Origin of the sequence: Pseudomonas sp. Irchel s3a12, assembly GCF_900187485.1 — a bacterium.
Classification (GTDB): domain Bacteria; phylum Pseudomonadota; class Gammaproteobacteria; order Pseudomonadales; family Pseudomonadaceae; genus Aquipseudomonas; species Aquipseudomonas neuropathica.
Genome location: NZ_FYDN01000010.1, coordinates 1 through 57219, shown reverse-complemented (window position 1 = coordinate 57219; position 57219 = coordinate 1). Strand labels below are relative to the sequence as shown.

Genomic DNA, 57219 nt, shown 5'->3' with positions numbered 1-57219 from the left:
TGCCGTTGTACGAAAAAGCTCCTAAATCCTGAGTCGGTGATCGTTCCCACGCTCTGCGTGGGAATGCCTCAAGGGACGCTCCGCGTTCCAAGCGGGACGCAGAGCGTCCCCGGCTGCATTCCCACGCAGAGCGTGGGAACGATCCTTCACTGAGGATTAAACCCAGCCACTGCTCTGCATCGCCTTGTACACCGCAACAATCGCCAAAATCATGAATGCCGAAGCGGCGAGGCGACGGATCAAGGTCAGTGGCAGTTTGTCTGCGGCGAAGTTACCTGCCAGCACCACCGGCACGTTGGCAATCAACATGCCCGCCGTGGTACCGATAATCACCAGCCACAGTTCCGGATATTGCGCGGCGAGCATCACCGTCGCGACCTGAGTCTTGTCACCCATTTCTGCGAGGAAAAACGCAATCAGCGTGGTCAAGAACGGCCCGAACTTGCGTGCGGTGCTGGTTTCATCGTCATCCATTTTGTCCGGGACCAGTGTCCACAGCGCAGTGGCCGTAAAGCTTGCGGCGAGAATCCAGTGCAGCGTGGCATTCGAGAAGAAGCTGCCAAACCAGGCGCCTACCGCACCGGCTGCTGCGTGGTTGGCCAGGGTCGCGGCGACAATACCGGCAATGATCGGCCAGGGTTTGCGGAAGCGAGCGGCGAGAATCAGCGCGAGCAGTTGCGTCTTGTCGCCGATTTCGGCCAAGGCAACGATTGCGGTGGGAACGAGTAACGAGTCCAGCATCAGGATTTCCTAAGGGGCGGGTCGACACGGCTATGACACGTACAGCCTTCCCGCCCCGGGTAAGGTGTGCGTGTCATAGGTCTTGTCAAACCCTGCGATCCGTCTGCTGCGGACGCTTGGGTCGCATACGCCATGATCTGAGGATCAAGTATGTTGACGTATGCCGGACGAGCTTGGCGCTCGTGGGAGACTACTCCCCTAGGACGGAGCGGATTCTGCCTTCGCAAATCCGATTGAGCAAGAACAAATTTTCAGCCGCGCTTGGCCCGGTAAATCCGGAAACCATTGCCTTCGGCCTTGATTGCACAGACGCCCAGATGCTCTTCGATCAGCGGTTGATACTTGAGGAAGCTGTTCGCCACCAAGCGCAGTTCGCCGCCATTTTTCAGATGTTTGGCCGCTTTTCGCAGCAAGTTCTCGGTTGCGAAATAATCGGTGTGCACGCCGACATGGAACGGTGGATTGCTCAGAATCGCACTCAAACCCATCGGCGCGGCATCGATACCGTCGCCAGTCAGCACTTCAGCTTCCAGACCATTGGCCGCCAATGTCAGGCGACTGCTGGCGGCGGCGAACGCATCGACATCAAGCAGGGTCACCTGATTGTGTGGGTAGCGACGCTTGACCGCAGCGCCCAGAACACCGGCACCGCAACCGAAGTCGAGCAGATGGCCGCTCGGCAATTTGTCCAGATGCTCCAGCAGCAGGGCGCTGCCGCGATCCAGGCGACCGTGGCTGAACACGCCCGGCAGGCTGATAACTTTCAGCGGACCCTCGGCCAAAGGCAATTCATAGGTCTGCGCCAGGCTTTCCAGGGAATTCACTTCAGGGGCGTTGGCCACGGTGACTTGCCAGAGCTGGCAATGACGCGCGCTGTCGAGTTTGCGCGGCTTGCCGAACGGGTTGAGCTGCTTGGATGCGCCTTCGATGCCGCTGCGCTTTTCCCCGACCAGAAATACTTCACGCCCGGCCAGACGCGAAGCCAGGGCGTTGAGGATGTAGTCGGTGAGGTCTTTGGACTTGGGCAGAAACACCACGGCGCTGTCGAATTCTCGCTCGGGTATGTTCACGCCAAAATGGCTACGGCCTTCAAAGCGTGCGTCCAGCGCGGCCTGGTCGCCGGCATGCCAGCACCAGCCAAATGCGTTGGGCAGGCGCCCGAGCAAATCGTCGGCAGGCAAACCGGCCAACAACAGCGAACCTTGAAATAACTCGGGCTGACGAAGCAGTACTTCACTGCGCGGATCCATAACTGCTCCTCAAAAAAAAGTGCCGCAGTTTATCAACTGACGACCCGCAGCGCCTTACCGCTGAAGAACGCCTGAGCGTTTTCGGTCAATTGGCCGACGATGCGCTGCCGAGCCTCGCGGCTGCCCCAGGCGTTGTGTGGCGTAACGATCAGGCGTGGGATGTCCGCCGCGAGCAACGGATTGCCTTGGGTCGGCGGCTCTACACTCAACACATCGGTGGCCGCGCCGCCAAGGTGACCATTGCGCAGGGCTTCGGCCAGCGCCTGTTCATCGATCAGACCGCCACGCGCGGTGTTGACCACGAACGCACCGGGCTTCATCGACGCCAACTCGCGAGCACCGATGAAATGGCGAGTGTGTTCGTTCAGCGGGCAGTGCAGGGTGAGGGCGTCGATCTGCGGCAACAGTTCATCCAGCGGCAAACGATCCGGACGAGCAGGGCGCCCGGGAATCTGCCCGAGCAACACGCGCATGCCGAACGCTTCGGCCAATCGCGCCACAGCGCCGCCGAGTTCGCCATGACCGAGCAGGCCGAGGGTTTTGCCTTCCAGCTCGACAATCGGATAGTCGAGCAGGCAGAACTGTTTGGCTTGCTGCCAGCGACCTTCGCCAACGGCTTTTTGATAATCGGCCAGACGCGTGGCGAGGTTGAGCAACAGCATGATCGTGTGTTGCGCCACCGACGGCGTGCCGTAACCCTGGCAGTTGCACACGGTGATGCCCTGAGCACGAGCGGCGACGAGGTCGACGTTGTTGGTGCCCGTGGCGGTGATCAGGATCAGTTTCAGAGCGGGGTTGGCGGCCATGGCGGCAGCGTTGATCATGATCTTGTTGGTGATCGCCACCGTCGCCCCTTGCAGGCGCTCGGCAACCTGCTCGGGCAAGGTCTGGGCGAAAAGCTGCAGATCGCTGAAACACTCACGCAGCGGACTGAGGTCGAGGTCGCCGAGATCCAGCGAAGGGTGATCAAGGAATACCGCGCGGTGCGTGTTGGTCATCAACTGTACCTTTCGTGCTGTGAGCGTAGGGCGTAATCTGCCGAGCCTACCAGATGAAACAAATTGATATGCTTGGCCGAAAGGAGCCCCCATGTACTGGACCGAGTTCTTGACCGTTGCACTGATCCACTTGCTGGCCGTCGCCAGCCCCGGCCCGGACTTCGCCGTGGTGGTGCGCGAGAGCGTGACCCACGGTCGCCGCGCCGGCACCTGGACCGCGCTGGGCGTGGGCACGGCGATTTTCCTGCACGTTGGTTATTCGCTGCTCGGTATCGGCCTGATCGTGTCGCAATCGATCGTGTTGTTCAACGCGTTGAAATGGGCGGCGGCGGCTTACTTGCTGTACATCGGCTTCAAGGCATTGCGCGCGCAACCAGCGAAAGCCGTGGCCGATGACTTGCACAAAGAGGCCGGCGTACGCACGGCGCGCGGCGCGTTCACGTCAGGCTTCGTGACCAATGGTCTGAATCCGAAAGCCACGCTGTTCTTCCTGTCGCTATTCACCGTGGTGATCAACCCGCACACGCCACTGGCGGTGCAGGCCGGTTACGGGATTTACCTGGCGGTCGCGACTGCGTTTTGGTTCTGTCTGGTGGCGATGTTGTTTAGTCAGCAGCGGGTGCGTGCCGGTTTTGCCCGCATGGGCCACTGGTTCGACCGCACCATGGGCGCGGTGCTGATCGCTCTCGGCGTGAAAATCGCGTTCACCGAGATGCACTGATCTCAGAACCGCGACTTAAATCTGTGGGAGCGAGGCTGCTCGCGAAGGCGTTGGGTCAGTCGACATTATTGGTGGCTGAAAGACCGCTTTCGCGAGCAGGCTCGCTCCCAAAGGGCCTTACACAAGTTCGCTGAGTTTGCTCAGGGTGTTCAGGTAGTCGCGGGGATTCTCTCCCAGCAAACGGCGAAACATCGCGCTGAACGCCCGTGCGCTGCCGTAACCCAAGTCCTGCGCCACACGCTGCACGCTGTCCCCAGCGAGCAGGCGCGGCAGGGCTTCCATCAGGCGCAGTTGCTGACGCCAGGCGTTGAAACTCATCTGCACTTGTTGCTGAAACAGCCGCGCCAGCGTGCGTGAGCTGGCGCCGACCTGCTGCGCCCAGTCTTCCAGCGTATTGGTGTGATCGGGGGTGTGCAGCAGTGCCAGACAGATATTTTGCAGACGCCGGTCGGTTGGCATCGGAATGTGCAGCGGCAGGTTTTCCAGACCGGCGAGTTCTTCCAGCATCAACTGCTGAATCAGCGGATTGTCGGCATGCGGCGGCCCTTGCACGGCACGCAGGATCAGCTCGCGCAGCAGCGGCGTCACCGCCAATACGCAGCACTGTTGCAGGCTGGCGGGTGACAGTTCTGGGGCGATGAACAGCGAGCGCATCTGTACGTCGCCGCTCATGAAAATCTCGTGCGCCACTTCTGGCGGAATCCACACCGCGCGACTTGGCGGAATCACCCATGCACCCGAGTCCGTGACCACGCGCATGATCCCGCTGACGGCATACAACAACTGCGCCTCACGATGCAGGTGCAGCGGCTGGTGCGCGCCATCCAGATAATCCCGGGGGTAGGCGCTCACCGGGCCGTGTTCGAAATGGCTGATCAACATGTCTGATTCGATGACTTGTCTGGCAGGAATGCGCTTTGTGGCCAACTTAGCATAGCGCCACACAACAACGTAAAGCGTGCCGCCATGAATCAATCCAGAAACGTCATTCGCTATATCAACGCCGCCCATGTGATCGATCACATGTTCATGCTGATATTTCCCGCCGCCGTGCTCGGTATGACGCAGGCCTTCGGTCTCGACTACGCCACGCTGATCGGCCTGTCACTGGGCGGCTTCATTGCCTTCGGCGCGTGTTCGCTACCCGCTGGTTGGCTGGGCGATCACTGGAGTCGGCGGCAGATGATGCTGGTATTTTTCTTCGGCATCGGCGCTTCAGCGATTTTCGCTGGCCTGAGCAGCAGCCCGGCCATGCTGGTGATCGGTCTGACCCTGATCGGTATTTTTGCGGCGATTTATCACCCGGTCGGCACGGCGATGTTGGTCGCTTATGCACAAAATCGCGGCCGGGAAATCGGCATCAACGGTATGTGGGGGAATCTGGGTGTGGCGTTTTCGGCGCTGATCACCGGTTTGCTGGTGGCGCAATTCGGCTGGCGCTCGGCGTTTCTGATACCGGGCGCAGTGGCGATTGTGCTGGGGGTTGGCTTCGCCTTGCACGTGCGTGAAGAGCCGATTCCGAAGCGTGCGCACACGCCACTCAAGGGGGCCGCTGGCCAGCGTATTTCCATGCTCATGGTGTTCGGCGTGCTGGCGCTGGCGACGGCCACTGGCGGCGTGGTGTTCAACGCCACCACCATGACCTATCCGAAGCTGTTTCAGGAGCGTTTGCATGAGCTGTTTGCCTCGCCGCAAACCCTTGGTGTGGTGGTCAGTCTGGCCTATGCCTTTGGTGCAGTTGCACAGTTGAGCATTGGTCGGGTGTTGCATCGGCTCAGCCTGAAATGGCCGTTCATTGTCCTGACGCTGTGCCAGGCACCGCTGCTGTTTGCGCTGGCCTATGCCGACGGCTGGGCGGTGATCGCCCTCGGCGCAGCGTTCATGTTCGTGGTCTTCGGTCAGGTCACCGTCAACGATGCGATGGTCGCCAACTTCGTCGCCCCGCAATGGCAATCACGGGTGTTCGCCCTGCGTTACTGTTTATCGTTCGGTGCCAGTGCGACGGCGATTCCGCTGATTTCCTATGTCGAACCGCGCCATGGTTTTGTAGGCCTGTACTTGATTCTTGCGGGTTTCGGCGCTTTGACCTTCCTTGCAGCAGTCGTATTCCCACAGACGCCTTCCGAGGAGGCTGTAGGGCAAACTGCCTGATCAATAGCGAAAACCGGCAAATGCTGGCGCAAAGCTAGCATTTGTACGGCTTTGCAAATCATTCCTTTGGCTGATTTGGCTGGCGTATAAGGGTTCTAGAGTACCGATCTCTACGCCAACACCGTGCAGTCAGAAAAGGGATTCTTATGTTGCAGACTCGCGTCATTCCCCCGGCCGATGGGGCCTACCAGTATCCATTGCTGATCAAACGGCTGCTGATGTCCGGCGCCCGTTACGAGAAAACCCGCGAGATCATTTACCGTGACCAGATCCGCTATAACTACCCGACCCTGATCGAGCGTGTGGCGCGGTTGGCCAACGTGCTCACGGCGGCCGGTGTGAAGGCCGGTGACACCGTGGCGGTGATGGACTGGGACAGCCATCGTTACCTGGAATGCATGTTTGCGATCCCGATGATTGGCGCGGTGATTCATACCATCAACGTGCGCCTGTCGCCGGAACAGATCCTCTACACCATGAACCACGCCGAGGACCGCTTTGTGCTGGTCAACAGCGAGTTCGTCGGTCTTTACCAGGCAATCGCACCGCACCTGAGCACGGTCGAGAAAACCCTGCTGCTGACTGATCTGCCGGAAAAAACCGCCGAGCTGCCGAACCTGGTCGGTGAGTACGAACAACTGCTGGCCGCCGCGAGCCCGCAGTACGACTTCCAGGACTTCGACGAAAACTCGGTCGCCACCACCTTCTACACCACTGGAACCACCGGCAACCCGAAAGGCGTGTATTTCACCCATCGGCAACTGGTCCTCCACACCATGGGTGTGTCGACGATCATGGGCGCGATCGACAGCGTGCGCCTGCTCGGCACCAACGACGTGTACATGCCGATCACACCGATGTTCCATGTACACGCCTGGGGCCTGCCGTATGTGGCGACCATGCTTGGCCTCAAACAGGTTTATCCGGGGCGCTACGATCCGGAGTTTCTCGTCGAGTTGTGGCGCAAGGAGAAGGTTACCTTCTCCCACTGCGTGCCGACCATCCTGCAAATGCTGCTCAACGCCAAAGGCGCGCAGGGCACCGATTTCGGCGGCTGGAAAATTGTCATCGGCGGCAGCGCGCTCAATCGCACCTTGTATGAAACCGCCAAGGCGCGGGGTATTCAGCTCACCGCTGCGTACGGCATGTCGGAAACCGGGCCGCTTGTATCCTGTGCGCACCTCAATGATGAGTTGATGGCCGGCACTGAAGACGAACGCACCACCTACCGGATCAAGGCCGGCGTGCCGGGGCCGCTGGTGGAAGCGGCGATTGTCGATGCCGAGGGTAACTTTCTCCCGGCCGACGGCGAGACCCAGGGCGAACTGGTGCTGCGTGCGCCATGGCTCACCGAAGGCTATTTCAACGAACCGCAGAAGGGCGCCGAGCTCTGGGCTGGTGGCTGGTTGCACACCGGCGACGTTGCCACACTCGACAGCATGGGCGTGATCGACATCCGCGACCGCATCAAGGATGTGATCAAGACCGGCGGCGAGTGGATCTCTTCGCTGGATCTCGAAGACCTGATCAGCCGTCACGTTGCGGTACGCGAAGTAGCAGTGGTGGGCATCGCCGATCCGCAGTGGGGCGAGCGTCCGTTTGCCTTGCTGGTAATCCGTGAAGGGCATGTGATCGGGGCACGCGAGCTCAAGGAACACCTCAAGCCGTTCGTGGAATTGGGGCACCTGAGCAAGTGGGCGATCCCGAGTCAGATCGCCCTTGTTACCGAAATTCCCAAGACCAGTGTCGGCAAGCTCGACAAGAAGCGCATCCGCCTCGACATCACCGAATGGCAGGCCAACAACAGCACCTTCCTCTCGACACTTTGAGTGTCTGCTGGCGCGCCGAAACCGGCGCGCCAGACCCACCAAGCAAGCGCTTGGCTTGTGAAATCGAAAAAATCAGCCATCCTTGCCGTGCCGACATGCGTCGGACTGGCGAAAGGACTGTTCCAGAGTGGTTGGCAGCTGCAAATCACACTTTAGAGGGATCAAGCAGTACCACCTGCTGGCTATAGTCCGCTCAAGGATTTTTAAGAACGGGGCACACGCACAAAACGGGGCGATGCATTTTTGGAGTGATTTCGGGTTGTCTCTGGCACCCGGTCCTTCAGGCGTTTTTAAAAGTACTCACTGCCATAACAATAATGCACATGGAGTAGCGTCGATGACCTCAGTAAACCAGTTCTGGCGCCGGGCGAAACTGCCTCTGGCAGTCAGTCTTGCCTCTTCGCTCGCCGGGCCCGCATTCGGCGTCAGTTTCAACGTCGGTGAAATCGAAGGCCAGTTCGACTCATCCCTGTCGATCGGTGCCAGTTGGTCTACTCAGAGCCCGAACAAGAACCTCATCGGCGTCAACAACGGCGGCCACGGCCTGTCGCAAACGTCCGATGACGGTCACGCCAACTTCAAGAGCGGTGAAACCTTTTCGAAAATCTTCAAGGGCATTCATGACCTTGAACTGAAGTACGGCGACACCGGCGTGTTTGTCCGTGGCAAATACTGGTACGACTTCGAACTCAAGGACGAAAGCCGCGAGTTCAAGGACATCAGCGATTCGGGCCGCAAAGAGGGCGCCAAGTCGTCCGGCGGGCAGATCCTCGACGCCTTTGTCTACCACAACTACGCGATCGCCGATCAGCCGGGCTCCGTGCGTTTGGGCAAGCAGGTGGTGAGCTGGGGTGAAAGTACCTTCATCGGTGGCGGCATCAACTCGATCAACCCGATCGACGTTTCCGCGTTCCGTCGTCCGGGCGCCGAGATCAAGGAAGGCCTGATCCCGGTCAACATGTTCTACGTGTCCCAGAGCCTGACCGAAAACCTTTCGGCCGAAGCGTTCTATCAGCTGGAATGGGACCAGACCGTCGTCGATAACTGCGGCACGTTCTTCTCGCAGCCAGACATCGTTGCCGACGGTTGCAACGACAACCTGCGCGTGCTGAACAAGCGTTCGCAAATCCCGGCCATCGCCCTGGGGCCGTTGGCGGCCAACGGTGTCAACGTCAACGAAGAAGGCGTTCTGGTGCGCCGCGGTCCGGATCGTGATGCCCGTGACAGCGGCCAGTGGGGCGCGTCCTTCAAGTACATGTACGAACCGCTGGACACCGAGTTCGGCGCCTACTTCATGAACTACCACAGCCGTGCGCCGATCTTCAGCGCCACCGGTGCTCCGCAATCGGTCTACAACACCGCGCGCGCGCTGCCGGGGCCGTTTGCGGCACTTGCGCCATTGCTGGTCGCGGGCAACTCGAATTACTTCATTGAGTACCCTGAAGACATTCGCCTCTACGGTCTGAGCTTCTCCACCACCCTGCCTACCGGTACCGCGTGGAGCGGTGAGATCAGCTACCGTCCGAACGCGCCGGTACAACTGAACTCCACCGACATCCTGTTCGCCGGTGTGCGTCCGATCGGCGGGGCACTGACCAACGCTTCGATCCTCAATGGCGTGCCGGGTCAGGATCTGCACGGTTACGAGCGCAAGGAAATCACCCAGATCCAGACCACGTTCACGCACTTCTTCGATCAGGTCATGGGCGCCAGCCGTCTGACCCTCGTCGGCGAAGTCGGCGCGACCTACGTCGGCGGGCTGGAAAGCCGTTCCGACAAGCGCTATGGCCGCGATCCGGTGTACGGCCCGGGTGAGTTGCCGGCCACTGGCGGTGTGAATACCTGCGCCAATATTCTCAACGCCAGCACCATCAATGGTGCCGGGCCGGGCTCACCGCAGAACAACCGCAGCCGCAATTGCGACAACGACGGCTTCACCACCTCGATGTCGTGGGGCTACCGCGGTCGCGCCATCTGGGAATACAACGACGTCTTCGCCGGTGTGAACCTCAAGCCGAACGTGGCCTGGTCCCACGACGTCAGCGGTTACTCGCCAGGCCCTGGCGGCAACTTCGAGGAAGGTCGCAAAGCGGTCAGCCTGGGCGTCGATGCCGAATACCAGAACACCTACACCGCGAGCCTGGCGTACACCAACTTCTTCGACGGCAAGTACACCACTGTGGATGACCGCGACTTTGTTGCGCTCAGCTTCGGCGTGAACTTCTAAGCACTGCATTTCAGGACGAACGAATTTATGAAAATAACAAAGAGTCTGTTCCACGCCGGTGTTCTGGGCCTGTCGCTGCTGGCGACCGGCGTCATGGCCGCCGTGCCTGCTGCCGAAGCCGACAAACTGGGCAAGAGCCTGACGCCGATGGGAGCGGAAATGGCCGGTAACGCCGACGGTTCGATCCCGGCGTGGAAGCCGCTGCCGAAGAATGCCGGCTCGGTCGACAGCAAGGGTTTCCTGTCCAATCCATACGCCAGTGAGCAACCGCTGTTCACCATCACTGCGAAAGATGTCGACAAGTACAAGGACAAGCTGGCGCCAGGTCAGTACGCGATGTTCAAGCGTTACCCGGACACCTTCAAGATGCCGGTCTACCCGTCCCATCGTGGTGCGACCGTGCCGGATGACGTGTTCGCAGCGATCAAGAAAAACGCCACCACCACCAACCTGGTGTCCGGCGGCAACGGTCTGGAAAACTTCGATACCGCTGTACCGTTCCCGATTCCAAAAACCGGTGTGGAAGTCATCTGGAACCACATCACCCGCTATCGCGGCGGCAGCGTGACTCGTCTGGTGACTCAGGCCACGCCGCAACCGAACGGCTCGTACAGCCTGGTGTACTTCCAGGATCAGTTCGTGTTCCGCGACAAGATGAAGGACTACGATCCGGCGAACCCGGGCAACATCCTGTTCTACTTCAAGCAGAAAGTGACCGCGCCGGCACGTCTGGCCGGTGGTGTGCTGCTGGTGCACGAAACTCTCGATCAGGTGAAGGAACCACGTTCGGCGTGGGTCTACAACGCCGGCCAGCGTCGTGTGCGTCGTGCGCCACAAGTGTCCTATGACGGTCCGGGTACTGCGGCGGATGGCCTGCGTACCTCCGACAACCTCGACATGTTCAACGGTGCGCCGGATCGCTACGACTGGAAGCTCGAAGGCAAGAAAGAGATGTACATCGCCTCCGACAGCTACAAGCTCGACGATCCGAAACTGAAGTACGCCGACATCATCAAGGCCGGTCACATCAACCAGGATCTGGCGCGTTACGAGCTGCGCCGCGTCTGGCATGTGGTTGCCACCCTGAAAGAAGGTCAGCGTCACATCTACGCCAAACGTGACTTCTACATCGATGAAGACACCTGGCAAGCAGCGGTGATCGACCACTACGACGGTCGCGGCCAACTGTGGCGCGTCGCCGAAGCGCATGCCGAGAACTACTACGACAAGCAAGTGCCGTGGTATGCCCTGGAAACCCTCTACGACTTGCAGTCCGGCCGCTATCTGGCACTGGGCATGAAGAACGAAGAGAAGAGTGCGTATGACTTCGGTTTCACCGCCACCACCAGCGACTTCACCCCGGCCGCACTGCGTCAGGATGGCGTTCGCTAACCCGCTGTAACCCGAGGCCGCATCCTCGTGAAAACGCCCCGACTGGTTCGGGGCGTTTTTTTGCGTGTAGCCTTTTTGTAGCCATTTGTAGCAGCAACCTTCATAACCGGTTCGTTTAAGGCTAGTCTGCGGACATCTGCAATGCCGCCAACAGCAATTCGAACAAGAGCCGGCCATGACTGATCTGTCCCCACTTCCGGGTCCCGCAAGTGTTGCCGTCGCGGCACTGGACGGGCGTTTTTTCCGCCCGCCGCTGCCCGACGGCTACGTCTTGCGACCACGCCTTTGCGAGCGCCTGCAGGCCGGGCTCGGTGGGCGTCTGTTGCTGGTCAGTGCCCCTGCCGGGTTTGGCAAGAGTTCGCTGGCGGTGGAGTTCTGTCAGAGTCTGCCGGCACACTGGCAAAGCCTTTGGCTGGGCCTGAGTCCTCGCGACAGCGACCCGGGGCGCTTTCTCGAACGTCTGCTCGAAGGCTTGCAGGACTACTTTCCGCAACTGGGCAGTCGCGCACTCGGCCTGCTGAAAATGCGCCAACGCCATCAGCCCTTCGCCTTCGAAGAATGGCTCGACGGCCTGCTCGATGAACTGACCCTGCACCTCGATCCCGATGCGCCGCTGCTGTTGGTGCTCGACGATTACCATCTTGCGCAAGGCCCGGTGCTCGATCGCTGCCTGCAGTTTTTCCTCAACCATTTGCCCGATGGCTTGCTGGTGATGGTCACCAGTCGCCAGCGCCCGGACTGGCATCTGGCGCGCTTGCGTCTGTCACGGCAGTTGCTGGAGTTACATGAAGCGGATCTGCGCCTGACTCACGACGAAGCCCTGACCTTGCTCGATCGCCACAGCAGTTCGCTGCGCGGTGAAGCGCTGGAAAACCTGATCCAACGCAGCGAAGGCTGGGTCGCCGGTTTGCGGTTCTGGCTGCTCGCGGTGTCTGAGGCCGGCAGCGATGCGGCGCTACCGCAAGCGTTGAACGGGGGGGAAGGGCTGATCCGCGACTATCTGCTGGAAGAGGTCATCGACTGCCTGCCGGCCGAGGTGCAAGCCTTTCTGTACGACACCGCCCCCCAGGAACGCTTTTGCAGCGAGTTGTGCGACGCCGTTCGCGAAGCCCACGACAGCGCCGAGATCCTGCGTTTCCTGTTGGCCCATCAGGTCTTTCTGGTGCCGCTGGACGAGCACGGTCACTGGTATCGTTATCACCATTTATTTTCGGATTTGTTGCGCAGTCGGCCGATTGCTCAGGCGATGGTGCCGACTGCAACGCTGCACCTGCGTGCCTGTCGCTGGTTCAACGCACAAGGGCTGCTGGATGAAGCCGTGGAGCAGGCGTTGCGCGCCGGTCACCTGGATGTTGCGGCAAATCTGGTACAGAACCTCTCGGAGGAGCAACTGCTGGCCGAGCAAAACGTCGGCATGCTGCTGCGCTGGAAAATGGACCTGCCAGACAGCCTGTTGATCAGCACCCCGCGCTTGATCGTGTTGTACAGCTGGGCGCTGGGGCTGGCCTGTCAGCTCGATGCCGCCGAAGAGTTGTCCAGCCATCTGAGCCGTTTCCTGCCGGCGCCTTCCGCTACCGCGCAAAAGTCGATGCTGGCGCAATGGCTGGCGTTGAGCGGGATTATCGCTCGAGGGCGTGGGCACCGTGAGCTGACGATCAGATATTGCACCGAGGCCCTGGAAAGCCTGCCGGCCAAACGTTATGGCCAACGGCTGATGTGTCTATCGACCTTGTCCAATCTGGCCATTGCCGATGGCGATCTGTGGCGTGCACGCGGTCTTAACCGCGAATCCCTGGAGCTGGCGCAGCGGGTCGGCAATCCGTTGTTCGAAGCTTTGGCCCATTACGACCGTGCACGGGTGTTGCAATCGCGTGGCGAAATCCTGCGCGCACTCGATGAAGTCCATCAGGGCCTTGAGCGACTGCGTGGTTTGTCGCCACAACGTCTGTACGCGGTGCGCGCCCGGCTGACGTTGTATGAGGGTTTTCTGTTGGCCATGCGCTTGCAGCCTCAGGCGGCACGCGTGCGGTTGTTGGCCGGGATCAGCGAGGCACGAGCCTGTCGCGATATCAGCGTATTGATCGGCCATTGTGTCATCGCTCGTCTGGACGGCAGCAGTGGCGAATTCGCCAAGGCTTTTGCCGAACTCGCCGAAGCCGAACGCCTGATGCACATCTGGGACGTGCCGCCGATCTACTACCTGGCGATGATCACGCTGGTCAAATGTGAACTATGGCTGGCGCAGGGCCGTACTGATCTGGCCGAAGCGTGGCTGGCGCGATTGGGCCAGACCTACACCGGCGAACGCGCCGCTGCGCCGCCGGAGTTCCATCCACAACTGCCGCTGCATGTGGAACTGCAACAGGCGTTGCTGGACATTATTCAGGGGCAACCGATGCTCGCCGAAGGGCGTTTGAACGTGTTGCATGAAAACGGCCAGCAAACCGGCCGGCAGTTGCTCAGTGTGATGGCGTTGACGCAGAAGGTGGCGCTGTTGCTGGCAGGTGGCCGCGAGCCTGAAGCGCGCAAGGCATTGGGTCAGGCGCTGGAAGCAGCCGCCGGAGGCGTGCTGCAGCCGTTCGATGCCTTGATGAAGGGGCACGAGAATTGGCTGCGAAGCCAATTGCAGACTTCGCCGGCGCTCACAGGACAGCAACTGCTTGATCACTTCCCGCCAGCGACGTCTCGCCCGGTTGTGGATTGCGCAGTGGCTGAGCAACTCAGCAGCCGCGAACTGGCGGTACTACGCCTGATCGCCCAAGGCTGTTCGAATCAGGAGATCAGCGAACAGTTGTTTATCTCTTTGCATACCGTGAAAACCCACGCCAGCCACATAAACAGCAAGTTGGGGGTCGAGCGGCGCACGCAAGCGGTGGCCCGGGCGAAAGAATTGGGGGTGTTGCAGTAACCGTAGCTGGATGCCTCTGGCGCAAGGCGAACCTTGGGCCAGAGGTTGTCGATTACTTCGCTTCGTCAGCGTCCACGCCGTTAATCGACCCCTCACGTTCAAGAATCGACATCAGGCCCAAGGCGCAATCATCGCTAGTTTTGCTGGCGATGGACTGTTGCAGGTTCTCGCTCAGCACAGCTTTGAATTTTTTCCCAGGCAGCGTCGCATTCCACCCCAGCAGTGTCTTGACTGCCGGTGCAGGTAATCCGCTGGATTTTTGATAAAGGCTTTCTGCGCTGCCGTCACTCATGATCGCAAAGCCGGTTGGCGTGTCGATGTGGCCGCGGTACAACCGTAGCTTCGATATCGCTTTAGGGTCAGTCAGAAACCAGGTGGTATTGGCGTATTCACCGTTTTCTGGAGGCGAGAGAGTCTGGAGTTGCCCGTCCGAATCAATGCTTGCGATGACACCATCGCCCAAGTGCCCGGCCATGTAGCGACCCTGCGAGTAAGCAACGAACGACAGGGTGCACGCCAGATCGTTGATGTCGCCGCCGTGCTTGGCGGATTTGCGCCTGAATGCGTCCAGACAGCGATTGACCAGACGCTGGGCTGCCTTCGCATGGATTTTTTCCATATTTTGCCAAAGGCTTTCAAAATTCTTGCAGACGTAGGCGAGTGTCGCGGTGACCGCGACCTGGGCGCCAATGTCCGACCGGGCTCTGGAGCCCGCACCGTCAGCCAGGGCTATGCAGGTCACGCCGTTGGACTCTCTTGCCGCGACATAGTCCTGGCAAGGTGTTTGAGTTTTCAGGTGCGAGCGCCCCGCGACCGACGCGAAAGCGGTTTTACAGGTGAAGTCTGGGAGGTCAGGCATGGCTCAGACCTGTCCCCAGGCTTCGATGCCTTTGATATCCAGTGGCACTGCGTCACCGGGTGTCGACTGTGAGGCACGGGAAACACTTTTGCTCAGCCAGGCAAAAAACTCGTTGAAGCGCAGGCCTTTGAGGCGCAGTGGCGGGCGTGACGGCGAGAATCGAGCCAGCGATTGTACGTTCGCGGCTTTACCGATTGCGATGGGGAACACGGTCAGTTTGCGTTTGCTGATCATGTCGCTGACGCGAGTGGCTGCTTCGCTAATGTCATCGGTCGGCTCGCCATCCGTCATGAGAACCATCCACGGCTGAAAGTAATCCACGCCAGCCTGTTGATAATCCTCTTTGCGCGCTTCCAGCAAATCCAGAGCGATGCCCACGGCGTGCCCCATCGGAGTCATGCCGGAAGCGACCAGCGGCGGTACGTCCTGACGGCTGATGGAGCCGAAATCCATGACTTTCTGCGCTGTTCCGCCAAAAGTCACGATGCAGATTTCAGCGGCATATTGCGCTATTTCATCGTCCTTGATTGCTTCGAAAAACTGCTGAACGCCCGAGTGCAGTTCTGCAATAGGTTCGCCTTCCATTGATCCGCTGACATCCAGCACGAGGCAGACGGGTACGCGTGTGGTCGGGTTCTCAGCAAGTTCTTCCTGACTGAGGAGATAGTTGTCTGGCATGGAATTGTCCTTGTGGGGTGAGCGTTACAGCCAACGCTTCAAGAGTCGTTTGAACCAGCGCAAAACGATGTTTTGCGGATTGCTCGCGTGCACTGGCAATGGTCGATAGGGTTGCGGTCGAGCGGATGTCGGTTGCTGCGGCGGCCTTGCCGCTGTCGGGCGAGCGGTTGCAGGTGCAGCCGCGGGCGCAGGACGTTTCGGTGCCGGTGCCGCCACTTTGGGAGGCGGGGGCGGCGTTGGGCGAGGCGCGATGGGCGCCGGAGGTGGCGCCGCACGCTGGCCGGCCTGCTCGATTTTCTTTTGGCTCTCACTGGCCAGTTTTTTCAGTTTCGCTGTTTTCTGGCAGTCCGAGCATATGGTCGGCTTGCCTGTCGCCTTCATTTTTTCAAACCAGTCCTTGGCCACCTTGTGGGGCTTTTTGCAACTGCCACAGACGTCTTCAACGGGATCTTTGATATGAAACGCGGCAGGAAACAAATCATCGCAATGTTTGCCTTTGCGTAACCCTTCGCCGTACTGAGTCAGCAGTTTTAGCCAGTCATCGATGGGGCGTCGCTGATTGTCTTCGAAAGTATTGCTGAATGCCTGTTTAAGCGGATACGGCAAATGACTCCAGATATGCTGCCAGACGCCCACCGGCGCGACGCTTGCCCGGCCGATGCCGCTGCCCTTTTTGAATCGGTAGGGGAAGTTCATGTTCTTGATGTTGTCGGAAGCCGTTCCGCCACCCTGTTGAGAATAGGGTGGTTTGCCTGGCAGCAGGATCATGAACAGCATGGTGGCGATGGCGAACAGCTCGTGATTTTTTGTGCGCAGGTAGTCGCCATATTTTTCGTCCTGGATTTCCGGCGCGGTGAACGGCACCGTGCCCACTTCGCAGGGGAAATGTCCAATCTGGAAGCTGTCGGTATCGACCATCCAGACCTTGTTGCTGTCTGCCGTCACGAGCAGGTTCATCGGATTGATGTCGCCCACGATGATATTCAGCGAGTGCAGATAGTGCACCTGTTTCAAAAAGGCGGTCGCGACATTCACCAGGTCACGCCGCGTCCATTTCGCGAAGGTCTTCAGCAGTACCTGTTTGACGAATACCGTGCTGTGGAGTGTTCTGCCATCCGCGCGAGGCATGACATAACCCACGAACTCCTTTTGCGCATTGAACACCAACTCGGTCGGCCAACAAATGCCGGGTTCGGCGATTTTACGCGTCACCATCAGGCTGATTTTCTCGCGGCGCCGGGTCGTGAGTTTTTCAATGTGATAGATCTTGCAGACTTCTGCGTTGCCAGCCACGGCATGGATCGTTCCTTCTCCGCCGGCGCTGATGGCTTTATCCAGGGTCAATTGACGACCGCTCGAGGTGGTCACCACCGAGCCTTCCGCGACACGTTCACCTTGGTTGCGAATAACCATGTCGGCAGTGAGGAGCGGGGTTGCCGGCATGTCGAAAGGCACGATCGGTGCAGGTGCAGGTGCAGGTGCAGGTGCAGGTGCACTTTTAGGTGGTAGCGAGGGTGCCGGTCCGGTCCAGCGCTGGGCTCTGGCCTGCGCGGCTTTGCACTGCGCGAGCTGCGATTCGTCGCATGTCAGTAGCAGCAGATCGTAATGGCGGCACAAGTCGACGACTTCTCCCGACGGGCTTTGCTCCAGTGGCGTGGTCGTGCGTTTGAGCGCGAAGATCGCTTGGCCATTGAACGAGCATTCGGCCAGCAGATCGCCGGGATGCAGCGCTGTACCTTTAGGGAGCGCACGGTGCGGCCGAGACGGTTTGCCGATGAAGTACCGAAAAAAATCCCGTGCGTTGCGGTGGACCTGCTCTTTTCCCTCGGTCAGGGACTGAAGCTTCAGAAGATCGGAATGGGCGATAAAAGGCAAACCATTCCTGGCGCGAATGCGGTTGATAATGTCCGGGTCCAGTAAAAGGACGCTTTTATCGACGAGCACGTGTTCCATAGAGTGGGGCATTGGCTTCCTGCCGTCTTGTTTCAAAATTGGCACGGCGCGAGGATACCCCATCAATTTTGCGCATCACAACCGCAGTGGCACGCCTTGGCATCAGGATCAAAACCATGCAAACCCCGAACACAGCGCTCATCCGCGAAACCTTTCCCGTCGGTCCGCTCCAGTGCAACTGCACCATCATCGGCGACCCGATCACCAAAAAAGCCATCGTCGTCGACCCGGGTGGTAATCCTGACCTGATCATGGCACGCCTTGATGCCCATGGCCTGAAAGTCGTCAGCATCATTCACACCCACGCGCACCTCGATCACTTTCTCGCTTCCGGGCAGATGAAGGAAAAAACCGGCGCGACCCTGCATTTGCACAAGGAGGACCAATTCCTTTGGAACAACCTCGAAATGCAGTGCCAGATGTTCGGTGTGCCCTACACACCGGTGCCATCGCCAGATCGCTGGTTGAGCGACGATGAGGAACTGGCCTGCGGTTGCGGTGTTGCCCTGCACACGCCGGGACATACACCCGGTTCCATGAGCTTTTGGTTTTCCGAGGCTAAGCTGTTGATAGCCGGCGACACGTTGTTTCGTCGCGGGGTAGGGCGCACGGATTTATGGGGCGGCGATCAGGCGACCATCGTGCGTTCGATCAAGCAGCGGCTATATACGCTGGACGAGGATGCGACCGTGGTGACCGGTCACGGGCCGGATACGCGTCTGGGTGATGAAATGCGCGAAAACCCGTTTGTGCGCGCCTGAATATTTTGTCACGAGTGCTCCGCGGAATTTTTGTGCATTGTCATGATCCAACGCCCGCACAGGTCCATTACTTAGTGGCCGCTGCACCACAGAATGCAAAAAAAGTAGGAGCTCTCCATGTTCACCACGCGTCGTTTGATTATTGTCGCTACTGCCGTGGCCTTGCTGTCCGGCTGCGCCTCGCCTAACCCGTATGACAATCAGGGCCAGGCCGACGGTGGCTCGCAAGGCATGAGCAAAACCGCCAAATACGGCGGCCTCGGTGCACTCGCCGGCGCACTGGCCGGTGCCGCCATCGGTCACGACAACCGCGGCAAAGGTGCCTTGATCGGTGCGGCGGTGGTGGGTGCGTCCGCCGCCGGTTACGGTTATTACGCCGACCAGCAAGAAAAGAAACTGCGCGCGAGCATGGCCAACACTGGCGTTGAAGTGCAGCGCCAAGGCGATCAGATCAAGCTGATCATGCCGGGCAACATTACGTTCGCCACTGATTCGGCGAACATCGCGCCAAGCTTCTACCAGCCGCTGAACAACCTCGCGGGCTCGTTGAAAGAGTTCAACCAGAACCAGATCGAGATCGTTGGCTATACCGACAGCACCGGTAGCCGCCAGCACAACATGGACCTGTCCCAGCGTCGTGCGCAGAGCGTGGCGACCTACCTGACCTCGCAAGGTGTCAGCGGTGCCAACCTCTCCGCCCGTGGTGCCGGCCCGGATAACCCGGTTGCCAGTAACGGTGACGTGAATGGCCGGGCGCAGAACCGTCGCGTTGAAGTCAACCTGAAGGCGATTCCGGGTCAGCAGTATGGTGGTCAGCAGCAACAGCAGCCGGGTACGGTTCAGCAGTATCCGTAAGCGCTTGCCCGAATGAAGAAATGCCCGGTCCTGTGATCGGGCATTTTTTTGTCTGGCCTGTTATGGCCTCATCGCGAGCAGGCTCACTCCCACATTTGAAATGCATTCCCCTGTGGGAGCGAGCCTGCTCGCGAAGGGGCCGCTACAAACACCGAAGATTACAGACACAAAAAAGCCCCCGGGACACATCACTGTCCGGGGGCTTTTTGTTTTCAGCGAAGGCTGATTACTTCTTCAGACCATAGTGCTCATCGAGCATGCCCGGCGAGTTCGGGGTCTTCGGTGCGTAGTCGCGCGGTGGCTCCTGATCGCGCGGTGGCGTCAGGCGTTCACGTGGCGTGACTGCCGCGTCAGCGTGCAGGGCAGCGATCAGGCGCTGGCGGGTCTGCTCGTCCAGGGCCAGACGATTGGCGCCCTCGGCGAGATGATCCTGCACTTCCTGATAGCTCTGGGTCAGCTTCTTGACCAGCATCGCGGTGCTGTTGAAGTGGGTGACCACCTCGTTTTGATAACTGTCGAAACGCTCCTGGATATCATCCAGTTGACGCTGCGTACGGCTCGGCGCGGCGTTCGGCGCAACGCGCGCGATCAGGAATCCAATGGCGACACCCACAACCAGGGCAAGAGTCGGTAACAACCAAACTAAGAGCGAGTGTTCCACGAGTCCTTCCTCTATAAACGGCTTTGCTTTACGTTAACGGCTCGAACCTGCGCTGTATACCGCGATTCACTCGCAATAGATTGGCACAGACAATTTGCTAGACGAGTCGACCCGATTCGAGGTCACGGAGTTCCTTCCTTGCTGATGCGTGAAACCCCTGTAGTGATTGATGGCCCAGTCGGCCAAATCGAAGCTTTGTACCTCGACAACGAGCAGCCGCGCGGCATCGCGCTGATCTGCCATCCGAACCCTGTGCAGGGCGGCACCATGCTCAACAAGGTCGTCTCGACCCTGCAGCGCACCGCGCGCGACGCCGGCCTGATCACCTTGCGCTTCAACTATCGCGGCGTTGGTGCCAGCGAAGGTTCCCACGACATGGGCACCGGCGAGGTCGACGATGCTCAGGCTGCCGCTGCATGGCTGCGTGAAAAACACCCGGATCTGCCACTGACCCTGTTCGGTTTCTCCTTCGGCGGATTTGTTGCAGCAAGTCTCGGCGGCCGTCTCGAAGCCCAAGGCGTGCAGCTCAAGCACCTGTTCATGGTCGCGCCAGCGGTGATGCGTCTTAGCGAACAGGATCAATTGCCACAAGATGGCGAACTCACCGTGATCCAGCCGGAAACCGACGAAGTCATCGATCCGCAACTGGTCTACGCCTGGTCGGAAAAACTCCAGCGCCCCCATGAGCTGCTGAAAGTGGCAGAATGCGGACACTTTTTTCATGGCAAGTTGACCGATCTCAAGGATCTGATCCTGCCGCGTCTCTCGAATTGATTGCAGTCTGACAAGCGATTACCCATGACGAACCGTACCCGTATCCTCACTGGCATCACCACCACCGGCACGCCGCACCTGGGCAACTACGCCGGCGCCATCCGCCCGGCGATCCTCGCCAGCCGCGACAGCAATGCCGATTCGTTCTATTTCCTGGCCGACTACCACGCCTTGATCAAATGCGATGACCCGCTGCGCATCCAGCGCTCGCGTCTGGAAATCGCTGCGACCTGGCTGGCCGGTGGCCTCGATGTCGACCGCGTGACCTTCTACCGTCAGTCCGACATCCCGGAAATCCCTGAACTGACCTGGCTGCTGACCTGCGTCGCGGCCAAGGGCCTGCTTAACCGTGCGCACGCTTACAAGGCTTCGGTGGACAAGAACGTCGAAACCGGTGAAGACCCGGACGCCGGCATCACCATGGGCCTCTACAGCTACCCGGTGTTGATGGCCGCAGACATCCTGATGTTCAACGCGCACAAGGTGCCGGTCGGTCGTGACCAGATCCAGCACGTGGAAATGGCCCGCGACATCGGCCAGCGTTTCAACCATCTGTTTGGTCAGGGCAAAGAGTTCTTCACCATGCCCGAAGCATTGATTGAAGAAAGCGTGGCGACGTTGCCAGGCCTCGACGGTCGCAAGATGTCGAAGAGCTATGACAACACCATCCCGTTGTTCTCCAGCGCCAAAGAGATGAAGGACGCGATTTCGCGGATCGTCACGGACTCCAAAGCGCCAGGCGAAGCCAAGGATCCGGACAACTCGCACCTGTTCACCCTGTTCCAGGCCTTCGCCACACCGGCGCAGGCTGATGAGTTCCGCAGCGAACTGCTCGGTGGTCTGGGTTGGGGCGAGGCGAAGAACCGTCTGTTCCAGTTGCTCGACAACGATCTCGGCGAAGCGCGCGACAAGTATCACCAGTTGATCGAGCGCCCGGCAGACCTGGAAGACATCCTGCAAATCGGCGCCAAGAAAGCCCGTGCCGTGGCAACGCCGTTCCTCAATGAACTGCGTGAAGCCGTGGGCCTGCGTTCCTTCGTCAATCAGGTGCAAGTCGCCGCGACCACGAAGAAGAAAGCCGCGAAAGCCGCGCGTTTCGTCAGTTTCCGTGAAGACGACGGTAGTTTCCGTTTCCGTCTGCTGGCAGCCGATGGCGAGCAACTGCTGCTATCGCGCAACTTCGCCGACGGCAAAGCCGCAGGCCAGGTGACCAAACAGCTGCAATCCGGGCAGCCGCTGGACGTGCGCAGCGAAGACCTGAGCTTCAGCGTCTGGCTGGAGGGCGAGTGCGTTGGCGACAGCCCGGCATTCGCTGACACTGCTGCGCGAGATGCGGCCATCGAGGCTCTGCGCGTCGCGCTGACCCCGGTTCAGGACTAATCGGCGGCACGGTCCGACCAAGGGCCGATTGCCATTCCCACGGGCCGTCGCTACAGTGACGGCCCGTTTTTGTTGCCTTGCTAACGAATTATGACGCCCCTAGAACGATACCAAGCTGATCTGAAACGCCCGGACTTCTTCCATGACGCCGCGCAGGAAACTGCCGTGCGTCATTTGCAGCGTCTGTACGAGGATCTGATCGCCGCCGATCAGAACAAGCCGGGTCTGCTGAGCAAACTGTTCGGCAAAAAGGATCAGACGCCGGTCAAGGGCCTGTATTTCTGGGGCGGCGTGGGTCGCGGCAAGACTTACCTGGTCGACACCTTCTTCGAAGCGCTGCCGTTCAAGGAAAAGACCCGCACTCACTTCCACCGCTTCATGAAGCGCGTGCACGAAGAAATGAAAACCCTCGGCGGCGAGAAAAACCCGCTGACCATCATCGCCAAGCGCTTTGCGACTGAGTCGCGGGTGATCTGCTTCGATGAGTTCTTCGTCTCCGACATCACCGACGCGATGATCCTCGGCACGCTGATGGAAGAACTGTTCAAGAACGGCGTGACCCTGGTCGCGACCTCGAACATCGTTCCGGACGGCCTGTACAAGGACGGTCTGCAACGTGCGCGTTTCCTGCCGGCGATTGCGCTGATCAAGCAGAATACCGAGATCGTCAACGTCGACAGCGGCGTCGACTACCGTCTGCGTCACCTCGAACAAGCCGAGCTGTTCCACTATCCGCTCGACGAAGCTGCTCACGAAAGCCTGCGCAAGAGCTTCCGCGCGCTGACGCCGGAGTGCACCGCCGCAGTCGAGAACGATGTGCTGATCATCGAAAACCGCGAGATCCGTGCGTTGCGCACATGTGACGACGTGGCGTGGTTCGATTTCCGTGAACTGTGCGACGGCCCGCGTAGCCAGAACGACTACATCGAACTGGGCAAGATCTTCCACGCCGTGCTGCTCAGCGGTGTCGAGCAGATGAGCGTCACCACTGACGACATTGCGCGCCGCTTCATCAACATGGTCGACGAGTTCTACGACCGTAACGTGAAGCTGATCATTTCGGCTGAAGTCGAGTTGAAGGATCTGTACACCGGCGGCCGTCTGAATTTCGAGTTCCAGCGCACGCTGAGCCGACTGTTGGAAATGCAGTCCCACGAATTCCTGTCGCGGGCGCACAAGCCTTAAGCGGATTTTCGGCAAAGAAAAAGGGCCTGCAATTGCAGGCCCTTTTTTATGCGCTGAAGCAAAATTCGAGCGGACTGCGATCCCTGTGGGAGCTGGCTTGCCAGCGATGGCGTCGTGTCAGGTGATATTTATTTCACTGACAAACCGCTATCGCTGGCAAGCCAGCTCCCACAGGTTTTGTATTTGCTTCGGGGGGCTATGCCGCCTGCTGAAACTGCTGTCGATACTGATTCGGCGACAGCTCGGTGTGCTGACGGAACAGCCGCGCAAAGAAGCTCGCATCATCGTAACCGACCTCATAACTGATGGTCTTGATGCTCTTGCGGCTGCCGGACAGCAGGCCCTTGGCGGTTTCGATACGCAGGCGTTGCAGGTAATGCAGTGGCTTGTCACCGGTGGCGGTCTGGAAGCGGCGCATGAAGTTGCGGATGCTCATGCCGTGCTCGCGGGCGACGTCTTCGAAGCGGAACTTGTCGGCGAAATGCTCTTCAAGCCAGTGCTGGATCTGCAGGATGATCACGTCCTGGTGCAGCTTCTGCCCACCGAAACCGATGCGTCCTGGCGCATAGCTGCGCTGCACTTCATAGAGAATGTCGCGGGCCACGGCTTGCGCGACATTGGCCCCACAGAAACGCTCGATCAAGTAGATGTAAAGGTCGCAGGCTGACGTGGTACCGCCGGCGCAATACAAGTTGTCGGCATCGGTCAGGTGCTTGTCCTGATTGAGATAGACCTTGGGAAAGCGCTCGGCGAAAGCATTGAAGAAACGCCAGTAGGTGGTCGCTTCCTTGCCGTTGAGCAGGCCGGCCTCGGCCAGCCAGAACACCCCGGTGGCTTCACCGCACAACACCGCGCCACGGGCGTGCTGTTCACGCAGCCAGGGCAACACTTGCGGATAACGGCCGCACAACGTGTCGAAATCGTCCCAGAACGCCGGGAGGATAATGACGTCGGCGTTTTCCAGGCCACCGTCGACCGGCATTACCACGTCACTGAAGCTGTTCACCGGTTTGCCGTCGGGGCTGACCAAGCGTGTTTCGAACGCTGGAGTCAGGCCGTGGCCCAGTTGTTTGCCATAACGCAGGCTGGCCAGATGGAAGAAATCCTTGGCTTGCATGAGAGTGGAGGCGAAAACCCGGTCGATTGCCAGGATGCTGACGCGCCGCAAGGGCGTGGAGACTTGCTTGGACATAATTCAACTTTTGTTTTGTTTTTATAAGGGAAAGTGGTCACCAGACGGCTGGATCGTCTTATTTTTTGTCGGATGTGTCCAGTGTCCTGTGTCAGAGGGGAGGCTTAGTCTCTGAAGGCCATCTCCCTCCAACAACAAAGAAAGGTGCCGCATGATCCCCAGAACCTTGTTCAGCTCCGAGCACGAATTGTTTCGCGACAGCGTCCGCACCTTCCTCGAAAAAGAGGCGGTGCCGTTCCATGCGCAATGGGAGAAACAAGGCCATATCGACCGCAAACTCTGGAACAAGGCCGGGGAGGCGGGGATGCTCTGCTCGCACCTGCCGGAAGAATACGGCGGCCTGGGGGCGGACTTTCTCTACAGTGCGGTGGTGATCGAGGAGGTCGGGCGCCTGGGCCTGACCGGCATCGGCTTCTCGCTGCATTCGGACATTGTCGCGCCGTACATCCTGCATTACGGCAGCGAGGCGCTGAAGCACAAATACCTGCCGAAACTGGTTTCGGGCGAGATGGTCACGGCCATCGCCATGACCGAGCCGGGGGCGGGTTCCGATCTGCAAGGTGTGAAGACCACCGCTGTGCTGGACGGTGACGAATATGTGATCAACGGTTCGAAAACCTTCATTACCAACGGCTTTCTCGCGGATCTGGTGATCGTGGTGGCCAAGACCGATCCAAAGGCCGGCGCCAAGGGCACCAGCCTGTTTCTGGTGGAAGCGGGTACGCCGGGTTTCGATAAGGGCAAGCGCCTCGAGAAGGTTGGTATGAAGGCGCAGGACACGTCGGAATTGTTTTTCCAGGACGTGCGCGTGCCGAAAGAAAACCTGCTGGGGCAGGCCGGGGCCGGGTTCGCTTATCTGATGCAGGAGTTGCCGCAAGAACGTCTGACGGTGGCGATCGGTGGCCTGGCTTCAGCTGAAGCGGCGTTGCAATGGACGCTTGATTACACCCGCGATCGCAAGGCGTTCGGCAAAGCCATTGCCGACTTCCAGAACACTCGCTTCAAGCTGGCCGAGATGGCAACTGAAATTCAGATCGGCCGAGTGTTCGTCGATAAATGTCTGGAGCTGCACCTGCAAGGCAAGCTCGACGTGCCGACGGCGGCGATGGCGAAATACTGGGGCACCGATCTGCAATGCAAGGTGCTCGACGAGTGCGTGCAGTTGCATGGCGGTTACGGCTTCATGTGGGAGTACCCGGTGGCCCGGGCGTGGGCGGATGCGCGGGTGCAGCGGATCTATGCCGGCACCAATGAAATCATGAAGGAGATCATTGCGCGGTCGCTTTGATGATCGTTCCCACGCTCTGCGTGGGAATGCCGCCGGGGACGCTCCGCGTTCCGCTTTGGTGGTGATCTGATCGGCCTCTTCGCGAGCAGGCTCGCTCCCACAGGGGATCACCGTACCTGTGGGAGCGAGCCTGCTCGCGAAGCTTTTAGCGGTAAATCAAGGCGCTGGGTTCGGGTGATCCTTGTGAATCGCCTCGATCCCTGCCAGCACTTCATCGGAAAGCTTCAGATCAAAACTGGCAATGTTGCTGTCCAGTTGCTCAAGCGTCGTCGCGCCAATGATGTTACTCGTGACGAATGGTTGCTGAGTGACGAACGCCAATGCCATCTGCGCCGGGTCCAGACCGTGCTCCCGGGCCAGCGCGACATAACGGCTGCACGCTGCTTCCGACTGCGCATTGAAATAGCGGCTGAAGCGACTGTAGAGGCTCAGGCGACCTTTCGGCGGACGAGCGCCACCTTCGTACTTACCTGACAGGAAACCAAACGCCAGCGGCGAATAGGCGAGCAGGCCGCACTGTTCGCGTATGGCGATTTCCGCCAGGCCCACTTCAAAACTGCGGTTGAGCAGGTTGTAGGGGTTCTGGATCGACACCGCGCGCGGCCAGCCACGCGCTTCGGCCAAGGCCAGAAAACGCATGGTGCCCCACGGGGTTTCGTTGGACAGGCCGATGTGGCGGATCTTGCCGGCCTTCACTTGCTCGTCGAGTGCTTCGAGAGTGTCTTCGAGCGGGGTCAGGTTGGCTTCGATCTTGTGCTTGTAACCCAGTTGTCCGAAAAAGTTGGTGCTGCGTTCCGGCCAGTGCAATTGATACAGGTCGATGTAATCGGTCTGCAGGCGCTCGAGGCTGGCGTCCACCGCTGCGGTGATGTGCTGGCGGTTATGGCGCAGGTTTTTGTCGCGGATGTAGTCGATGGTGTTGCCGGGGCCGGCGATCTTGCTGGCGAGGATCCAGTCGGCCCGGTCGCCGCGACTTTTGAAGTAATTGCCGATATAGCGCTCGGTGGTGGCATAGGTTTCGGCTTTCGGCGGCACCGGGTACATCTCGGCGGTGTCGATGAAATTGATCCCGGCTTCTTTGGCCCGTTCAATCTGCGCGAAGGCTTCAGCTTCAGTGTTTTGCTCGCCCCAGGTCATGGTGCCGAGGCAGATTGCACTCACGTTCAGGTCGGTACGGCCTAGCTGGCGATAGTCCATCGGGTGCTCCTTGGGCAAAACAATCATAAAAGCAGGTTGAAATATTTTTCGCAATCTGCATAATTGCCGACCTCTTTCTGCAGTGGAAGTGATGCGCCGCCGCCGAAGAATCTTGCCGTTGAACGGACGCGCCGACCCGAGCCCCCGAAAGCGTCTGTATCCGGCTGCCTTTGACTTGTCAAAGTACGCACTATTCAGTAAGATCCGCCGTCTAATTTACAGGGCGGCCCCTGAGGCTATAAAGAATGAAAACTTTTACTGCTAAACCGGAAACAGTAAAGCGCGACTGGTTTGTCGTCGACGCTGCTGGTCAGACCCTGGGTCGTCTGGCCACCGAAATCGCGAGCCGTCTGCGTGGCAAGCACAAGCCTGAGTACACTCCTCACGTTGACACCGGCGACTACATCGTCGTCATCAACGCCGAGCAGATTCGTGTTACCGGTGCTAAAACCACTGACAAAATGTACTACTCCCACTCCGGTTTCCCGGGCGGCATCAAGTCGATCAACTTTGAAAAGCTGATCGCTAAAGCCCCTGAGCGCGTGATCGAGACCGCGGTTAAAGGCATGCTGCCTAAAAACCCACTGGGTCGCGACATGTACCGTAAGCTGAAAGTCTATGCGGGCGCTGCACACCCACATACTGCTCAGCAGCCCCAAGAACTGAAGTTTTAACGGAATAGTACATTATGTCGGCGACTCAAAATTACGGCACTGGCCGTCGCAAGACCGCAACCGCACGCGTTTTCCTGCGTCCGGGTACTGGTAACATCTCCATCAACAACCGTTCGCTGGAAAACTTCTTCGGCCGTGAAACTGCCCGCATGGTAGTTCGCCAGCCGCTGGAGCTGACTGAGACTGTCGAGAAGTTCGACATCTACGTCACCGTGATCGGCGGTGGTGTAAGTGGTCAAGCTGGCGCAATCCGCCACGGCATCACTCGCGCTCTGATGGACTACGACGAAACCCTGCGTGGCGCTCTGCGCAAAGCTGGCTTCGTTACTCGCGACGCCCGTGAAGTTGAACGTAAGAAAGTTGGTCTGCGTAAAGCGCGTAAGCGTCCGCAGTACTCGAAGCGTTAATTCCGCTTCCGCGTTCAAAAAGAACGCCCGCCTCCTCACGGAAGCGGGCGTTTTTTTATGCCTGTGATTTATCAAAGAATTGCGCTGCGACAACTTGCCACTTCCGTAGACCCCCTATACTGCAAGGCTTGAGGGTAAGAGCTCCGGGTAATTCCCTTGTCAGAATTGGGGCTTTTCATTACCATTCGGCAAAATTTTTATAAGTAACATTGATGTATTTAGTAGATGCCTGATTTAACAGGCCACAAAAGCTGATGGGAGAGGACTGAATGAGCAATGACGGCGTGAATGCAGGCCGGCGTCGCTTCTTGGTAGCAGCCACATCCGTGGTGGGTGCTGCAGGAGCGGTGGGGGCTGCGGTCCCGTTCGTGGGGTCATGGTTTCCCAGTGCCAAGGCGAAAGCCGCCGGTGCACCGGTGAAAGTGAATGTCAGCAAAATCGAGCCAGGACAGCAGATGATTGCTGAATGGCGCGGCCAGCCGGTGTTCATTGTCCGCCGTACTGCGGAAATCCTGGGGAATCTCAAGAAGATCGAGGGCCAGCTCTCCGATCCAACCTCCAAAAACTCCACGCAACCCACCTATGTCGACCCTGAAGTGCGTTCGATCAAGCCGGAAATTCTGCTGCTGATCGGGATCTGCACGCACCTGGGTTGCTCACCAACTTTCCGTCCCGAAGTGGCACCTGCGGATCTCGGCAAAGACTGGGTCGGTGGCTATTTCTGCCCTTGCCACGGCTCCCACTACGATCTGGCTGGCCGCGTCTACAAGTCGCAACCTGCGCCTTTGAACCTGCCAGTTCCCCCGCATTCCTATGAGACCGATGACCTGATTGTCATCGGCGTCGATACGGAGAAAGCGTGATGAGCAAGTTCATGGATTGGGTTGATGCGCGCTTTCCTGCGACCAAAATGTGGGAAGACCATCTCAGCAAGTATTACGCTCCAAAAAACTTCAACTTCTTCTATTTCTTCGGCTCTCTGGCGCTGCTGGTGCTGGTCAACCAGCTCGTCACCGGCGTCTGGCTGACGATGAGCTACACGCCATCGGCAGAAGAAGCTTTTGCGTCTGTCGAAGGCATCATGCGTGACGTCAATCACGGCTCGATTTTGCGTCTGCTGCACGCTGTCGGCGCTTCGATGTTCTTCATCGTGGTGTATCTGCACATGTTCCGCGGCCTGCTTTACGGCTCGTACCAGAAACCGCGCGAGCTGGTCTGGGTTTTCGGCATGCTGATTTATCTGGCGCTGATGGCTGAAGCGTTCATGGGTTACCTGCTGCCATGGGGTCAGATGTCCTACTGGGGTGCCCAGGTGATCATCTCGCTGTTCGGTGCGATTCCGGTGATCGGCAACGACCTGACGCAGTGGATTCGTGGTGACTATCTGATCTCCGGAATCACCCTGAACCGCTTCTTCGCCTTGCATGTCGTGGCTCTGCCGATCGTGATTCTCGGTCTGGTGGTGCTGCACATTCTGGCGTTGCACGAAGTCGGTTCGAACAACCCTGACGGCGTCGACATCAAGAAGCACAAAGATGAAAACGGCATCCCGCTGGACGGCATTGCTTTCCACCCGTACTACACCGTGAAAGACATTGTCGGTGTCGTTGTGTTCCTGTTTATCTTCTGCTTTATTGTGTTCTTCTTCCCGGAAATGGGTGGCTATTTCCTCGAAAAACCAAACTTCGAGCCGGCCAACCCGTTCAAGACGCCGGAGCATATCGCGCCGGTCTGGTACTTCACGCCGTTCTACGCGATCCTGCGAGCAATCCCTGACAAACTCATGGGCGTCATCGCCATGGGCGCTTCAATTGCTTTCCTGTTTGTCCTGCCGTGGCTCGATCGCAGTCCGGTCAAATCCATGCGCTATAAAGGCTGGATGAGCAAAGTCTGGCTCGTCATATTCTGCGTTTGCTTTGTGCTGCTTGGCTGGACTGGCGTGAAAGCTCCGACGCCGTCTCTGACGTTGCTGTCGCAGGTCTGCACCTTCCTGTACTTCGCGTACTTCATCCTGATGCCGTTCTACACCAGGCTCGAGAAGACCAAACCGGTTCCGGAAAGGGTGACTGGCTGATGAAAAAGTTATTTTTTGCTCTGATTTTTGCTGCTCTGCCTGTTCTGTCCTTCGCCGCTGAACACGGTGGTCCGGAGCTGGAAAAGGTCGACATCGACGTTTCCGACAACGCTGCGCTGCAGGATGGCGCACGTACCTTTGCCAACTATTGCATGGGTTGCCACAGTGCCAAGTTCCAGCGTTACGAGCGGGTGGCCGATGATTTGGGCATTCCTCACGAAATGATGCTGGAGAAACTGGTGTTCACTGGCGCCAAGATTGGCGATCACATGAACATCGGCATGCAGCCGGCAGACGCCAAGACCTGGTTTGGTGCCGCACCACCGGATCTGACCCTGGTCGCTCGCGTACGCGGCACCGACTGGCTCTACGGTTACCTGAAGTCGTTCTACGAAGATCCTGCACGTCCATGGGGCGTGAACAACAAGGTTTTCCCGAACGTCGGCATGCCTAACGTGCTCGTCGGCCTGCAAGGTCGTCAGGTCGTGGGTTGCAAACAGGTGCAGATCGTCGAAGACGGCAAGAAGCAATATGATCCGCTGACCGGTACGCCTCTGACTCATGAAGCGTGCGATCAACTGACCATCGTGCCGAAATCCGGTGCTCTGAACGAAGAGCAGTTCGATGAGAAGGTCAAGAATCTGGTAACCTTCCTGGCTTACTCGGCTAACCCGGTTAAGCTGCAACATCAGCGCATCGGTACTTATGTCTTGCTGTACCTGGCGTTCTTCTTTGTGTTCGCCTACCTGCTCAAGCGTGAATACTGGAAAGACGTGCACTGATACGCTTCAAGCATTGCTGTTAATCGCGCGCGCCCAAGGGCGCCTCCGATAGCGCAACGTCTGGTTTGCCAGGTGTTGCGGGAGGCGCCCTCTGGGCGCGCGCGTTTTTCCGGTTCCGACAAATTCAACAAGCGAGGAGGATCGCCATGGGCGTGACCAATCGGTTGGCCTGTTACTCCGACCCCGCCGACCACTATTCCCACCGAGTGCGCATTGTGCTTGCAGAGAAGGGTGTCAGCGCCGAGATCATTTATGTGGAAGCTGGTCGCCAGCCGCCTAAACTGATTGAGGTAAACCCTTACGGCAGTCTGCCGACGCTGGTCGATCGTGACCTGGCGTTGTGGGAGTCGACCGTGGTGATGGAATATCTGGATGAGCGTTACCCGCACCCGCCGTTGATGCCGGTTTATCCGGTGGCGCGTGCCAACAGCCGTTTGCTGATTCATCGAATTCAGCGCGACTGGTGTGGTCTGGTGGATCTTATTCTGGATCCCAAGTCCAAGGAGGCTGCGCGTGTCGTGGCGCGCAAGGAATTGCGTGAAAGCCTGACGGGCGTGTCGCCGCTGTTTGCCGACAAGCCGTTTTTCCTCAGTGAGGAACAAAGTCTGGTGGATTGCTGCCTATTGCCAATACTCTGGCGTTTGCCGATTCTGGGTATTGAACTGCCGCGGCCAGCCAAGCCGCTGCTTGATTATATGGAGCGCTCGTTTGCGCGTGAGGCATTCCAGGCGAGTCTGTCTGGTGTCGAACGCGATATGCGCTAAGGCTTAAGGAGCCGCTATGAACTCCAGTCGACCTTATCTGGTCCGCGCGCTCTACGAGTGGATTGTTGATAACGATTGCACCCCGCACATGCTGGTCAATTCCGAGTACCCGGCAGTGCAGGTGCCGCAGGGTTTCGCCAGCGACGGGCAGATTGTCCTGAACATCTCGCCGAGTGCTGTGCGTCATCTGCACATGGACAACGACGTGGTGACCTTCGAAGGTCGCTTCGGTGGCGTCCCGCACAGTCTGTACGTGCCGATCAGCGCGATCCTGGGGATCTACGCCCGGGAGAATGGTCAGGGCATGGTGTTCGATCTCGAGTCGCCAATGGATGACGAAGAAGAGATCGAGTCGGATGACGACTTGCCGCCACCGGACAGTGAACCGCCGCGCCCTAGCGGCCGGCCAAGCCTGAAAGTGGTGAAGTAATAAAAAAGGCGATCCAGATGGATCGCCTTTTTTATTACATGGGGTTGTGCGTCAGTCGATGTATTCGAACAGCTTGACGATCTTCTGCACGCCGGAAACGCCCTGAACCAGATTAGTTGCCTGAGTGGCTTCCTGTTTGGTCAGCAGGCCCAGCAGATAGACGATGCCGTTTTCGGTCACGACCTTGATGCGTGAGCCAGGAATGCTGGCGTCGGTAAGCATCTGCGTCTTGATCTTGGAGGTCAGCCAGGTGTCATTCTGGCGAGCCAGGAAGCCGGACGGCGGTATGACCTGCAGTTCGTTATGAACAGTTTTTACCCGTTGCACGGCGGCTGCCGCTTGCTCGGCTTTGGCTTTCAAATCTGCGCGAGGCGTTTGACCGGCCAGCAAGACAACACCGTTGAAACTGGTGACGACGATATGCGAGTCGTTGTCCAGTGCCGGGTCGGCCTTGGCCACATTCACACCGACTTTGGTTTCGATCAACGAGTCATCGATCTTGCTACCGAAGGTGCGCGTGCCACGGTCGTCGTCGATCGGTGCTTCACGGCTGGCGTTCACCACTGAGGTGCAGCCACTGATGCCGAGGCACAGGGTCAAGGCCAGAAGGCCAAGGCGATTAGGGGTCATTCTTCACTCCCGAACAGTTGGCTGTCGATCAGATCGCAGAGGCAATGGATCGCCAGCAAGTGGACTTCTTGAATACGTGCAGTGACATTGGCCGGTACGCGAATCTCGACGTCCTCGGGCAGCAGCAGTGACGCCATGCCGCCACCATCGCGTCCGGTCATAGCTACGACAATCATTTCGCGATCATGTGCGGCCTGGATCGCTTGAATAATGTTCGCCGAGTTGCCGCTGGTCGAAATCGCCAGCAGGACATCGCCTGGCTGACCGAGCGCGCGGATCTGTTTGGAGAACACTTCGTTGTAGCTGTAGTCGTTGGCGATCGAGGTGATCGTCGAGGTGTCGGTGGTCAGGGCGATGGCCGGCAGGCTCGGGCGCTCGCGTTCAAAGCGGTTGAGCAGCTCGGAAGAGAAATGCTGGGCATCGCCGGCCGAGCCGCCATTGCCGCAAGAAAGCATTTTGCCTTCGTTGAGCAGGGCATTGACCATGATCTGGCTGGCTTGCTCGATGTGCGGTGCAAGTACGTCCATCGCCTGTTGCTTGGTGTCGATACTGGCCTGGAAAAGCTGGCGAATTCGGGATTGCATGTCCATCTGTGTGACCTTAAGTAGCGCGGCTGTCCGGCACATGAATGTGCAGCCCGCAAAGCAAAGAGCAAAATTTGTCGGTGGGATTGTCCGGGTCGCAACGCCGGCGATCAACTGTCGAAAGCATTCTGCAACCAGTTCAGCTGACTCGGATGGCTGTCGATGGCCACCACGTCGAAGCGGCAAGGGGAATTGGCCCAGCGCGATTCGCGCTGAAGAAAATACTGTGCAGCGAAAATCAGTTTCTGCTGCTTGCGCTCATCGATGCTAGCGAGCGCGCCACCCCATTGAGTGTTTTTTCTGTAGCGAACTTCAACGAATACTACTGTATCGCCATCAAGCATGACCAGATCAAGCTCGCCGCGTTTGCATAACCAGTTCTGCGCCAGCAGGCGCAGACCTTGTTGTTGCAGATGCTCGAGCGCCTGGCGCTCGGCATCCTTGCCGCTTTGCGAGCGTGACCTGTCAGGCATCAGCGCGGGGTGTCCGGCAGGCGCTGCACCTGGCCGCTGACGAACTGTGCCCAGGGCAACTGGCGCACAACGCGTTGGGTCTGGGTCATGCCGAGGCTGCCCGACTCACCGTCGATGCGGCTGTCTGGCAGGGCCTTGAGTTGACCCAGGCGCGGAGCCAGGCGATAGGCATCCACACCCATCGCGTACAGGCGACCGAGGCTGCCGGCGGCTTGCGGCCACTGCGCAACCACTTGCTGACGCAGTGGGTCGCTGGTGTCCAACAGCCATGGGGTTTCGCAGAAGCGAATGCCGTTCATGTCGTTGTACTGGTTGACGTCGCCACTGGCGCTGTAAACGTGCGACGTCGCGTACACCGGAACGTCACCAGCGTACTGGAAGTTCAGGGTTGGCTTGATCTGCTGCGCCTGTTGCGGGGTCGCGGCGAGGAAGATGAATTCGATGTCCTGACGACGCGAAGGCTGCGCGGCTACGTTGGTGCCGGCGGCATTCTGCAGGCTCTTGGCGCGGGCTTCGCTTTGACGCAGCTGGAACATGTCGGCGATCTGCTGGGCCAGTTGCACAGGCTGATCAACCCGTTCAGTGGCGACGATGCTGCCACCGTTGGCCTGCCAGTCCTGGCTGAAAGCACGCAGTACACGGTCGCCCCATTCGCCTTTCGGCACCATGATCGCGGCGCGGTGCAGGCCATCGGCACGGGCGCGGCGCGATACTTCGCGGGCTTCGTCTTCAGCCGCCAGGCCAAACTGGAACAATTGCGCCGGGCCTTGATCACCTTCGCTGTAGTTCAGCGCGAGGGTGGTGATCGGCAGTTGCGGGCGAGTGCTCAACTGTTTGACCAGTGGTTTTTCCAGCGGGCCAACGACCAGTTGCACGCCGTCAGCCTGAGCCTTGCGGTAGAACTCGTCCATCGAAGTCAGCTTGGAACTGTCGTAGAACTCGATCGCTGGCGGCTTTTGCCCGGCCTGTTGAGCCTGGTAGTGCGCAGCCATGAAACCTTCACGCAGTGCCTTGCCGACAGCGGCCAACTGGCCGTCCTGTGGCAGCAGCAGGGCGATCTTGCTCAGGGGCTGGCTGGCCAGTTCCTTGAGTTTGGTCAGTGGCAACGGCAGGTTGATGGCGGCCGGATGCTTTGGATTTTGCGCGCGCCAGGTGTCGATCGCCGCTTGCTGCTGTTCCAGGGTGCCAGCGGATTTCACTGCCATGGCCAGCCCCATCCAGCCGCCGAGGTCGTCGGTGCTGTTCGGTTGCAGTTGATCAGTTGGCAGCGAGCCGATCAGGGTCCAGATCGCTTCGTGGTTCTTGCTCGCGGCGTCGCCTTGCAGCATCGGCGCGATGAACACGCGCTCGCGGGCAGCGGCCAGGGTCTGGCCATCGGCCTCAAGGGCGCGGGCATGTACGGTGCCGGTGCGCACTTGCTGCTCTTCAGGCATCTCGCCCAAGTGCTGCAGGCTTGGATGGCTCAGGGCAGTCAGCGCGGCTTTCGGCTGATTGCGGGTCATGGCCAGTTCAGCATTCAGCGTGCTGGCGAAAATCTGCTGGCCTGGCTTGAGTTGCTCCATTGGCACTTGTTGAAGGATCTGCGCGGACTGTCCGGCGTTACCCTGACGGTAAGCCAGATCCGCAGCGCTCAGGCGCAGCAGGGCGGCTTTTTCCGGGGTTTTCGCCTGGCTAGCCTGTTCGAGCAGTTGCTCGATGCTGGCATCCGGGGTCCGTGGAAGTTCGCCAAGGCTGGAGGAAGGGGAGCTGGCGCAAGCCGCCAACAAGGCAGCGAGGCAGAGGGCAGTGAACAGCCGCAGGCAAGCGATCATGTAAGTGTTCCTGATACTCGATCAAATTAGCGTCGAATTGTACCCAAGCACTGGCCGGGGCGCGATGTTACTGGCGTGAATCGGACGATTTAGCTGAAGTAAATGTTGCAGTGCTGCATAACCACGGACAAAACCGTGGTGGCTCGAAGCGCGTCGCAAGCCTCGTGTCGCGCTACAATGGCCGCTTTTACCGATCACGAGGTGTGCGCTTTGACTGCTCCAGGTTCCCTGAATTCCGCTGCTGGCTCGCTTTATGTGGTGGCGACGCCCATCGGCAACCTGGACGACATCAGCGCCCGGGCCCTGAAGATCCTCCGCGAAGTGGCCTTGATCGCTGCCGAAGACACTCGTCACTCGGCGCGCCTGATGCAGCACTTCGGGATCGGCACGCCGCTGGCCGCGTGTCATGAACACAATGAACGAGATGAAGGTAGCCGCTTTATTACCCGCTTGCTGGCGGGTGATAACGTCGCGTTGATTTCCGATGCGGGAACGCCGCTGATTTCCGATCCGGGGTATCACCTGGTGCGTCAGGCCCGCGCGGCCGGGATCAATGTCGTGCCAGTGCCGGGCGCCTGTGCCCTTATCGCTGCGCTGTCGGCGGCCGGTCTGCCGTCTGACCGTTTCATCTTCGAAGGTTTTCTGCCGGCCAAGTCGGTCGGACGCAAGGCGCGACTGGAAGCGGTTAAAGAAGAGCCGCGTACGTTGATTTTCTACGAGGCCCCGCACCGCATTCTTGAATGTCTGCAGGATATGGAAGCCGTGTTTGGCGGTGAGCGCCAGGCATTGCTCGCCCGCGAGATCACCAAGACCTTCGAAACGCTCAAAGGTCTGCCATTGGCAGAGTTGCGCGCGTTCGTCGAATCCGATAGCAATCAGCAGCGTGGCGAATGCGTAGTGCTGGTGGCGGGCTGGACGGCACCGGAGTCCGAGGATGCCGTCAGCAGCGAGGCGATGCGTATTCTTGATCTGTTGCTCGAAGAGATGCCGCTCAAGCGTGCCGCCGCGTTGGCAGCACAAATCACTGGCGAGCGCAAAAACGTGCTGTATCAGGTCGCGCTGGAGAAACAGAAAGGCGTGTAGGCCGTCACCCATAGCGGTCTTGAGGCTTTTAGCGCTTGTTCTTCGGGCGCTCTGCCGTTAACCTTCGCGGCGGAGAGTCGATCGGACAGTCGCTGCCCTCTATGAAAATTAGGGGGGGGAGGAAAGTCCGGGCTCCATAGGGCGAAGTGCCAGGTAATGCCTGGGAGGCGTGAGCCTACGGAAAGTGCCACAGAAAATAACCGCCTAAGCGCTTCGGCGCCGGTAAGGGTGAAAAGGTGCGGTAAGAGCGCACCGCACGTCTGGCAACAGTTCGTGGCTAGGTAAACCCCACTTGGAGCAAGACCAAATAGGGTCTCAAGGCGTGGCCCGCGCTGGGACCGGGTAGGTTGCTAAAGATGTCCAGTGATGGCCATCGTAGACGAATGACTGTTCAAGACAGAACCCGGCTTACAGATCGACTCTCCACCTTTTTCTTTCCCTGCTTGAATCATTGGCAACAGGGCTGTGTAATATCAGCAGGCCTGCTCTGAAAGTCCGGCAGCGGCAAACGCAGTAATAGCCATTTCCCACCTTGCTTCAATCAACAGCAGAAGCGCTTTTGTAATACCGAAAAAATCTTACTCTTAACAAATTACTTTAACTTTCGAGCGCAGCTTTCAGTGCTGCATCAAGTTATTGGTCAAAAGTATCCGTCAGATTCTCGTTGCACCTCCTTTTATGCTCCTAAATCTCCGTTCTGTAAGGGTTTTCCTTTAATCCGCGCCTTGACGGTGTGGTGGGCGCATTCCTATAGTGTGCGCAAGTGGCGGAAAGTGGCATGAAGTGGGTTTTTTGAGCTCAAAACGATAAAAATTGGAGAAACGCAGACGTGTTTCGCGGAGCTAACGCTATCAGTCTCGATGCAAAGGGCCGTCTCGCCATGCCGAGCCGGTACCGTGACGAGCTCGATTCGCGTAGTTCTGGCCAATTGATCGTGACCATTGATGCCGTTGATCCGTGTTTGTGTGTCTATCCGCTCGACGAGTGGGAAATTATTGAAACCAAGTTGCGCGCGCTTCCTTCGCTTCGCGAAGAAAACCGTCGCCTGCAACGTTTGCTGATTGGTAATGCCGTCGACCTCGAACTCGATGGCAGCGGTCGTTTTCTGGTTCCACCGCGTCTGCGCGAATACGCCAAGCTCGATAAGCGCGCGATGCTGGTAGGCCAACTGAACAAGTTCCAATTGTGGGACGAGGATGCATGGAACGCGGTATCTGCCGCTGACCTTGCTGCTATTCAACAACCGGGCGCGATGCCTGATGAACTGCGTGATTTGATCCTGTGACTATTGATAGCGGCTTTAACCACATCACCGTACTGCTTGACGAAGCCGTCGAGGCTCTCGCCGTACGTCCTGATGGCTGCTATCTGGACGGCACGTTCGGGCGCGGCGGACACAGCCGGCTGATCCTCAGCCAGCTCGGCACGGACGGTCGGCTCATCGGGTTCGACAAAGATCCACAAGCGATTGCCACCGGGCAAACGCTAGCGGCCGAAGACGGCCGCTTTGTCGTTGTGCAGCGCAGCTTTGCCGAACTGGGTTCGGTGGTTGCCGAGCAAGGTCTGGCCGGCAAGGTCAGCGGCATTCTGCTCGACCTCGGCGTGTCTTCGCCGCAGCTCGACGACGCTGAGCGCGGCTTCAGTTTCCTCAACGACGGCCCGCTGGACATGCGCATGGATCCGTCCCGCGGCATCAGCGCTGCCGAATTCGTCAACACCGCGCCGGCTGAGGAAATCGCCCGGGTGTTCAAGGAATACGGCGAAGAACGTTTCTCCGGTCGCATGGCCCGCGCGGTCGCCGAGCGTCGCGATATCAAACCGTTCGAGCGCACTGCCGATCTGGCCGAAGTATTGAAAGTCGCCAACCCGGCATGGGAAAAGGGCAAGAACCCGGCCACCCGTGCATTCCAGGGTTTGCGCATTCACGTCAACAACGAACTGGGTGATCTGGAAGCCGGCCTCGAAGCCGCACTGGATGCTCTGGAAATTGGCGGCCGTCTGGTGGTGATCAGCTTCCACTCGCTGGAAGACCGCATCGTCAAATTGTTCATGCGCAAGCTGGTGAAAGGCGAAGCCGACAACCTGCCGCGCAACCTGCCGGTTCGCCATGTCGCGTTCGAACCGAAAATCAAAGTCCATGGCAAAGCGCAGACGGCCTCCGACGCCGAACTCAAAGCCAACCCACGTTCCCGTAGCGCCGTCATGCGCGTCGCGGAGAAGCTGCGGTGAGCAAGCTTTTCGCCAAGCCACTGCCCGGCGGCAGCTTTCTGATGCTGCTGCTGTTTATCGGCGTGCTCGTCTCGGCCATCGCCGTGTCGTACAGCGCGCACTGGAACCGGCAGTTGCTCAACACCCTTTATAACGAACTCAGCGTGCGTGATAAGGCGCAGGCCGAGTGGGGGCGTTTGATTCTTGAGCAAAGCACCTGGACCGCGCACAGCCGGATCGAAGTGCTGGCTACCGAGCAACTGAAAATGCACATTCCTGGCGCGGCTGACGTGAAGATGGTGGCGCCATGATGAAACTCGAAGGCGCACTGTTCCCATGGCGCTTCCGCCTGATGGTGGCGCTGCTCGGCATCATGGTCGCGGCGATCTGCTGGCGCATCATCGACCTGCAAGTGGTTGACCGTGACTTCCTCAAAGGTCAGGGCGACGCGCGCAGTCTGCGTCACATTCCGATTCCGGCTCACCGTGGTCTGATCACCGACCGTAACGGCGAGCCTTTGGCTGTAAGTACCCCCGTGACCACGCTGTGGGCCAACGCCAAGGAAATGCAAACCGCTAAAGAGAAGTGGCCGGCACTTGCCGCCGCGCTGGGTCAGGATCCCAAAGCCCTGACCGAGCGCCTTGAAGCCCAGGCCAACAAAGAATTCATTTATCTGGTGCGCGGGCTGACCCCCGAGCAAGGCCAGGCTGTGCTCGATCTGAAAGTCCCAGGCGTCTACGGCATCGAAGAATTCCGCCGGTTCTACCCGGCCGGTGAAGTCACCGCGCACATGGTCGGTTTTACCGACATCGATGACCACGGTCGTGAAGGTGTCGAGCTGGCTTATGACGAATGGCTCGCCGGGGTGCCGGGCAAACGACAAGTCATCAAGGATCGGCGCGGTCGGCTGATCAAGGATGTTCAGGTCACCAAAAACGCCAAGGCCGGCAAGCCCTTGGCGTTGTCCATTGACCTGCGTCTGCAATATCTGGCCAACCGCGAACTGCGCAACGCGATCATCGAGAACGGCGCCAAGGCCGGCAGCCTGGTGATCATGGACGTCAAGACCGGCGAGATTCTCGCCATGGTCAACCAGCCGACCTACAACCCGAACAACCGCCGCAATCTGCAACCGGCCATGATGCGTAACCGCGCGATGATCGACGTGTTCGAACCGGGTTCGACCATGAAAGCCATCTCGATGGCCGCTGCAATCGAAACCGGGCGCTGGAAACCGAGCGACACCGTCGAGGTGTATCCGGGCTCCCTGCAGATCGGCAAATACACGATCAAGGACGTTTCCAAGAGCGAAGGTCCGGTGCTCGACTTGACCGGTATCCTGATCAATTCCAGTAACGTCGGCATGAGTAAGGTCGCGTTCGATATCGGCGGTGAAACGATTTTCCGCCTCGCGCAGAAAGTCGGTCTCGGCCAGGACACCGGCCTCGGCTTCCCGGGCGAACGTGTCGGTAACCTGCCGAACTACCGCGATTGGCGCAAGGCTGAAACTGCGACCCTGTCCTACGGCTACGGTATTTCCGTGACCGCGATTCAGTTGGTGCACGCGTTCTCGGCGCTGGCCAACAACGGTCGTCTCGCGCCGTTGACCCTGATCAAAACCGACAAGCCGCCGCAGACCACGCAAGTGCTGCCGGAAGCCGTGGCGAAAACCTTGCAAGGCATGCTCACCCAGGTGATCGAAGCGCCGCGCGGCGTGTTCCGTGCGCAGGTGCCGGCGTATCACGTAGCGGGCAAGTCGGGTACCGCGCGCAAGACCTCGGTGGGCACCAAAGGCTACGCGGAAAACTCTTACCGCTCGCTGTTCGCCGGTTTCGGCCCGATGAGCGATCCGCGTTACGCCATCGTTGTCGTGATCGATGAGCCAAGCAAGGCCGGTTACTTCGGTGGTCTGGTTTCCGCGCCGGTGTTCAGCCGTGTGATGTCCGGCACCCTGCGCCTGATGAACGTAACGCCGGACAACTTGCCGACGACACAGCAGGCCAACGCCACCCCGGTCATACCGCTGAAAGCCAATGGAGGGCGCGGCTGATGTCATTAAGTCTGAACAAGATATTCCCCCACGCCGGCCACGATCTGTTGATCCGTGAACTGGCGCTGGACAGCCGCAACGTGCGCGCGGGCGATTTGTTCCTCGCCGTGCCGGGCGGCAAATTCGATGGCCGTGCGCACATCGCCGATGCCTTGCAGCGTGGCGCTGCGGCTGTAGCCTATGAAGTGGAAGGCGCCACCGTTCTGCCGATCACTGACGTGCCGCTGATTCCGGTCAAAGGCCTGGCAGCGCAGCTGTCGGACATCGCCGGGCGTTTTTACGGTGAGCCAAGTCATCACCTGAACCTGATTGGCGTGACCGGCACCAATGGTAAAACCAGCGTGACCCAATTGGTCGCGCAGGCGCTGGATTTGCTCGGCCAGCATTGCGGCATCGTCGGGACCTTGGGTTCCGGCTTCTATGGCGCACTGCAAAGCGGTCTGCACACCACGCCGAATCCGATCGCGGTGCAAGCGACCTTGGGCGACCTGAAAAAGGCCGGCGCCAAAGCCGTGGCCATGGAAGTGTCGTCCCACGGTCTGGATCAGGGCCGCGTGACGGCGCTGGCGTTCGACGTCGCGGTGATGACCAACCTGTCCCGCGATCATCTGGATTATCACGGCACTATGGAGGCGTACGCCGAGGCCAAGGCCAAGCTGTTCGCCTGGAATGATCTGAAGTGCCGCGTGGTCAACCTCGACGACGATTTCGGCCGGCAACTGGCCGCGGAAAAACGTGAATCGCGCTTGATCACCTACAGCCTGCTCGACAGCAGCGCTTACCTGTTCTGCCGCGAAGCGCAGTTCGACGATCACGGCGTGCGCGCCACACTGGTCACGCCGCAGGGTGAACATCATCTGCGTAGCACCCTGCTCGGTCGTTTCAATCTGAGCAACGTACTGGCAGCGGTCGGTGCCTTGCTCGGTCTGGATTACGCGCTCGACGAAATTCTCAAAGTACTGCCGAAACTCGAGGGCCCGGCCGGTCGCATGCAGCGCCTGGGTGGCGGCACGCAGCCGTTGGTGGTGGTCGATTACGCCCACACCCCGGATGCACTGGAGAAAGTACTGACCGCGCTGCGCCCGCACGTCAAAGGTCAACTGCTGTGCCTGTTCGGCTGCGGCGGTGACCGTGATCGCGGCAAGCGTCCGTTGATGGCCGAAGTGGTCGAGCGTCTGGCCGATCAGGTGCTGGTCACCGACGACAACCCGCGCACTGAAGATCCGGCAGTGATTTTCGATGACATCCGCGCCGGTTTCACTGCTGTGGATAAAGTCACCTTCGTCGCCGGCCGTGGTCAGGCGATTGCACAACTGATTGCCGGCGCCTCGGCCGATGACGTGATTGTTCTGGCCGGTAAAGGTCACGAGGACTATCAGGAAATCAACGGCGAGCGCCATGCCTTCTCTGATCTGGTCGAGGCTGATCACGCCCTGACCGCGTGGGAGGTGGCCCATGCTTAAGGCCCTCAAACTCAGCGAACTGACCAACGCGCTCGACGCACGTTTGATCGCCGCCGATGCCAGTTTCGACGGCGTCAGCATCGACAGCCGTGCGATTCAGCCGGGTCAACTGTTTATTGCGTTGACCGGCCCGCGTTTCGACGGTCATGACTACTTGAACGATGTCGCCGCCAAAGGCGCCGTCGCTGCACTGGTCGAACGTGAAGTTGCCGACAGCACGCTGCCGCAACTGCTGGTCAAAGACACCCGTCAGGCCCTCGGCCAATTGGGTGCGCTGAACCGTGCTGCATTCACCCAGCCAGTCGCTGCCATCACTGGCTCCAGCGGCAAGACCACGGTCAAGGAAATGCTCGCGAGCATCCTGCGCACGCGCGGTCCGGTATTGGCGACCCGTGGCAATCTGAACAACGACCTCGGCGCGCCGCTGACCCTGCTCGAATTGGCCCCGGAACACACTTCGGCGGTGATCGAACTGGGCGCCTCGCGTCTCGGCGAAATCGCTTACACCGTTGGCTTGACCAAGCCTCACGTGGCGATCCTCAACAATGCCGGCACCGCGCACGTTGGTGAGTTTGGCGGCCCGGAAAAAATCGTCGAAGCCAAAGGCGAAATCATCGACGGGCTGGCGGCCGACGGCGTCGCCGTGCTCAACCTCGATGACAAAGCCTTCGGCATCTGGAAGACCCGTGCGGGCGTGCGCAAAGTGCTGACCTTCGCCCTGAGCAACACTCAGGCTGACTTCTACGCCAGCGACCTGACCACTGATGCCCGTGGTTGCCCGGCCTTCAATCTGCACACACCTGAAGGTGTCGAGCACGTTCAACTGAACCTGCTCGGCACCCATAACGTCGCCAATTCCATGGCTGCCGCCGCTGCCGCTCACGCCTTGGGCGTGTCGCTGTTCGGCATCGCCACCGGGCTTGGCGCCGTGCAACCGGTCAAGGGTCGCACCGTCGCGCAACTGGCGAAAAACGGTATGCGCGTGATCGATGACACTTACAACGCAAACCCCACCTCGATGTGCGCGGCCGTTGATATACTCGCCGGCTTTTCCGGCCGCACCGTCCTGGTGCTCGGAGATATCGGCGAGTTGGGCGATTGGGCGGAGCAGGGGCACCGCGACGTGGGCGAGTACGCCCGGGGCAAGGTTTCCGCGCTTTATGCCGTTGGGCCAAACATGGTTCACGCCGTAAACGCTTTCGGTGAACAGGCCTATCACTTCGGCAGCCAAGCCGAACTGATTCAGGCCCTCGACGCCGAGCAGGACACAAACACCACCATTTTGATCAAGGGTTCGCGCAGTGCAGCGATGGAAAACATCGTTGCGGCTCTGTGCGGGCCCAGTCTGGAGAAACATTAATGCTGCTGCTGCTAGCGGAGTATCTGCAACAGTTCTACAAAGGCTTCGCGGTCTTTCAGTACCTGACCCTGCGCGGGATTCTCGGTGTACTGACCGCGCTGGTTTTGTCGCTGTGCTATGGCCCGTGGATGATCCGCACCCTGCAGAACCGTCAGATCGGTCAATCCGTGCGTAACGACGGCCCGCAATCGCACCTGTCCAAGTCGGGCACCCCGACCATGGGCGGCGCGCTGATTCTGTCTTCGATCGGCGTCAGCACCCTGCTTTGGGCTGACCTGAGCAACCGCTACGTCTGGACTGTTTTGCTGGTGACTCTGCTGTTCGGCGCCATCGGTTGGGTCGACGATTACCGCAAAGTCATCGAGAAGAACTCCCGTGGTCTGCCGAGCCGCTGGAAGTATTTCTGGCAGTCGGTGTTCGGCCTCGGCGCGGCGATCTTCCTTTATATGACCGCCTCCACCCCGGTGGAAACCACGCTGATCCTGCCGATGCTCAAGGACTACAGCATTCCGCTGGGCCTCGGTTTCATCGTGCTGACTTACTTCGTGATCGTCGGTTCGAGCAACGCAGTCAACCTGACTGACGGCCTCGACGGTCTGGCGATCATGCCAACCGTGATGGTCGGCGGTGGCCTCGGCATCTTTTGCTACCTGTCGGGTAACGTGAAATTCGCTGAGTACCTGCTGATCCCTTACGTGCCGGGCGCGGGTGAACTGATCGTGTTCTGCGGTGCGCTGATCGGTGCCGGCCTCGGCTTTCTCTGGTTTAACACCTATCCGGCGCAAGTGTTCATGGGCGACGTCGGTGCACTGGCACTCGGCGCGGCACTGGGCACCATCGCGGTGATCGTCCGTCAGGAAATCGTCCTGTTCATCATGGGCGGTGTGTTCGTGATGGAAACCCTGTCAGTCGTCATTCAGGTTGCGTCCTTTAAGCTGACCGGTCGCCGTGTGTTCCGCATGGCACCGATTCACCACCATTTTGAACTCAAGGGCTGGCCCGAGCCGCGCGTGATCGTCCGTTTCTGGATCATCACCGTGATTCTCGTGCTGATCGGCCTTGCCACCCTGAAGCTGAGGTAGAACGAGTGTCTCTGATCGCTTCTGACCACTTCCGCATCGTTGTCGGCCTCGGCAAGAGCGGCATGTCCCTGGTTCGCTTCCTGGCGAACCGGGGCACGTCGTTTGCCGTCGCCGATACGCGGGAAAATCCACCGGAACTGGCCACGCTCAAGCGTGACTATCCGCACGTGGAAGTGCGTTGTGGCGAGCTGGACGTCGAATTCCTCTGCCGTGCCGACGAGCTCTACGTGAGCCCCGGCCTGGCGTTGGCGACCCCGGCCCTGCAAGCCGCTGCGGCCCGTGGCGTGAAACTGTCCGGCGACATCGAGCTGTTCGCGCGTAACGCGCGGGCGCCGATCGTGGCCATCAGCGGTTCCAACGCGAAAAGCACCGTCACCACCCTGGTCGGCGAAATGGCGGCTGCGGCCGGCAAGCGCGTTGCCGTCGGTGGCAACCTCGGCACCCCGGCGCTGGACCTGCTCAGCGACGACGTCGAGCTGTACGTCATGGAACTGTCGAGCTTCCAGCTGGAAACCACCGACCAGCTCAATGCCGAAGTGGCCACCGTGCTGAACATCAGCGAAGACCACATGGATCGCTACAGCGGTCTGCCGGCGTACCACCTGGCCAAGCACCGGATCTTCCGTGGCGCGAAGCAGTTCGTGGTCAATCGCCAGGATGCGCTGAGCCGTCCGTTGATGGGCGAGGGTCAGCCATGCTGGACCTTCGGCCTGACCAAACCGGATTTCAAGGCATTCGGTATCCGCGAAGAAGATGGCGAGAAGTATCTGGCCTTCGAATTCCAGAACCTGATGCCGGTGCGTGAGCTGAAAATTCGCGGCGCACACAACCAGTCCAACGCCCTCGCGGCGCTGGCGCTCGGTCATGCCGTGGGCTTGCCGTTCGAGGCCATGCTCTCGGCGCTGCGCAACTTCGCCGGTCTCGAACACCGTTGCCAGTGGGTGCGTGATCTCGACGGCGTGGCGTATTACAACGATTCGAAAGCCACCAACGTCGGCGCCGCTCTGGCCGCCATCGAAGGCTTGGGCGCGGATATCGACGGCAAGGTCATCCTGATCGCCGGTGGCGATGGCAAGGGTGCCGAATTCAACGATCTGCGTGATCCGGTAGCGGTCAACTGCCGTGCCGTGATCCTGATGGGCCGCGACTCCGACAAGATCGGTGAAGCCATCGGTGATGCCGTGCCACTGATTCGCGCGACCTCGCTGGTTGACGCCGTCGCGCAATGCCGCGCCGCCGCCCAACCGGGTGACGTGGTGCTGCTGTCGCCGGCCTGCGCCAGTTTCGACATGTTCAAGAACTATGAAGACCGTGGTCACCAGTTCGTCCGCGCTGTGGAGGAACTGGCATGAGTCTGTTCAATATCATCAAGCCGTACCCGTCGCCGATTATTACCGGGCGCGGCATCGACCTCGATTTTCCGATGCTCGCCGGTTGCCTGGCTTTGCTCGGTCTCGGTTTGATCATGATCGCTTCGGCGTCCACTGAGGTGGCAGCCGCGCAGTCGGGCAGTCCGCTGTATTACATGATTCGCCACCTTATTTATGTGGTGCTGGGCCTGGGCGCCTGCATCGTCACCATGATGATTCCGATCGCCACCTGGCAACGCCTCGGCTGGTTGATGCTGATCGGTGCGTTCGGCTTGCTGGTGATGGTGATCATTCCCGGCATCGGTCGCGAAGTGAACGGTTCGATGCGCTGGATCGGTTTCAGCTTCTTCAACGTGCAGCCGTCCGAGATCGCCAAAGTGTTCGTGGTGATCTACCTCGCCGGTTATCTGGTGCGGCGTCAGAAGGAAGTGCGCGAGAGCTGGATGGGCTTCTTCAAGCCGTTCATCGTGCTGCTGCCGATGGCCGGCCTGCTGCTGATGGAGCCAGACTTCGGCGCCACCGTGGTGATGATGGGCGCTGCGGCGGCGATGCTCTTTCTCGGCGGGGTCGGACTGTTCCGTTTCTCGCTGATGGTGGTGTTGGCGGTCGGAGCGGTGGTCTTGCTGATTCAAATGCAGCCGTATCGTATGGCGCGTCTGACCAACTTCGCTGACCCGTGGGCCGACCAGTTCGGCGCCGGCTACCAATTGTCCCAAGCGCTGATCGCGTTCGGTCGTGGCGAATGGCTGGGTGTGGGCCTGGGCAACAGCGTGCAGAAGCAGTTCTACCTGCCGGAAGCGCACACCGACTTCGTGTTCTCGGTATTGGCTGAAGAACTCGGCGCGGTGGGTTCGCTGTGCACCGTGGCGCTGTTCGTGTTCGTGTGTATTCGTGGCATGTACATCGGCTTGTGGGCGGAGAAAGCCAAGCAGTTCTTTGCCGCTTATGTGGCCTACGGCCTGTCGTTCCTGTGGATTGGTCAGTTCCTGATCAACATCGGAGTGAACGTCGGCCTGCTGCCAACCAAAGGTCTGACCTTGCCGTTCCTCAGTTATGGCGGCAGCTCGTTGGTGATCTGCTGTGCCTGCCTCGGTTTGTTATTGAGGATTGAGTGGGAGAGTCGAACCCACCTGGGCAGTGAAGAGATGGAATTCCATGAGAGCGACTTCGCCGAGGAGCCGAATCATGGGCGCTAACGTATTGATCATGGCCGGCGGAACCGGCGGCCACGTGTTCCCGGCGCTGGCCTGTGCTCGCGAGTTTCAGGCGCGCGGCTACACCGTGCACTGGCTCGGCACGCCACGCGGAATTGAAAACGAACTGGTGCCCGCGGCAGGTCTTGAACTGCACCGCATCAACGCCACAGGCCTGCGCGGCAAGGGCAAGCTGTCGCTGCTCAAGGCGCCGTTCATGCTGCTGAAATCGGTATGGCAGGCGCGGGCAATCATTCGTCGCTTGAAGCCGGTGTGTGTGGTCGGCTTCGGTGGTTATGTGACTGGCCCGGGTGGCCTCGCCGCGAAACTGGCCGGCGTGCCGGTGATCGTTCACGAGCAGAACGCCGTGGCCGGCACCGCCAATCGGTTGCTGGTGCCGTTCGCCGCTCGGGTGTGTGAAGCGTTCCCCGACACCTTTACTCTGTCGGACACCCGCCGTACCACCGGCAACCCGGTGCGCAGCGAGCTGTTCCTCGACACATCGCGACCTGCTCTGGCCGGCCGCAAAGCGCGTTTGCTGATCCTTGGCGGAAGCCTGGGCGCAGAACCGTTGAACAAATTGCTGCCTGAAGCCCTGGCCCAAGTCGCTGCCGATTTGCGCCCGGAAGTGTTTCATCAGGCCGGCAAAAACCACGATGAAGTGACTGCAGAGCGCTACCGCGCCGCCGGCGTGGAAGCGCAGGTGCAGCCGTTCATCAAAGACATGGCCCAGGCCTATGGCTGGGCTGACCTGGTGGTGTGCCGCGCAGGCGCGTTGACCATCAGTGAGCTGGCTGCCGCCGGTCTGCCCTCGATGCTGGTGCCTTTGCCCCACGCGATCGACGATCACCAGACCCGCAACGCCGATTATTTGGCCCGTGAAGGCGCTGCCTTCCTGATGCCACAAAGAACGACTGGTGCCGCGGACCTTGCCGCGCGCCTGACAGAGGTCTTGATGCAACCGCAACGACTCGAAGATATGGCCCAAGCGGCCCGCCGTCTGGCGAAACCCGATGCCACCCGTAGCGTGGTCGATACCTGTCTGGAGGTGGCACATGGTTGAGAATCAGAAAGCCATGCCACAACCGGAAATGCGCCGCATCCGTCGCATCCACTTCGTCGGCATCGGCGGCGTGGGCATGTGCGGCATCGCCGAAGTGTTGTTGAACCTGGGCTACCAAGTGTCCGGTTCCGACCTGAAAGCTTCGCCGGTGACCGAGCGTCTGGAGTCGTTCGGCGCGCAGATTTTCATCGGCCACCGTGCCGAGAACGCCGCTGCTGCCGATGTGCTGGTGGTGTCGAGCGCGGTAAATACCTCGAACCCGGAAGTGGCGAACGCGCTTGAGCGTCGTATCCCGGTGGTGCCGCGTGCAGAAATGCTCGCCGAGCTGATGCGCTATCGCCACGGCATCGCCGTCGCCGGTACCCACGGCAAAACCACCACCACCAGCCTGATCGCTTCGGTGTTCGCGGCCGGAGGCCTGGACCCGACGTTCGTTATCGGTGGTCGTCTGAATGCGGCGGGCACCAATGCCCAGCTCGGCACCAGCCGGTACCTGATCGCCGAAGCCGATGAAAGCGATGCGAGTTTTCTGCACCTGCAACCGCTGGTGGCCGTGGTTACCAACATCGACGCCGACCACATGGCGACCTACGACGGTGACTTCAACAAGCTGAAGAAAACCTTCGTCGAGTTCCTGCACAACCTGCCGTTCTACGGTTTGGCGGTCATGTGCCTGGACGATCCGGTGGTGCGTGAAATCCTGCCGCTGGTGAAACGTCCGACCGTGACTTACGGCTTCAGTGAAGACGCTGACGTGCGCGCGATCAATATTCGCCAGCAAGGCATGCAGACCTTCTTCACCGTGCTGCGCCCGGATCGCGAGCCGCTGGACGTGTCGGTGAACATGCCCGGCAACCACAACGTACTCAACTCGCTGGCAACCATCTGTATTGCCACCGACGAAGGCGTCAGCGATGAAGCCATCGTCCAGGGCCTGTCGGGCTTCCAGGGCGTTGGTCGACGCTTCCAGGTTTACGGCGAACTGCCAGTGGACGGGGGCAACGTGATGCTGGTCGACGATTACGGTCACCACCCGACCGAAGTCGCCGCAGTGATCAAAGCCGTGCGCGGTGGCTGGCCGGAGCGCCGTCTGGTGATGGTTTACCAGCCGCACCGTTATAGCCGCACCCGTGACCTGTACGACGATTTCGTCAATGTACTGGCCGACGCCAACGTGCTGCTGCTGATGGAAGTCTATCCGGCCGGCGAAGAGCCGATCCCGGGCGCCGACAGCCGCAAGCTGTGCAACAGCATCCGTCAGCGCGGTCAGCTCGACCCGATCTACATCGAGCGTGGCGTCGATCTGGCGCCGCTGGTCAAGCCGCTGCTGCGTGCCGGCGACATCCTGCTGTGCCAGGGCGCCGGTGATATCGGCGGTCTCGCGCCGAAGCTGTTGAAAAGTGAATTGTTCGCTGGCGCCGTGGCGGCGCCGGTCGAGGGGAAGTTGAAATGACTGCTGCCTACGCCAAGCTGTTTTCCACTATCGCGCCGAAAGACTTCGGCCGTGTCGCCGTGCTCTTCGGTGGCCTGAGTGCCGAGCGTGAGGTGTCGCTGAAATCCGGTAACGCCGTACTCGACGCGCTGCAAAGCGCTGGCGTGGACGCGTTCGGCATCGACGTTGGCGAAGACATTCTGCAACGGCTGCTCAGCGAAAAGATCGACCGCGCCTTCATCATTCTTCACGGCCGTGGCGGTGAAGACGGCTCCATGCAGGGCCTGCTCGAAGTGGCGGGCATTCCGTACACCGGCAGCGGCATTCTCGCTTCGGCACTGGCGATGGACAAACTGCGCACCAAGCAGGTCTGGCACAGCCTCGGGATTCCGACGCCGCGTCACGCCGTGCTGTGCAGCGAAGCCGATTGTATTTCGGCGGCGACGGAACTGGGCTTCCCTTTGATCGTCAAACCGGCGCATGAAGGTTCAAGTATCGGGATGGCCAAAGTGAGTTCTGCGTCCGAGTTGATCGACGCATGGAAAGCGGCCAGTACCTACGATTCGCAAGTCTTGGTTGAGCAATGGATTCAAGGTCCGGAGTTCACCATCGCCACCCTGCGTGACCAGGTGTTGCCTCCGATTGCCCTGGGTACACCGCACACGTTCTACGACTACGACGCCAAGTACATCGCCAACGATACCCAGTACCGCATTCCGTGCGGGCTGGATGCCGCCAAGGAACAGGAACTCATGGATCTCACGGCCAAGGCCTGTGAGGCGCTGGGTATTGCCGGTTGGGGCAGGGCGGACGTGATGCAGGACGCCGACGGGCAGTTCTGGTTCCTGGAAGTGAACACCGCACCGGGCATGACCGATCACAGTCTGGTACCGATGGCGGCCCGTGCGGCTGGCCTGGATTTCCAGCAACTGGTTCTGGCCATTCTGGCCGCCAGTGTTGAAGACGCTCGAGGTTAAGACGATGCAAGGCGCTCAGCTCCGACATCAGCCTCCCGCACCCGGCCGCAAGCCGGTGCCACGGGGTGCCAGCCGAATGGTGGCGAAAGAGCCGATGTCCGCGCGCCTGCCGAAAGCCAATTTCGGCTTTCTGAAAAGTCTGTTCTGGCCAGTGCTGCTGGTGGTGCTGGGCTTTGGTACTTACGAAGGTGCAACGCGTTTGCTGCCGTACGCCGACCGGCCGATCACCAAGATCGCCGTGCAAGGCGACCTGAGCTACATCAGCCAGCAAGCGGTGCAGCAGCGGATCGCCCCGTACGTGGCGTCGAGCTTCTTCACCATCGACCTGGCCGGTATGCGCACCGAGCTTGAGCAGATGCCGTGGATTGCCCACGCCGAAGTACGTCGGGTGTGGCCGGACCAGGTGGTGATCCGCCTCGAAGAGCAGCTGCCGGTGGCGCGTTGGGGGGATGAGTCATTGCTGAACAACCAGGGCCAGGCGTTTACGCCCAAGGAACTGGCGAACTACGAACATCTGCCACAGCTGTTCGGCCCACAACGGGCTCAGCAGCAAGTGATGCAGCAGTATCAGGTGCTGAGCCAGATGCTGCGGCCGTTGGGCTTCTCGATTGCACGCCTGGAACTGCGTGAACGCGGGAGTTGGTTCCTGACCACCGGTGCCGGCAGTTCTGGCCCCGGCATCGAGTTGCTGCTGGGACGCGGCAACCTGGTGGAAAAGATGCGCCGTTTTATCGCCATCTATGACAAGACGCTTAAAGACCAGATTACGAACATTGCGCGCATCGATCTGCGCTACGCCAACGGCCTCGCTGTTGGCTGGCGGGAACCAGTAGCGCCGACGACAGCCCAACCCGCTGTCGCGAAGAATTAAGAAGAGGCAGGACCCATGGCAAACGTGCAAAGCGGCAAAATGATCGTCGGTCTCGATATCGGCACCTCCAAGGTGGTGGCGCTGGTCGGCGAGGTTTCCGACGACGGCTCGCTGGAAATCGTCGGGATCGGTACCCATCCGTCCCGTGGCCTGAAGAAGGGCGTGGTGGTCAACATCGAGTCCACCGTGCAATCGATCCAGCGCGCGATCGAAGAAGCCCAACTGATGGCGGGCTGCCGCATTCACTCGGCGTTCGTCGGTGTGGCGGGCAATCACATCCGCAGCCTGAACTCCCACGGCATCGTCGCGATCCGCGATCGTGAAGTCAGCTCGGCCGACCTTGAGCGCGTGCTCGACGCTGCTCAGGCCGTGGCGATCCCGGCTGACCAGCGCGTGCTGCACACCCTGCCGCAGGATTACGTGATCGATAACCAGGAAGGCGTTCGCGAACCACTGGGCATGTCCGGCGTACGTCTGGAAGCCAAGGTTCACGTGGTCACCTGCGCCGTCAACGCCGCCCAGAACATTGAAAAATGCGTGCGTCGCTGCGGTCTGGAAATCGACGACATCATTCTTGAGCAACTGGCCTCGGCCTACTCGGTACTGACCGACGACGAGAAAGAACTGGGCGTGTGCCTGGTCGACATCGGCGGCGGCACCACTGACATCGCGATCTTCACCGAAGGCGCGATCCGCCACACCGCAGTGATCCCGATTGCCGGTGATCAGGTGACCAACGACATCGCCATGGCGTTGCGCACCCCGACCCAGTACGCCGAAGAAATCAAGATCCGCTACGCCTGCGCCCTGGCCAAGCTGGCCGGTGCCGGTGAAACCATCAAGGTGCCGAGCGTTGGCGACCGTCCACCACGCGAACTGTCGCGTCAGGCCCTGGCCGAAGTGGTCGAGCCGCGTTACGACGAACTGTTCACGCTGATTCAGGCCGAGCTGCGTCGCAGCGGCTACGAAGACCTGATCCCGGCGGGCATCGTCCTCACCGGCGGTACTTCGAAGATGGAAGGCGCCACTGAACTGGCCGAAGAAATCTTCCACATGCCGGTGCGCCTCGGCGTGCCGCATGGCGTGAAGGGCCTGGATGACGTGGTGCGCAACCCGATTTATTCCACTGGCGTTGGTTTGTTGATGTACGGCCTGCAAAAGCAGTCCGACGGGGTTTCGTTCTCCGGCATCGGCAGCCGCGACAGCTACAGCAACGAAGAGCCACAGGCGCCGTTGCTGGACCGATTGAAGAAGTGGGTTCAAGGCAACTTCTAAAGCTTTACCGCAACACCGCAACAAAAAAGCAGTAGGCGAAAAAACTAGAGAATGTAAGGAGAGGGAAAATGTTCGAACTCGTAGACAACATCCCCGCAAGCCCGGTAATCAAAGTTATCGGTGTTGGCGGTGGCGGCGGCAACGCTGTCAATCACATGGTCAAGAGCAACATCGAAGGCGTTGAATTCATCTGCGCCAACACTGATGCTCAAGCGCTGAAAAACATCGGTGCGCGTACCATTCTGCAACTGGGTACCGGCGTGACCAAAGGTCTGGGCGCTGGCGCCAACCCTGAAGTAGGTCGTCAGGCCGCTCTCGAAGACCGTGAGCGCATTGCCGAAGTCCTGCAGGGCACCAACATGGTGTTCATCACCACTGGCATGGGCGGCGGTACCGGTACCGGTGCTGCGCCGATCATCGCCGAAGTGGCCAAGGAAATGGGCATTCTGACCGTTGCTGTCGTAACGCGTCCGTTCCCGTTCGAAGGCCGCAAGCGTATGCAGATCGCCGATGAAGGCATCCGCATGCTCTCGGAAAGCGTCGACTCGTTGATCACCATTCCCAACGAGAAGCTGCTGACCATCCTCGGTAAAGACGCCAGCCTGCTGTCGGCTTTCGCCAAGGCTGACGATGTACTGGCCGGTGCCGTTCGCGGTATCTCCGACATCATCAAGCGTCCGGGTATGATCAACGTCGACTTCGCCGACGTACGTACCGTGATGAGCGAAATGGGCATGGCGATGATGGGCACTGGCTGCGCCAGCGGTCCGAACCGTGCACGTGAAGCCACCGAAGCGGCGATCCGCAACCCGCTGCTGGAAGACGTGAACCTGCAAGGCGCACGCGGCATCCTGGTGAACATCACCGCCGGTCCTGACCTGTCCCTGGGTGAGTACTCCGACGTGGGTAGCATCATCGAAGCCTTCGCTTCCGAACACGCGATGGTCAAGGTCGGTACCGTTATCGATCCGGACATGCGCGACGAACTGCACGTGACTGTGGTTGCCACTGGTCTGGGCGCGAAAATCGAGAAGCCTGTGAAGGTCATCGACAACACCGTTCACACCTCCATGGCTTCTGCCCAGGTACAACAACCGGCTGCGGCCCGTCAGGAAGCGCCAGCGGTCAACTACCGTGATCTGGATCGTCCGACCGTCATGCGCAACCAGGCTCAGGCCGGTGCTGCGGCTGCCGCGAAGATGAATCCGCAAGATGATCTGGACTACCTGGACATCCCGGCTTTCCTGCGTCGTCAGGCCGATTGATGGAATGTATCAGGGCTATGAAGGTGATTGGTGTTCAGCAAAGGCATGGTCTGCTATCATCGCCAGCCTTTGTTGATACCAGTTCGCAATTTGCGCTGAAGCGGCCCAAGCCATGATTAAACAACGCACACTGAAAAATATTATCCGTGCCACAGGTGTAGGCCTGCACTCCGGTGAGAAGGTCTATCTGACCCTCAAGCCTGCGCCTGTCGACACTGGCATTGTGTTTTGTCGCGCTGACCTCGACCCTGTGGTGCAGATTCCTGCCCGCGCGGAAAACGTCGGTGAAACCACTATGTCGACGACGCTGATTAACGGCGACGTGAAAGTGGACACGGTAGAGCACTTGCTCTCGGCCATGGCTGGCCTGGGCATCGATAACGCCTACGTCGAGCTCTCCGCGTCCGAAGTCCCGATCATGGATGGCAGCGCTGGACCCTTCGTATTCCTGATTCAATCGGCAGGCCTGGAAGAACAGGACGCCGCCAAGAAATTCATCCGCATCCTGCGTGAAGTGACAGTGGAAGACGGCGACAAGCGCGCCACTTTCGTCCCTTTCGAAGGGTTCAAGGTGAGCTTCGAGATCGATTTCGATCACCCGGTATTCCGGGACCGCACCCAAAGTGCAAGCGTGGATTTTTCCAGCACTTCGTTCGTAAAGGAAGTCAGCCGCGCCCGTACCTTTGGTTTCATGAGTGATATCGAGTACCTGCGCAAGCACAACCTCGCACTCGGCGGCAGCGTTGAAAACGCAATCGTGGTCGATGCCGATGGCGTACTGAACGAAGACGGCCTTCGCTATGAAGACGAATTCGTGAAGCACAAGATCCTCGATGCCATTGGCGACCTGTATCTGCTGGGTAACAGCCTGATTGGTGAGTTCAAGGGCTTCAAGTCCGGCCACGCACTGAACAACCAGCTGCTGCGCAAGTTGATTGAGCAGACAGACGCTTGGGAAGTGGTGACGTTCGAAGACGCCAGCACCGCACCAATCTCTTACATGCGCCCGGTTGCGGCGGTGTAAGTAAAAAACCTCTCTAGTTTTTTGAAGGCCATCCTCGGATGGCCTTTTTTTATGCCCTTTTAAAATCAAAAGATCGCAGCCTTCGGCAGCTCCTACAGGGTGATCGCATTCTCATGTAGGAGCTGCCGAAGGCTGCGATCTTTTGATCTTAATAGCTGACGACGCGGTTACGCCCACTTTCCTTGGCCTGATAAAGCGCCTTGTCCGCCGCAAACAACAACTGCTCCAGCGTCATCTCACTCGCCGCCGTCCAGCTCGCAATGCCGATACTCACGGTCATCGGCCGCTCGGCCCCGTCGACCAACGGCAACTGCTCCACCCCCTGACGAATATGCTCGGCTATCTGCTGTGCGCCATGGCCATCGGTCTCGGCGAGAATCACCGAAAACTCTTCACCTCCGTAGCGCGCCACCAGATCCGTCGGTCGCCGCACGTTTTCCGTGATGACCCTGGCCAGCGTCTTCAGCGCCAGGTCGCCGGCCTGATGTCCATGTCGATCATTGAAAGCCTTGAAGTGATCGGCATCGATCATCATCACCGACATCGGTTTGCCCGAGCGCTGGGCGCGGAACCACTCGTGACGCAGCGCCTGATCAAGCATCCGCCGATTGGCCACGCCCGTCAGCGCATCGGTAGCGGCCAGTTGGGCCAACTCGCGCTCGGCCCGTTGGCGCAGGCGCAACTCGCGGGCCAACAGCCAGGTCAGCCACAGCAAACCCATACACAACACGCCCGTGGCACCACTGATCAGCATCGCGGTGCGCCGCCAGGTGCCAAATACTTCATCGCTGGACAGCGCGACCATCACCGTCAGTGGCAGATTGCCGACCCGCGAATAGGTATAGAGGCGTTGTTGATGGTCCATGCTCGAGGTGCTGGTAAAACTGCCATTGCCATCCTTGTCTCCCAGAATACGCACGACATTCGGTCGGTTGCCGTAGCTCTTGCCGATGGAATCGCTTTGCAGATACGGCTTCTGCGCCAGCAGGACGCCGTCGTTGTTGATGATGTTCAACGTGCTGTCTTTGCCAATGTCGAGGCTGTTGAACAACTGATCGAAGTAATCGAGTTTCATCGACGCCACGGCTACCCCGGCGAACTCGCCGGTTTGCGAGGAAATCCGTCGACTGAAGCTGATTCGCCACTGATTGGCCTCCTCACAGTCGCAACGGGTCTTGAACGGGCGGCTGATGAACATGCCGACGTCGTGATTGAAAGCGTGGGCAAGGAAGTATTCGCGGTCGGCAAAGTTGCCCGGTTTTGGCTCGATCCGTGAGGAGTCGGCAATCACATCTCCGTGCTTGTCGAGGAGCAGTATGTCGCCCTTGAAGCGCGCGGTGGTCGAGCGGTCGAACAGCGCCAGATGGCGGATCTGCGGTGAGACATCTTGCAGGTCGTCGCGCTGGGCGGCGGCGATCAGGCCTTGCAGGGTCAAGTCGTACAACTCGACGGTGCGCAGGACATCGGCGTCGATCAGTTGCGCGATGGTGGTGGCACTGCGGGTAGCCGACTCCTGAGCGTTGGCGTGCTCGCGGATCAGGAGGAACGTGACGATGCACAGAATCGCGATCACGGTCAGCGAACTGCCGCAGATCAGCAGCAACTCGGGGCGTCCGGTCTTGCCCGCAACGGGTGGGGTACGGCTCGCGATCATGATTGGGCTGTCGGTTGGGGAGAAGTCTTATAAGCGTAGTAGGCCAAAAACCACAGCCGAAGCCAGAAACCATTTCCAATGTGGGAGCAGGCTCGCTTGTATGGTAGGACTTGAAGGGAGGAGGAGGGACAAGGCTCGATTCTGACTGTTGACGCAGCACAGACCGTGGGAGATTTCGCCCCTCCTCCTTTCACCCAAGCGCCGATAAAGAATGCATCTG

General features: G+C 59.6%; 52 protein-coding genes, 1 other RNA gene and 1 riboswitch (1 of these 54 only partly in view). Of the genes, 38 read left to right on the top strand and 15 right to left on the bottom strand.

Annotated features, from left to right (window positions below):
- A protein-coding gene (locus CKW14_RS17710) for a M48 family metallopeptidase (protein ID WP_095050629.1) crosses the window boundary here: on the top strand, positions 1-32 show its 3' end. 787 nt of this gene lie to the left of the window's left edge; only the last 32 of its 819 coding nucleotides appear in the window; its start codon lies beyond the left edge, outside the window; its stop codon occupies positions 30-32.
- Between the two features lie 124 nt (positions 33-156).
- Here CKW14_RS17710 and CKW14_RS17705 read toward each other — a convergent pair whose 3' ends face one another.
- From CKW14_RS17705 to CKW14_RS17695, 3 genes are all read right to left on the bottom strand, one after another.
- On the bottom strand, positions 157-741 hold the full coding sequence (locus CKW14_RS17705) for a TMEM165/GDT1 family protein (RefSeq protein WP_077574495.1): 585 nt from the start codon (positions 739-741) through the stop codon (positions 157-159).
- Between the two features lie 88 nt (positions 742-829).
- Positions 830-952, bottom strand: a riboswitch (yybP-ykoY riboswitch).
- Between the two features lie 40 nt (positions 953-992).
- Positions 993-1991, bottom strand: coding sequence for a class I SAM-dependent methyltransferase (locus CKW14_RS17700; RefSeq protein ID WP_095125779.1), 999 nt, complete (start codon positions 1989-1991; stop codon positions 993-995).
- Between the two features lie 32 nt (positions 1992-2023).
- Positions 2024-2989 (bottom strand): 2-hydroxyacid dehydrogenase, encoded by a 966-nt coding sequence (locus tag CKW14_RS17695; RefSeq protein ID WP_095050631.1) that lies wholly within the window; start codon positions 2987-2989, stop codon positions 2024-2026.
- A 91-nt stretch (positions 2990-3080) separates the two neighbouring features.
- Here CKW14_RS17695 and CKW14_RS17690 point away from each other — a divergent pair, with 91 nt between their 5' ends.
- Positions 3081-3710: a LysE family translocator gene (locus CKW14_RS17690; RefSeq protein WP_093441294.1), complete on the top strand. Its 630-nt coding sequence runs from the start codon at positions 3081-3083 to the stop codon at positions 3708-3710.
- Between the two features lie 117 nt (positions 3711-3827).
- Here CKW14_RS17690 and CKW14_RS17685 read toward each other — a convergent pair whose 3' ends face one another.
- Complete coding sequence (locus CKW14_RS17685) at positions 3828-4592, bottom strand: helix-turn-helix domain-containing protein (protein ID WP_095125778.1); 765 nt, start codon at positions 4590-4592, stop codon at positions 3828-3830.
- Positions 4593-4676: 84 nt separating this feature from the next.
- On the opposite strand from CKW14_RS17685, the gene CKW14_RS17680 reads away from it, so the two are divergent.
- From CKW14_RS17680 to CKW14_RS17660, 5 genes are all read left to right on the top strand, one after another.
- Positions 4677-5861 (top strand): MFS transporter, encoded by a 1185-nt coding sequence (locus tag CKW14_RS17680; protein WP_095125777.1) that lies wholly within the window; start codon positions 4677-4679, stop codon positions 5859-5861.
- Positions 5862-6007: 146 nt separating this feature from the next.
- Positions 6008-7690, top strand: coding sequence for a fatty acid--CoA ligase (locus tag CKW14_RS17675; RefSeq protein WP_095125776.1), 1683 nt, complete (start codon positions 6008-6010; stop codon positions 7688-7690).
- A 337-nt stretch (positions 7691-8027) separates the two neighbouring features.
- Positions 8028-9917 (top strand): DUF1302 domain-containing protein, encoded by a 1890-nt coding sequence (locus tag CKW14_RS17670; RefSeq protein ID WP_016985157.1) that lies wholly within the window; start codon positions 8028-8030, stop codon positions 9915-9917.
- A gap of 27 nt (positions 9918-9944) precedes the next feature.
- Positions 9945-11309, top strand: coding sequence for a DUF1329 domain-containing protein (locus CKW14_RS17665; RefSeq protein WP_095050635.1), 1365 nt, complete (start codon positions 9945-9947; stop codon positions 11307-11309).
- Positions 11310-11484: 175 nt separating this feature from the next.
- Positions 11485-14217 carry a LuxR C-terminal-related transcriptional regulator gene (locus CKW14_RS17660; protein WP_095125775.1) on the top strand — a complete coding sequence of 911 codons (2733 nt, stop codon included), beginning with the start codon at positions 11485-11487 and terminating at the stop codon, positions 14215-14217.
- Between the two features lie 52 nt (positions 14218-14269).
- Here CKW14_RS17660 and CKW14_RS17655 read toward each other — a convergent pair whose 3' ends face one another.
- From CKW14_RS17655 to CKW14_RS17645, 3 genes are read right to left on the bottom strand one after another with little or no spacing between them, the layout of a single operon-like run.
- Entirely contained in the window at positions 14270-15076 is an 807-nt protein-coding gene (locus tag CKW14_RS17655) for a PP2C family serine/threonine-protein phosphatase (RefSeq protein ID WP_095050637.1), read from the bottom strand.
- A gap of 3 nt (positions 15077-15079) precedes the next feature.
- Positions 15080-15754 carry a VWA domain-containing protein gene (locus CKW14_RS17650; protein WP_095050638.1) on the bottom strand — a complete coding sequence of 225 codons (675 nt, stop codon included), beginning with the start codon at positions 15752-15754 and terminating at the stop codon, positions 15080-15082.
- Between the two features lie 24 nt (positions 15755-15778).
- Positions 15779-17707: a hypothetical protein gene (locus CKW14_RS17645; protein WP_141231805.1), complete on the bottom strand. Its 1929-nt coding sequence runs from the start codon at positions 17705-17707 to the stop codon at positions 15779-15781.
- 116 nt (positions 17708-17823) lie between these two features.
- On the opposite strand from CKW14_RS17645, the gene CKW14_RS17640 reads away from it, so the two are divergent.
- Together CKW14_RS17640 and CKW14_RS17635 are read left to right on the top strand one after the other, a co-directional pair.
- A complete protein-coding gene (locus CKW14_RS17640; protein WP_095050640.1) occupies positions 17824-18468 on the top strand; it encodes an MBL fold metallo-hydrolase in 645 nt (214 codons plus the stop codon).
- Between the two features lie 117 nt (positions 18469-18585).
- Positions 18586-19323, top strand: coding sequence for an OmpA family protein (locus tag CKW14_RS17635; protein WP_095050641.1), 738 nt, complete (start codon positions 18586-18588; stop codon positions 19321-19323).
- A 226-nt stretch (positions 19324-19549) separates the two neighbouring features.
- Here the strand turns inward: CKW14_RS17635 and CKW14_RS17630 are convergent, their stop codons facing one another.
- The gene (locus tag CKW14_RS17630; protein ID WP_095050642.1) at positions 19550-19984 is read right to left on the bottom strand and encodes a YhcB family protein; all 435 of its coding nucleotides are present in this window, start codon (positions 19982-19984) and stop codon (positions 19550-19552) included.
- A 144-nt stretch (positions 19985-20128) separates the two neighbouring features.
- Between CKW14_RS17630 and CKW14_RS17625 the strand changes: the two genes are divergently transcribed.
- The 3 genes from CKW14_RS17625 to zapE all read left to right on the top strand — a co-directional run bounded on the left by CKW14_RS17625 (position 20129) and on the right by zapE (position 23323).
- On the top strand, positions 20129-20758 hold the full coding sequence (locus tag CKW14_RS17625; protein ID WP_095125849.1) for an alpha/beta hydrolase: 630 nt from the start codon (positions 20129-20131) through the stop codon (positions 20756-20758).
- 24 nt (positions 20759-20782) lie between these two features.
- On the top strand, positions 20783-22138 hold the full coding sequence (locus CKW14_RS17620) for a tryptophan--tRNA ligase (protein WP_095050643.1): 1356 nt from the start codon (positions 20783-20785) through the stop codon (positions 22136-22138).
- A 90-nt stretch (positions 22139-22228) separates the two neighbouring features.
- Positions 22229-23323 (top strand): cell division protein ZapE, encoded by a 1095-nt coding sequence (gene zapE / locus CKW14_RS17615; RefSeq protein ID WP_095050644.1) that lies wholly within the window; start codon positions 22229-22231, stop codon positions 23321-23323.
- A 196-nt stretch (positions 23324-23519) separates the two neighbouring features.
- On the opposite strand, the gene CKW14_RS17610 is transcribed toward zapE, so the two are convergent.
- On the bottom strand, positions 23520-24416 hold the full coding sequence (locus CKW14_RS17610; protein WP_175555647.1) for a GlxA family transcriptional regulator: 897 nt from the start codon (positions 24414-24416) through the stop codon (positions 23520-23522).
- Between the two features lie 250 nt (positions 24417-24666).
- On the opposite strand from CKW14_RS17610, the gene CKW14_RS17605 reads away from it, so the two are divergent.
- Complete coding sequence (locus CKW14_RS17605) at positions 24667-25803, top strand: acyl-CoA dehydrogenase family protein (RefSeq protein ID WP_095050645.1); 1137 nt, start codon at positions 24667-24669, stop codon at positions 25801-25803.
- 156 nt (positions 25804-25959) lie between these two features.
- Here CKW14_RS17605 and CKW14_RS17600 read toward each other — a convergent pair whose 3' ends face one another.
- Complete coding sequence (locus tag CKW14_RS17600; RefSeq protein WP_007917033.1) at positions 25960-27000, bottom strand: NADP(H)-dependent aldo-keto reductase; 1041 nt, start codon at positions 26998-27000, stop codon at positions 25960-25962.
- A gap of 245 nt (positions 27001-27245) precedes the next feature.
- Here CKW14_RS17600 and rplM point away from each other — a divergent pair, with 245 nt between their 5' ends.
- The 7 genes from rplM to CKW14_RS17565 all read left to right on the top strand — a co-directional run bounded on the left by rplM (position 27246) and on the right by CKW14_RS17565 (position 32131).
- Positions 27246-27674 (top strand): 50S ribosomal protein L13, encoded by a 429-nt coding sequence (rplM, locus tag CKW14_RS17595; RefSeq protein ID WP_007917032.1) that lies wholly within the window; start codon positions 27246-27248, stop codon positions 27672-27674.
- Between the two features lie 14 nt (positions 27675-27688).
- The gene (gene rpsI / locus CKW14_RS17590; RefSeq protein WP_008080273.1) at positions 27689-28081 is read left to right on the top strand and encodes a 30S ribosomal protein S9; all 393 of its coding nucleotides are present in this window, start codon (positions 27689-27691) and stop codon (positions 28079-28081) included.
- A gap of 269 nt (positions 28082-28350) precedes the next feature.
- On the top strand, positions 28351-28944 hold the full coding sequence (gene petA, locus CKW14_RS17585) for a ubiquinol-cytochrome c reductase iron-sulfur subunit (protein ID WP_003228055.1): 594 nt from the start codon (positions 28351-28353) through the stop codon (positions 28942-28944).
- Entirely contained in the window at positions 28944-30155 is a 1212-nt protein-coding gene (locus CKW14_RS17580) for a cytochrome bc complex cytochrome b subunit (protein ID WP_093430693.1), read from the top strand. The genes petA and CKW14_RS17580 overlap by 1 nt, the downstream gene beginning before the upstream one ends.
- The gene (locus CKW14_RS17575) at positions 30155-30937 is read left to right on the top strand and encodes a cytochrome c1 (RefSeq protein ID WP_095050646.1); all 783 of its coding nucleotides are present in this window, start codon (positions 30155-30157) and stop codon (positions 30935-30937) included. The genes CKW14_RS17580 and CKW14_RS17575 overlap by 1 nt, the downstream gene beginning before the upstream one ends.
- Positions 30938-31083: 146 nt before the next feature.
- A complete protein-coding gene (locus CKW14_RS17570) occupies positions 31084-31701 on the top strand; it encodes a glutathione S-transferase N-terminal domain-containing protein (protein WP_007917025.1) in 618 nt (205 codons plus the stop codon).
- 16 nt (positions 31702-31717) lie between these two features.
- On the top strand, positions 31718-32131 hold the full coding sequence (locus tag CKW14_RS17565; RefSeq protein WP_007917024.1) for a ClpXP protease specificity-enhancing factor: 414 nt from the start codon (positions 31718-31720) through the stop codon (positions 32129-32131).
- 51 nt (positions 32132-32182) lie between these two features.
- On the opposite strand, the gene CKW14_RS17560 is transcribed toward CKW14_RS17565, so the two are convergent.
- The 4 genes from CKW14_RS17560 to CKW14_RS17545 all read right to left on the bottom strand — a co-directional run bounded on the left by CKW14_RS17560 (position 32183) and on the right by CKW14_RS17545 (position 35629).
- Positions 32183-32761: a BON domain-containing protein gene (locus CKW14_RS17560; protein ID WP_007917023.1), complete on the bottom strand. Its 579-nt coding sequence runs from the start codon at positions 32759-32761 to the stop codon at positions 32183-32185.
- Positions 32758-33351, bottom strand: coding sequence for a phosphoheptose isomerase (locus tag CKW14_RS17555; RefSeq protein ID WP_007917022.1), 594 nt, complete (start codon positions 33349-33351; stop codon positions 32758-32760). Before CKW14_RS17555 ends, CKW14_RS17560 begins: the two co-directional genes overlap by 4 nt.
- A 104-nt stretch (positions 33352-33455) precedes the next feature.
- Complete coding sequence (locus tag CKW14_RS17550) at positions 33456-33818, bottom strand: YraN family protein (RefSeq protein ID WP_095050647.1); 363 nt, start codon at positions 33816-33818, stop codon at positions 33456-33458.
- On the bottom strand, positions 33818-35629 hold the full coding sequence (locus tag CKW14_RS17545; protein WP_095050648.1) for a penicillin-binding protein activator: 1812 nt from the start codon (positions 35627-35629) through the stop codon (positions 33818-33820). Before CKW14_RS17545 ends, CKW14_RS17550 begins: the two co-directional genes overlap by 1 nt.
- A 177-nt stretch (positions 35630-35806) precedes the next feature.
- Between CKW14_RS17545 and rsmI the strand changes: the two genes are divergently transcribed.
- The 18 genes from rsmI (at position 35807) to lpxC (ending at position 55345) form a co-directional block, all read left to right on the top strand.
- A complete protein-coding gene (rsmI, locus tag CKW14_RS17540) occupies positions 35807-36712 on the top strand; it encodes a 16S rRNA (cytidine(1402)-2'-O)-methyltransferase (RefSeq protein WP_093430688.1) in 906 nt (301 codons plus the stop codon).
- A gap of 73 nt (positions 36713-36785) precedes the next feature.
- Positions 36786-37139: RNase P RNA component class A (gene rnpB / locus CKW14_RS17535), an RNA gene on the top strand.
- 402 nt (positions 37140-37541) lie between these two features.
- Entirely contained in the window at positions 37542-37997 is a 456-nt protein-coding gene (gene mraZ, locus CKW14_RS17530) for a division/cell wall cluster transcriptional repressor MraZ (RefSeq protein WP_007917012.1), read from the top strand.
- Complete coding sequence (rsmH, locus tag CKW14_RS17525; RefSeq protein WP_371748248.1) at positions 37994-38941, top strand: 16S rRNA (cytosine(1402)-N(4))-methyltransferase RsmH; 948 nt, start codon at positions 37994-37996, stop codon at positions 38939-38941. The genes mraZ and rsmH overlap by 4 nt, the downstream gene beginning before the upstream one ends.
- Positions 38938-39231 (top strand): cell division protein FtsL, encoded by a 294-nt coding sequence (ftsL, locus tag CKW14_RS17520; RefSeq protein ID WP_007917008.1) that lies wholly within the window; start codon positions 38938-38940, stop codon positions 39229-39231. The genes rsmH and ftsL overlap by 4 nt, the downstream gene beginning before the upstream one ends.
- Complete coding sequence (locus CKW14_RS17515) at positions 39231-40970, top strand: penicillin-binding protein 2 (protein ID WP_176471303.1); 1740 nt, start codon at positions 39231-39233, stop codon at positions 40968-40970. The genes ftsL and CKW14_RS17515 overlap by 1 nt, the downstream gene beginning before the upstream one ends.
- Positions 40970-42433 carry a UDP-N-acetylmuramoyl-L-alanyl-D-glutamate--2,6-diaminopimelate ligase gene (locus CKW14_RS17510; RefSeq protein WP_095050650.1) on the top strand — a complete coding sequence of 488 codons (1464 nt, stop codon included), beginning with the start codon at positions 40970-40972 and terminating at the stop codon, positions 42431-42433. The genes CKW14_RS17515 and CKW14_RS17510 overlap by 1 nt, the downstream gene beginning before the upstream one ends.
- Entirely contained in the window at positions 42426-43793 is a 1368-nt protein-coding gene (gene murF / locus CKW14_RS17505; protein WP_095050651.1) for a UDP-N-acetylmuramoyl-tripeptide--D-alanyl-D-alanine ligase, read from the top strand. Before CKW14_RS17510 ends, murF begins: the two co-directional genes overlap by 8 nt.
- Positions 43793-44875 (top strand): phospho-N-acetylmuramoyl-pentapeptide-transferase, encoded by a 1083-nt coding sequence (gene mraY, locus CKW14_RS17500; protein ID WP_007917000.1) that lies wholly within the window; start codon positions 43793-43795, stop codon positions 44873-44875. Before murF ends, mraY begins: the two co-directional genes overlap by 1 nt.
- A gap of 5 nt (positions 44876-44880) precedes the next feature.
- Positions 44881-46227, top strand: coding sequence for a UDP-N-acetylmuramoyl-L-alanine--D-glutamate ligase (gene murD / locus CKW14_RS17495; RefSeq protein ID WP_095050652.1), 1347 nt, complete (start codon positions 44881-44883; stop codon positions 46225-46227).
- A complete protein-coding gene (gene ftsW / locus CKW14_RS17490) occupies positions 46224-47441 on the top strand; it encodes a putative lipid II flippase FtsW (protein WP_016987575.1) in 1218 nt (405 codons plus the stop codon). Before murD ends, ftsW begins: the two co-directional genes overlap by 4 nt.
- Entirely contained in the window at positions 47431-48501 is a 1071-nt protein-coding gene (gene murG / locus CKW14_RS17485) for an undecaprenyldiphospho-muramoylpentapeptide beta-N-acetylglucosaminyltransferase (protein ID WP_007916994.1), read from the top strand. The genes ftsW and murG overlap by 11 nt, the downstream gene beginning before the upstream one ends.
- On the top strand, positions 48494-49954 hold the full coding sequence (gene murC / locus CKW14_RS17480) for a UDP-N-acetylmuramate--L-alanine ligase (RefSeq protein ID WP_095050653.1): 1461 nt from the start codon (positions 48494-48496) through the stop codon (positions 49952-49954). Before murG ends, murC begins: the two co-directional genes overlap by 8 nt.
- Positions 49951-50910 (top strand): D-alanine--D-alanine ligase, encoded by a 960-nt coding sequence (locus CKW14_RS17475; RefSeq protein WP_093430684.1) that lies wholly within the window; start codon positions 49951-49953, stop codon positions 50908-50910. The genes murC and CKW14_RS17475 overlap by 4 nt, the downstream gene beginning before the upstream one ends.
- A gap of 4 nt (positions 50911-50914) precedes the next feature.
- A complete protein-coding gene (locus tag CKW14_RS17470; RefSeq protein WP_053123632.1) occupies positions 50915-51781 on the top strand; it encodes a cell division protein FtsQ/DivIB in 867 nt (288 codons plus the stop codon).
- A 15-nt stretch (positions 51782-51796) separates the two neighbouring features.
- Positions 51797-53056: a cell division protein FtsA gene (ftsA, locus tag CKW14_RS17465; protein WP_007916987.1), complete on the top strand. Its 1260-nt coding sequence runs from the start codon at positions 51797-51799 to the stop codon at positions 53054-53056.
- 68 nt (positions 53057-53124) lie between these two features.
- Complete coding sequence (ftsZ, locus tag CKW14_RS17460; RefSeq protein ID WP_007916986.1) at positions 53125-54321, top strand: cell division protein FtsZ; 1197 nt, start codon at positions 53125-53127, stop codon at positions 54319-54321.
- Between the two features lie 112 nt (positions 54322-54433).
- On the top strand, positions 54434-55345 hold the full coding sequence (gene lpxC, locus CKW14_RS17455) for a UDP-3-O-acyl-N-acetylglucosamine deacetylase (protein ID WP_007916984.1): 912 nt from the start codon (positions 54434-54436) through the stop codon (positions 55343-55345).
- Between the two features lie 148 nt (positions 55346-55493).
- On the opposite strand, the gene CKW14_RS17450 is transcribed toward lpxC, so the two are convergent.
- Positions 55494-56999 carry a sensor domain-containing diguanylate cyclase gene (locus tag CKW14_RS17450; RefSeq protein ID WP_095125773.1) on the bottom strand — a complete coding sequence of 502 codons (1506 nt, stop codon included), beginning with the start codon at positions 56997-56999 and terminating at the stop codon, positions 55494-55496.
- Positions 57000-57219 lie beyond the last annotated feature (220 nt).

Coding starts and splice junctions, on each gene's coding strand:
- rsmI (WP_093430688.1), top strand. CDS start 35,807: ATGGCCGCTTTTACCGATCACGAGGTGTGCGCTTTGACTGCTCCAGGT.
- CKW14_RS17640 (WP_095050640.1), top strand. CDS start 17,824: ATGCAAACCCCGAACACAGCGCTCATCCGCGAAACCTTTCCCGTCGGT.
- CKW14_RS17655 (WP_095050637.1), bottom strand. CDS start 15,076: ATGCCTGACCTCCCAGACTTCACCTGTAAAACCGCTTTCGCGTCGGTC.
- CKW14_RS17645 (WP_141231805.1), bottom strand. CDS start 17,707: ATGGAACACGTGCTCGTCGATAAAAGCGTCCTTTTACTGGACCCGGAC.
- CKW14_RS17665 (WP_095050635.1), top strand. CDS start 9,945: ATGAAAATAACAAAGAGTCTGTTCCACGCCGGTGTTCTGGGCCTGTCG.
- CKW14_RS17650 (WP_095050638.1), bottom strand. CDS start 15,754: ATGCCAGACAACTATCTCCTCAGTCAGGAAGAACTTGCTGAGAACCCG.
- CKW14_RS17605 (WP_095050645.1), top strand. CDS start 24,667: ATGATCCCCAGAACCTTGTTCAGCTCCGAGCACGAATTGTTTCGCGAC.
- CKW14_RS17545 (WP_095050648.1), bottom strand. CDS start 35,629: ATGATCGCTTGCCTGCGGCTGTTCACTGCCCTCTGCCTCGCTGCCTTG.
- CKW14_RS17450 (WP_095125773.1), bottom strand. CDS start 56,999: ATGATCGCGAGCCGTACCCCACCCGTTGCGGGCAAGACCGGACGCCCC.
- CKW14_RS17675 (WP_095125776.1), top strand. CDS start 6,008: ATGTTGCAGACTCGCGTCATTCCCCCGGCCGATGGGGCCTACCAGTAT.
- CKW14_RS17700 (WP_095125779.1), bottom strand. CDS start 1,991: ATGGATCCGCGCAGTGAAGTACTGCTTCGTCAGCCCGAGTTATTTCAA.
- CKW14_RS17575 (WP_095050646.1), top strand. CDS start 30,155: ATGAAAAAGTTATTTTTTGCTCTGATTTTTGCTGCTCTGCCTGTTCTG.
- CKW14_RS17635 (WP_095050641.1), top strand. CDS start 18,586: ATGTTCACCACGCGTCGTTTGATTATTGTCGCTACTGCCGTGGCCTTG.
- CKW14_RS17510 (WP_095050650.1), top strand. CDS start 40,970: ATGTCATTAAGTCTGAACAAGATATTCCCCCACGCCGGCCACGATCTG.
- rpsI (WP_008080273.1), top strand. CDS start 27,689: ATGTCGGCGACTCAAAATTACGGCACTGGCCGTCGCAAGACCGCAACC.
- murF (WP_095050651.1), top strand. CDS start 42,426: ATGCTTAAGGCCCTCAAACTCAGCGAACTGACCAACGCGCTCGACGCA.
- CKW14_RS17620 (WP_095050643.1), top strand. CDS start 20,783: ATGACGAACCGTACCCGTATCCTCACTGGCATCACCACCACCGGCACG.
- CKW14_RS17515 (WP_176471303.1), top strand. CDS start 39,231: ATGAAACTCGAAGGCGCACTGTTCCCATGGCGCTTCCGCCTGATGGTG.
- CKW14_RS17560 (WP_007917023.1), bottom strand. CDS start 32,761: ATGACCCCTAATCGCCTTGGCCTTCTGGCCTTGACCCTGTGCCTCGGC.
- CKW14_RS17670 (WP_016985157.1), top strand. CDS start 8,028: ATGACCTCAGTAAACCAGTTCTGGCGCCGGGCGAAACTGCCTCTGGCA.
- CKW14_RS17600 (WP_007917033.1), bottom strand. CDS start 27,000: ATGGACTATCGCCAGCTAGGCCGTACCGACCTGAACGTGAGTGCAATC.
- mraY (WP_007917000.1), top strand. CDS start 43,793: ATGCTGCTGCTGCTAGCGGAGTATCTGCAACAGTTCTACAAAGGCTTC.
- CKW14_RS17660 (WP_095125775.1), top strand. CDS start 11,485: ATGACTGATCTGTCCCCACTTCCGGGTCCCGCAAGTGTTGCCGTCGCG.
- rplM (WP_007917032.1), top strand. CDS start 27,246: ATGAAAACTTTTACTGCTAAACCGGAAACAGTAAAGCGCGACTGGTTT.
- CKW14_RS17680 (WP_095125777.1), top strand. CDS start 4,677: ATGAATCAATCCAGAAACGTCATTCGCTATATCAACGCCGCCCATGTG.
- CKW14_RS17555 (WP_007917022.1), bottom strand. CDS start 33,351: ATGGACATGCAATCCCGAATTCGCCAGCTTTTCCAGGCCAGTATCGAC.
- murG (WP_007916994.1), top strand. CDS start 47,431: ATGGGCGCTAACGTATTGATCATGGCCGGCGGAACCGGCGGCCACGTG.
- ftsW (WP_016987575.1), top strand. CDS start 46,224: ATGAGTCTGTTCAATATCATCAAGCCGTACCCGTCGCCGATTATTACC.
- CKW14_RS17470 (WP_053123632.1), top strand. CDS start 50,915: ATGCAAGGCGCTCAGCTCCGACATCAGCCTCCCGCACCCGGCCGCAAG.
- CKW14_RS17695 (WP_095050631.1), bottom strand. CDS start 2,989: ATGACCAACACGCACCGCGCGGTATTCCTTGATCACCCTTCGCTGGAT.
- CKW14_RS17685 (WP_095125778.1), bottom strand. CDS start 4,592: ATGTTGATCAGCCATTTCGAACACGGCCCGGTGAGCGCCTACCCCCGG.
- CKW14_RS17580 (WP_093430693.1), top strand. CDS start 28,944: ATGAGCAAGTTCATGGATTGGGTTGATGCGCGCTTTCCTGCGACCAAA.
- ftsZ (WP_007916986.1), top strand. CDS start 53,125: ATGTTCGAACTCGTAGACAACATCCCCGCAAGCCCGGTAATCAAAGTT.
- murC (WP_095050653.1), top strand. CDS start 48,494: ATGGTTGAGAATCAGAAAGCCATGCCACAACCGGAAATGCGCCGCATC.
- CKW14_RS17705 (WP_077574495.1), bottom strand. CDS start 741: ATGCTGGACTCGTTACTCGTTCCCACCGCAATCGTTGCCTTGGCCGAA.
- CKW14_RS17690 (WP_093441294.1), top strand. CDS start 3,081: ATGTACTGGACCGAGTTCTTGACCGTTGCACTGATCCACTTGCTGGCC.
- CKW14_RS17475 (WP_093430684.1), top strand. CDS start 49,951: ATGACTGCTGCCTACGCCAAGCTGTTTTCCACTATCGCGCCGAAAGAC.
- petA (WP_003228055.1), top strand. CDS start 28,351: ATGAGCAATGACGGCGTGAATGCAGGCCGGCGTCGCTTCTTGGTAGCA.
- CKW14_RS17550 (WP_095050647.1), bottom strand. CDS start 33,818: ATGCCTGACAGGTCACGCTCGCAAAGCGGCAAGGATGCCGAGCGCCAG.
- ftsA (WP_007916987.1), top strand. CDS start 51,797: ATGGCAAACGTGCAAAGCGGCAAAATGATCGTCGGTCTCGATATCGGC.
- zapE (WP_095050644.1), top strand. CDS start 22,229: ATGACGCCCCTAGAACGATACCAAGCTGATCTGAAACGCCCGGACTTC.
- lpxC (WP_007916984.1), top strand. CDS start 54,434: ATGATTAAACAACGCACACTGAAAAATATTATCCGTGCCACAGGTGTA.
- CKW14_RS17570 (WP_007917025.1), top strand. CDS start 31,084: ATGGGCGTGACCAATCGGTTGGCCTGTTACTCCGACCCCGCCGACCAC.
- CKW14_RS17625 (WP_095125849.1), top strand. CDS start 20,129: ATGCGTGAAACCCCTGTAGTGATTGATGGCCCAGTCGGCCAAATCGAA.
- CKW14_RS17565 (WP_007917024.1), top strand. CDS start 31,718: ATGAACTCCAGTCGACCTTATCTGGTCCGCGCGCTCTACGAGTGGATT.